40 protein-coding genes and 1 pseudogene are annotated in these 47573 nt (G+C 40.1%); 33 read left to right on the top strand and 8 right to left on the bottom strand.

Features of this window, described 5'->3' with window-relative positions; genetic code table 11:
• The first annotated feature begins 93 nt into the window (after positions 1-93).
• The 12 genes from HT708_RS03975 (at position 94) to HT708_RS03925 (ending at position 10055) form a co-directional block, all read left to right on the top strand.
• The gene (locus HT708_RS03975; RefSeq protein WP_031233535.1) at positions 94-1611 is read left to right on the top strand and encodes a PTS transporter subunit EIIC; all 1518 of its coding nucleotides are present in this window, start codon (positions 94-96) and stop codon (positions 1609-1611) included.
• 123 nt (positions 1612-1734) lie between these two features.
• The gene (locus HT708_RS03970) at positions 1735-3063 is read left to right on the top strand and encodes an ABC transporter substrate-binding protein (RefSeq protein ID WP_023936033.1); all 1329 of its coding nucleotides are present in this window, start codon (positions 1735-1737) and stop codon (positions 3061-3063) included.
• Positions 3064-3314: 251 nt separating this feature from the next.
• Positions 3315-4181, top strand: a complete 867-nt coding sequence (locus tag HT708_RS03965; RefSeq protein ID WP_161802645.1) for a sugar ABC transporter permease — start codon at positions 3315-3317, stop codon at positions 4179-4181.
• A 15-nt stretch (positions 4182-4196) separates the two neighbouring features.
• Entirely contained in the window at positions 4197-5036 is an 840-nt protein-coding gene (locus HT708_RS03960) for a carbohydrate ABC transporter permease (protein WP_001192006.1), read from the top strand.
• A 227-nt stretch (positions 5037-5263) separates the two neighbouring features.
• Positions 5264-5716 (top strand): YhcH/YjgK/YiaL family protein, encoded by a 453-nt coding sequence (locus HT708_RS03955; protein ID WP_000575436.1) that lies wholly within the window; start codon positions 5264-5266, stop codon positions 5714-5716.
• 326 nt (positions 5717-6042) lie between these two features.
• Positions 6043-6387 (top strand): hypothetical protein, encoded by a 345-nt coding sequence (locus HT708_RS03950; protein ID WP_025170608.1) that lies wholly within the window; start codon positions 6043-6045, stop codon positions 6385-6387.
• A gap of 33 nt (positions 6388-6420) precedes the next feature.
• The gene (locus tag HT708_RS11735; protein WP_001810112.1) at positions 6421-6615 is read left to right on the top strand and encodes a hypothetical protein; all 195 of its coding nucleotides are present in this window, start codon (positions 6421-6423) and stop codon (positions 6613-6615) included.
• A gap of 82 nt (positions 6616-6697) precedes the next feature.
• A complete protein-coding gene (locus HT708_RS03945) occupies positions 6698-7342 on the top strand; it encodes a YesL family protein (protein WP_023936029.1) in 645 nt (214 codons plus the stop codon).
• 169 nt (positions 7343-7511) lie between these two features.
• The gene (locus HT708_RS03940) at positions 7512-8429 is read left to right on the top strand and encodes a dihydrodipicolinate synthase family protein (RefSeq protein WP_172926018.1); all 918 of its coding nucleotides are present in this window, start codon (positions 7512-7514) and stop codon (positions 8427-8429) included.
• A gap of 17 nt (positions 8430-8446) precedes the next feature.
• Complete coding sequence (locus HT708_RS03935; RefSeq protein WP_000150277.1) at positions 8447-9331, top strand: ROK family protein; 885 nt, start codon at positions 8447-8449, stop codon at positions 9329-9331.
• A gap of 96 nt (positions 9332-9427) precedes the next feature.
• Positions 9428-9715 (top strand): hypothetical protein, encoded by a 288-nt coding sequence (locus tag HT708_RS03930; RefSeq protein ID WP_000150673.1) that lies wholly within the window; start codon positions 9428-9430, stop codon positions 9713-9715.
• Positions 9705-10055 carry a type II toxin-antitoxin system RelE/ParE family toxin gene (locus tag HT708_RS03925; protein WP_000384968.1) on the top strand — a complete coding sequence of 117 codons (351 nt, stop codon included), beginning with the start codon at positions 9705-9707 and terminating at the stop codon, positions 10053-10055. Before HT708_RS03930 ends, HT708_RS03925 begins: the two co-directional genes overlap by 11 nt.
• 61 nt (positions 10056-10116) lie before the next feature.
• On the opposite strand, the gene HT708_RS03920 is transcribed toward HT708_RS03925, so the two are convergent.
• Positions 10117-10968, bottom strand: a complete 852-nt coding sequence (locus HT708_RS03920; RefSeq protein WP_023936026.1) for a MurR/RpiR family transcriptional regulator — start codon at positions 10966-10968, stop codon at positions 10117-10119.
• Positions 10969-11271: 303 nt separating this feature from the next.
• Between HT708_RS03920 and pbp2b the strand changes: the two genes are divergently transcribed.
• From pbp2b to HT708_RS03830, 18 genes are all read left to right on the top strand, one after another.
• Positions 11272-13329 (top strand): penicillin-binding protein 2B, encoded by a 2058-nt coding sequence (pbp2b, locus tag HT708_RS03915; RefSeq protein WP_172926017.1) that lies wholly within the window; start codon positions 11272-11274, stop codon positions 13327-13329.
• Between the two features lie 10 nt (positions 13330-13339).
• Positions 13340-13936: a recombination mediator RecR gene (gene recR / locus HT708_RS03910; protein WP_000966762.1), complete on the top strand. Its 597-nt coding sequence runs from the start codon at positions 13340-13342 to the stop codon at positions 13934-13936.
• A gap of 175 nt (positions 13937-14111) precedes the next feature.
• Positions 14112-15155: a D-alanine--D-alanine ligase gene (locus HT708_RS03905; RefSeq protein ID WP_172926016.1), complete on the top strand. Its 1044-nt coding sequence runs from the start codon at positions 14112-14114 to the stop codon at positions 15153-15155.
• A gap of 83 nt (positions 15156-15238) precedes the next feature.
• Positions 15239-16612: a UDP-N-acetylmuramoyl-tripeptide--D-alanyl-D-alanine ligase gene (murF, locus tag HT708_RS03900; protein WP_000778737.1), complete on the top strand. Its 1374-nt coding sequence runs from the start codon at positions 15239-15241 to the stop codon at positions 16610-16612.
• On the top strand, positions 16599-17210 hold the full coding sequence (locus tag HT708_RS03895; RefSeq protein ID WP_000804584.1) for an NUDIX hydrolase: 612 nt from the start codon (positions 16599-16601) through the stop codon (positions 17208-17210). Before murF ends, HT708_RS03895 begins: the two co-directional genes overlap by 14 nt.
• A 90-nt stretch (positions 17211-17300) precedes the next feature.
• Positions 17301-18005 carry a TIGR02206 family membrane protein gene (locus HT708_RS03890; protein ID WP_001055261.1) on the top strand — a complete coding sequence of 235 codons (705 nt, stop codon included), beginning with the start codon at positions 17301-17303 and terminating at the stop codon, positions 18003-18005.
• 218 nt (positions 18006-18223) lie between these two features.
• Complete coding sequence (gene ftsA / locus HT708_RS03885; RefSeq protein WP_023936022.1) at positions 18224-19597, top strand: cell division protein FtsA; 1374 nt, start codon at positions 18224-18226, stop codon at positions 19595-19597.
• 16 nt (positions 19598-19613) lie between these two features.
• Positions 19614-20873 (top strand): cell division protein FtsZ, encoded by a 1260-nt coding sequence (ftsZ, locus tag HT708_RS03880; protein WP_000144268.1) that lies wholly within the window; start codon positions 19614-19616, stop codon positions 20871-20873.
• 4 nt (positions 20874-20877) lie between these two features.
• The gene (locus tag HT708_RS03875) at positions 20878-21549 is read left to right on the top strand and encodes a YggS family pyridoxal phosphate-dependent enzyme (protein WP_050207849.1); all 672 of its coding nucleotides are present in this window, start codon (positions 20878-20880) and stop codon (positions 21547-21549) included.
• Between the two features lie 9 nt (positions 21550-21558).
• The gene (locus HT708_RS03870) at positions 21559-22098 is read left to right on the top strand and encodes a cell division protein SepF (RefSeq protein WP_023933203.1); all 540 of its coding nucleotides are present in this window, start codon (positions 21559-21561) and stop codon (positions 22096-22098) included.
• Positions 22098-22361, top strand: a complete 264-nt coding sequence (locus HT708_RS03865) for a YggT family protein (protein ID WP_000576513.1) — start codon at positions 22098-22100, stop codon at positions 22359-22361. The genes HT708_RS03870 and HT708_RS03865 overlap by 1 nt, the downstream gene beginning before the upstream one ends.
• Positions 22358-23143, top strand: a complete 786-nt coding sequence (locus HT708_RS03860) for an RNA-binding protein (RefSeq protein ID WP_001032411.1) — start codon at positions 22358-22360, stop codon at positions 23141-23143. The genes HT708_RS03865 and HT708_RS03860 overlap by 4 nt, the downstream gene beginning before the upstream one ends.
• Before the next feature lie 8 nt (positions 23144-23151).
• Positions 23152-24033, top strand: a complete 882-nt coding sequence (locus tag HT708_RS03855) for a DivIVA domain-containing protein (RefSeq protein WP_319637060.1) — start codon at positions 23152-23154, stop codon at positions 24031-24033.
• A 252-nt stretch (positions 24034-24285) separates the two neighbouring features.
• Positions 24286-27078 carry an isoleucine--tRNA ligase gene (ileS, locus tag HT708_RS03850; RefSeq protein ID WP_172926015.1) on the top strand — a complete coding sequence of 931 codons (2793 nt, stop codon included), beginning with the start codon at positions 24286-24288 and terminating at the stop codon, positions 27076-27078.
• 145 nt (positions 27079-27223) lie between these two features.
• Positions 27224-27916: a phosphoglycerate mutase gene (locus HT708_RS03845; RefSeq protein ID WP_000240129.1), complete on the top strand. Its 693-nt coding sequence runs from the start codon at positions 27224-27226 to the stop codon at positions 27914-27916.
• 52 nt (positions 27917-27968) lie between these two features.
• Positions 27969-30380, top strand: coding sequence for a glycoside hydrolase family 95 protein (locus HT708_RS03840; RefSeq protein WP_172926014.1), 2412 nt, complete (start codon positions 27969-27971; stop codon positions 30378-30380).
• Positions 30381-30510: 130 nt separating this feature from the next.
• Positions 30511-31212 (top strand): ABC transporter ATP-binding protein, encoded by a 702-nt coding sequence (locus tag HT708_RS03835; protein ID WP_172926013.1) that lies wholly within the window; start codon positions 30511-30513, stop codon positions 31210-31212.
• A 1-nt stretch (position 31213) separates the two neighbouring features.
• A complete protein-coding gene (locus tag HT708_RS03830; protein WP_172926012.1) occupies positions 31214-33922 on the top strand; it encodes an FtsX-like permease family protein in 2709 nt (902 codons plus the stop codon).
• Positions 33923-34263: 341 nt separating this feature from the next.
• Here HT708_RS03830 and tnpA read toward each other — a convergent pair.
• The 7 genes and pseudogenes from tnpA to HT708_RS03795 form a co-directional block, all read right to left on the bottom strand.
• Positions 34264-34727: pseudogene (gene tnpA, locus HT708_RS03825) on the bottom strand (IS200/IS605 family transposase).
• 171 nt (positions 34728-34898) lie between these two features.
• Positions 34899-35390, bottom strand: a complete 492-nt coding sequence (tpx, locus tag HT708_RS03820; protein WP_023938342.1) for a thiol peroxidase — start codon at positions 35388-35390, stop codon at positions 34899-34901.
• 421 nt (positions 35391-35811) lie between these two features.
• Positions 35812-36741: a metal ABC transporter substrate-binding lipoprotein/adhesin PsaA gene (gene psaA, locus HT708_RS03815; RefSeq protein ID WP_054392830.1), complete on the bottom strand. Its 930-nt coding sequence runs from the start codon at positions 36739-36741 to the stop codon at positions 35812-35814.
• Positions 36742-36772: 31 nt separating this feature from the next.
• Positions 36773-37621, bottom strand: a complete 849-nt coding sequence (locus HT708_RS03810) for a metal ABC transporter permease (protein ID WP_000559786.1) — start codon at positions 37619-37621, stop codon at positions 36773-36775.
• Positions 37618-38340: a metal ABC transporter ATP-binding protein gene (locus HT708_RS03805; protein ID WP_000619152.1), complete on the bottom strand. Its 723-nt coding sequence runs from the start codon at positions 38338-38340 to the stop codon at positions 37618-37620. Before HT708_RS03805 ends, HT708_RS03810 begins: the two co-directional genes overlap by 4 nt.
• A gap of 472 nt (positions 38341-38812) precedes the next feature.
• Complete coding sequence (locus HT708_RS03800) at positions 38813-40006, bottom strand: MFS transporter (protein WP_001081491.1); 1194 nt, start codon at positions 40004-40006, stop codon at positions 38813-38815.
• Complete coding sequence (locus HT708_RS03795) at positions 39999-41114, bottom strand: ThiF family adenylyltransferase (protein WP_054392829.1); 1116 nt, start codon at positions 41112-41114, stop codon at positions 39999-40001. Before HT708_RS03795 ends, HT708_RS03800 begins: the two co-directional genes overlap by 8 nt.
• 385 nt (positions 41115-41499) lie before the next feature.
• Here HT708_RS03795 and pepO point away from each other — a divergent pair, with 385 nt between their 5' ends.
• The 3 genes from pepO (at position 41500) to HT708_RS12130 (ending at position 47373) form a co-directional block, all read left to right on the top strand.
• Entirely contained in the window at positions 41500-43392 is a 1893-nt protein-coding gene (gene pepO / locus HT708_RS03790) for an endopeptidase PepO (protein WP_172926011.1), read from the top strand.
• 182 nt (positions 43393-43574) lie between these two features.
• Positions 43575-44198, top strand: a complete 624-nt coding sequence (locus HT708_RS03785; protein ID WP_000078994.1) for a recombinase family protein — start codon at positions 43575-43577, stop codon at positions 44196-44198.
• Between the two features lie 427 nt (positions 44199-44625).
• Positions 44626-47373, top strand: coding sequence for an LPXTG cell wall anchor domain-containing protein (locus tag HT708_RS12130; RefSeq protein ID WP_172926010.1), 2748 nt, complete (start codon positions 44626-44628; stop codon positions 47371-47373).
• Positions 47374-47573: the final 200 nt, after the last annotated feature.

Below are 47573 nucleotides of genomic sequence, written 5' to 3'. Positions count from 1 at the left end.
GAGGCATCGTTGTTGGTGGCGCTATTACTAGACCAAAAGAGATTACAGAACGCTTCGTTGCTGGTCTTAAATAAGATGTGAGGGGGGAGTTTTATATTTAAAGTTTTACAAAAAGTTGGAAAAGCTTTTATGTTGCCTATAGCTATACTTCCTGCAGCAGGTCTACTTTTGGGGATTGGTGGTGCACTTTCAAACCCAACCACGATAGCAACTTATCCAATACTAGACAATAGTATTTTTCAATCGATATTCCAAGTAATGAGCTCTGCAGGAGAGGTTGTATTCAGTAACTTGTCACTACTTCTCTGTGTGGGATTATGTATTGGCTTAGCGAAACGAGATAAAGGAACCGCTGCGTTAGCAGGAGTAACTGGTTACTTAGTTATGACTGCAACGATCAAAGCTCTGGTAAAACTTTTTATGGCAGAAGGATCTGCAATTGATACTGGAGTTATTGGAGCATTAGTTGTCGGAATAGTTGCCGTATATTTGCACAACCGATATAGCAATATTCAATTACCTTCCGCTTTAGGATTCTTTGGAGGTTCACGCTTCGTTCCTATTGTTACATCGTTCTCTTCTATCTTAATTGGCTTTGTCTTCTTTGTTATTTGGCCACCTTTCCAACAACTTCTTGTTTCTACAGGTGGATATATTTCTCAGGCAGGTCCAATTGGAACTTTTCTATATGGATTTTTAATGAGACTTTCTGGAGCAGTAGGCTTACATCATATGATTTATCCTATGTTTTGGTATACTGAACTTGGTGGTGTTGAAACTGTTGCAGGACAAACAGTGGTTGGAGCTCAAAAAATATTTTTTGCTCAATTAGCCGATTCGGCTCATTCTGGATTATTTACAGAAGGAACAAGGTTTTTTGCAGGTCGTTTCTCAACAATGATGTTCGGTTTACCGGCTGCCTGTTTAGCGATGTACCATAGTGTTCCTAAGAATCGTCGTAAAAAATACGCGGGTTTGTTTTTTGGAGTTGCTTTAACATCTTTTATTACCGGTATTACAGAACCAATTGAATTTATGTTTCTATTCGTCAGTCCGGTTCTATATGTTGTTCACGCATTCCTTGATGGTGTCAGCTTCTTTATTGCAGACATCTTAAATATTTCAATAGGAAACACATTTTCAGGAGGTGTAATCGATTTCACTTTATTTGGAATTTTGCAGGGGAACGCTAAGACGAATTGGGTTCTTCAGATTCCATTTGGACTTATTTGGAGTGTTTTGTATTATATTATTTTTAGATGGTTCATTACTCAATTCAACGTTCTAACGCCAGGAAGAGGAGAAGAAGTAGATTCTAAAGAAATTTCTGAATCCGCAGATTCAACTTCAAATACTGCGGATCATTTAAAACAGGATAGCCTACAAATTATCAGAGCCTTGGGTGGATCAAATAATATAGAAGATGTAGATGCTTGTGTGACACGTTTACGTGTAGCTGTAAAAGAAGTTAATCAAGTTGATAAAGCACTTTTAAAACAAATTGGTGCAGTTGATGTCTTAGAAGTGAAGGGTGGCATTCAAGCAATCTATGGAGCAAAAGCAATCTTATATAAAAATAGTATTAATGAAATTTTAGGTGTAGATGATTAAGTACTTACTGACTTAATAAAAAATAGAGGAGAGTGATTGATGAGTAGGAAAAAATGAAAACGTATATAAATGCAAAGAACTCATTATCCAAGTTGGATACGCTTATAAAATAGGAGAATACAAATGAAATTTAGAAAATTAGCTTGTACAGTACTTGCGGGTGCTGCGGTTCTTGGTCTTGCTGCTTGTGGCAATTCTGGCGGAAATAAAGATGCTGGTAAATCAGGTGGTGACGGTGCCAAAACAGAAATCACTTGGTGGGCATTCCCAGTATTTACCCAAGAAAAAGCTGGTGACGGTGTTGGAACTTATGAAAAATCAATCATCGAAGCGTTTGAAAAAGCAAATCCAGATGTAAAAGTGAAATTGGAAACCATCGACTTCAAGTCAGGCCCTGAAAAAATCACAACAGCCATCGAAGCAGGAACAGCTCCGGACGTACTCTTTGACGCACCAGGACGTATCATCCAATACGGTAAAAATGGTAAATTGGCTGAGTTGAACGACCTTTTCACAGATGAATTTGTTAAAGATGTCAATAACGAAAACATCATACAAGCAAGTAAAGCTGGAGACAAGGCTTACATGTATCCAATTAGTTCTGCCCCATTCTACATGGCAATGAACAAGAAAATGCTAGAAGATGCTGGAGTGGCAAACCTTGTAAAAGAAGGTTGGACAACTGATGATTTTGAAAAAGTATTGAAAGCACTCAAAGACAAGGGCTACACACCAGGTTCATTGTTCAGTTCTGGTCAAGGGGGAGACCAAGGAACACGTGCCTTTATCTCTAACCTTTATAGCGGTTCTGTAACAGATGAAAAAGTTAGCAAATATACAACTGATGATCCTAAATTCGTCAAAGGTCTTGAAAAAGCAACTGGCTGGATTAAAGACAATTTGCTCAATAATGGTTCACAATTTGACGGTGGGGCAGATATCCAAAACTTTGCCAACGGTCAAACATCTTACACAACCCTTTGGGCACCAGCTCAAAATGGTATCCAAGCTAAACTGTTAGAAGCAAGTAAGGTAGAAGTAGTAGAAGTACCATTCCCATCAGACGAAGGTAAACCAGCTCTTGAATACCTTGTAAACGGATTTGCAGTATTCAACAATAAAGACGACAAGAAAGTCGCTGCATCTAAGAAATTCATCCAGTTTATCGCAGATGACAAAGAGTGGGGACCTAAAGACGTAGTTCGTACAGGTGCTTTCCCAGTCCGTACTTCATTTGGAAAACTTTATGAAGACAAACGCATGGAAACAATCAGCGGCTGGACTCAATACTACTCACCATACTACAACACTATTGATGGATTTGCTGAAATGAGAACACTTTGGTTCCCAATGTTGCAATCTGTATCAAATGGTGACGAAAAACCAGCGGACGCTTTGAAAGCCTTCACTGAAAAAGCGAACGAAACAATCAAAAAAGCTATGAAACAATAGTCCTTAGTTATTCTATAAAAAGTAGTTTTTTAAAGAAGCTAAGAGTGTATACCCCCTTTTCCCTCTACACAGATAGTGTAAGAAAAGGGGGCTTTTGTTTAAAATGTAAGAAACTGTCACGAAATTAAAATGAAGTTCTTACATAAGCGAATCATAAAAAATTTCATTTTGATTTTAAAACAGTTCAAGAAAGTCAAAAAATTATTCTATTTGAAAGAGAGGTGCCGACTGTGAAAGTCAATAAAATTCGTATGCGGGAAACAGTGATTTCCTATGCTTTCCTAGCACCAGTGTTGTTCTTCTTTATTATCTTTGTTTTAGCACCAATGATTATGGGCTTCATCACAAGTTTCTTTAACTATTCTATGACTAGTTTCCAATTTGTGGGCTTAGATAACTATGTCCGTATGTTTAAAGATCCTGTCTTTGCAAAATCTCTGATTAACACAGTTATTTTGGTTATTGGATCTGTGCCAGTTGTTGTTCTATTCTCACTCTTTGTAGCATCGCAAACCTATCACCAAAATGCTATTGCCAGATCCTTCTACCGTTTTGTCTTCTTCCTTCCTGTTGTAACAGGTAGTGTTGCCGTAACGGTTGTATGGAAATGGATCTATGATCCACTATCAGGTATCTTGAACTTTGTGCTTAAATCAAGTCATATCATTACTCAAAACATTTCATGGCTTGGTGATAAGCACTGGGCATTGATGGCGATTATGATTATTCTCTTGACCACTTCAGTTGGTCAGCCCATCATCCTTTATATCGCTGCTATGGGGAATATTGATAATTCACTGGTTGAAGCGGCGCGTGTTGATGGTGCAACTGAGTTTCAAGTTTTCTGGAAGATTAAATGGCCAAGCCTTCTTCCAACAACTCTTTATATTGCAATCATCACAACAATTAACTCCTTCCAGTGTTTCGCCTTGATTCAGCTTTTGACATCTGGTGGTCCAAACTACTCAACAAGTACCTTGATGTACTACCTGTACGAAAAAGCCTTCCAATTGACAGAATACGGCTATGCCAACACCATTGGTGTCTTCTTGGCAGTCATGATTGCGATCGTAAGCTTTGTTCAATTTAAAGTACTTGGAAACGACGTAGAATACTAAAGAAAGGAGACAGTTATGCAATCTACAGAAAAAAAACCATTAACAGCCTTTACTGTTATTTCAACAATCATTTTGCTCTTGTTGACTGTGCTGTTCATCTTTCCATTCTACTGGATTTTGACAGGGGCATTCAAGTCACAGCCTGATACCATTATGATTCCGCCACAATGGTTCCCTAAAATGCCAACCATGGAAAACTTCCAACAACTTATGGTGCAGAACCCTGCCTTGCAATGGATGTGGAACTCAGTATTTATCTCATTGGTAACCATGTTCTTAGTCTGTGCAACCTCATCTCTAGCAGGTTATGTATTGGCTAAAAAACGTTTCTATGGTCAACGCATTCTATTTGCTATCTTTATAGCTGCTATGGCGCTTCCAAAACAAGTTGTCCTTGTACCATTGGTACGTATCGTCAACTTCATGGGAATTCATGACACTCTTTGGGCAGTTATTTTGCCTTTGATTGGATGGCCATTTGGGGTCTTCCTCATGAAACAATTCAGTGAAAATATCCCTACAGAATTGCTCGAATCAGCTAAGATTGATGGCTGTGGTGAGATTCGTACCTTCTGGAGCGTAGCCTTCCCGATTGTGAAACCAGGGTTTGCAGCCCTTGCAATCTTTACCTTCATCAATACTTGGAATGACTACTTCATGCAATTGGTAATGTTGACTTCACGTAACAATTTGACCATCTCACTTGGGGTTGCGACCATGCAGGCTGAAATGGCAACCAACTATGGTTTGATTATGGCAGGAGCTGCCCTTGCTGCCGTGCCAATTGTAACAGTCTTCCTAGTCTTCCAGAAATCCTTCACACAAGGGATTACTATGGGAGCGGTCAAAGGATAATACTCTGCGAAAATCGAATGCAAACTAGGTCAGCGTCACCTTGCCATACTTAAGTATTGCCTGCGGTTAGCTTCCTAGTTTGTTCTTCAATTTTCATTGAGTATAAGAGAATATAGAGGTTATAAGTGTCTACAAAATGTTGGGTATTTGCTTACCTTAGAGATTTTGTCAGACACTTATCAACTTAAGAATGGTTTTAGTTAACTATCAGAAACGAAGGAAAGAGTATGATTTTTGACGATTTGAAAAATATTAGCTTCTATAAAGGGATTCATCCCAATCTTGACAAGGCAATTGATTATCTTTATGAACATCGTAAAGATTCATTCGAGTTAGGAAAATATGATATTGATGGTGACAAGGTCTTTCTAGTTGTTCAAGAAAATGTCCTAAATAAAGCTGAAAATGACCAGTTTGAACATCACAAGAACTATGCAGACTTGCATTTGTTGGTAGAAGGGCATGAATATTCGAGCTACGGTTCACGTATCAAAGACGAGGCAGTAGCATTTGACGAAGCAAGTGACATTGGTTTTGTCCATTGTCATGAACACTACCCACTCTTATTGGGTTATCACAATTTTGCGATTTTCTTCCCAGGAGAGCCACATCAACCAAATGGTTATGCAGGTATGGAAGATCAAGTTCGCAAGTATTTGTTTAAAATTTTAATTGATTAAAAATAGGATGAATTGTTTTTTTGTAAAGCTTTGATAATACTCTACCATGAAATTGATCTTTGTGAGGTAGAGAAATGAGAATAAAATATTTAAAAATTGGTATCTTCTTGTCAGTCTGTTTATTGCTAATGAGTAATATTTTACCTTCAATTGTGTATGCGAATGAAGTCTCGCATATCCAAACTATACAGTCAGAAATGGATCGAATAGATGCAAAATTATCTCAAAATTACTTGCTAACTGAACAAGAAATTAAGGATTTGGTGGAAGATAGCAAAGGAGTCTATCCAGACATATCAGATGAACGTAAAATTGAATTGCTAGAAATGGTATCTTCTAAGTATGCTGCAAGAGCTAGTTTCTTAGATGGAAAGGGAATTACAGTTAATGAGATGGCTTGGATAATTAAGGGCATTGTGACTGGATTGATTGGTAAATACATAAAATTAGGTACTTATGCGGCTAAGTATGGTATTAGTATGGCGCGCTCGATCTTAAGTAGGGCAGCTGCAACTGCAGCAGCAAGAGTAGGATTATTGACCAAGATTTCTGGATGGATTTTACAAATAGCTGTGAATGTAGCTGATGTATATGGTAATTTTGCCTACAATATTGCTGCAGCTTGGGATGCACATGATAAAATCCCTAACAATGGTCGTATAAACTTTTAAAATGCGAGAATGAAAGCACTTTGTATTTTTTTATTGAAAGCACTTTGTATTTTTTTATTGAATATGTTAGCTTGGACAGTGCTTGCAATGATAATCCGTGGAGGGCTAGATGGATTTAATGAGCATACTTGGAGTACTATTTTAATTGCTTCGCTGTCCGGGATATATATAGATTATATGTCCATAGATAAAAGTAGAAAAAAGTCCAAAAGAAAAAAGAAAAAATAGATTTGTTCATGGTAGGGACTTATGAAAGCTTTACTGACAAAAAAGAAAACAGTTTACAAAGAAAAATGATGGAGGAGCAAACATGGCACAAAAAGGAGTAAGCCTTATCAAGGCAGCATTTGATACAGACAACTTTCTCATGCGTTTTAGTGAGAAAGTCTTGGACATCGTGACAGCCAATCTTCTTTTTGTCGTCTCTTGTTTGCCCATCGTGACGATTGGAGTGGCTAAAATCAGCCTCTACGAGACCATGTTTGAGATTAAGAAGAGCAGACGGGTGCCTGTTTTTAAAATCTATCTAAGATCTTTCAAGCAAAATCTGAAACTAGGTCTTCAGCTGGGTTTAATGGAGTTAGGAATTGTGTTTCTTACCCTTTCAGATCTCTATCTTTTCTGGGGTCAAACAGCTCTGCCCTTCCAATTGCTGAAAGCCATTTGTTTAGGTATTCTGATGTTTCTTACTATCGTGATGCTGGCTAGTTACCCTATCGCGGCACGTTATGACCTATCTTGGAAAGAAATTCTTCAAAAAGGATTGATGTTGGCTAGTTTTAACTTTCCTTGGTTCTTCCTCATGTTAGCCATTCTTGTCCTCATTGTGATGGTTCTTTATCTGTCCGCCTTCAGTCTACTCTTAGGTGGCTCAGTCTTCCTACTTTTTGGGTTTGGACTATTGGTCTTTATCCAGACTGGATTGATGGAGAAAATTTTCGCAAAATATCAATAGGAGTCTTATTTCTGAAACTACTTTCAAAGGCTTCAAACGCTATTCTATAAGCTAGAAACTAAAATCTAAGTGTCTATAAGATATTGAAAGCCTTTTCGGTAAAGTGTATACTAAAGAAGTAAAGAAAGAATCTGCTTTAGCAGAAAATAAAAATAATAGGAGAAAATCTATGTCAGATTTGAAAAAATACGAAGGTGTCATTCCAGCCTTCTACGCATGTTATGATGATCAAGGAGAAGTAAGTCCAGAGAGTACACGTGCCTTGGTTCAATACTTCATTGATAAAGGTGTTCAAGGTCTTTATGTCAATGGTTCTTCTGGTGAATGTATCTACCAAAGTGTAGAAGACCGCAAGTTGATTTTGGAAGAAGTCATGGCAGTTGCTAAAGGTAAATTAACTATTATTGCCCATGTTGCTTGCAACAATACCAAAGATAGTATGGAACTGGCTCGCCACGCTGAAAGCTTGGGAGTAGATGCCATTGCAACAATTCCACCAATTTACTTCCGCTTGCCTGAATACTCAGTTGCCAAATACTGGAACGATATCAGTTCTGCAGCTCCAAATACAGACTACGTGATTTATAACATTCCTCAATTGGCAGGGGTTGCTTTGACTCCAAGCCTTTACACTGAAATGTTGAAAAATCCTCGTGTTATTGGTGTTAAGAACTCTTCTATGCCAGTTCAAGATATCCAAACCTTTGTCAGCCTTGGTGGGGAAGACCATATCGTCTTTAACGGTCCAGATGAACAGTTCCTAGGTGGTCGCCTCATGGGTGCCAAAGCTGGTATCGGTGGTACTTATGGTGCTATGCCAGAACTCTTCTTGAAACTCAATCAGTTGATTGCGGATAAAGATTTAGAAACAGCGCGTGAGTTACAGTATGCTATCAACGCTATCATTGGTAAATTGACTGCTGCACATGGAAATATGTACGGTGTCATTAAAGAAGTCTTGAAGATCAATGAAGGATTGAATATTGGTTCTGTTCGTTCACCATTGACGCCAGTAACGGAAGAAGATCGTCCAGTTGTAGAAGCAGCTGCAGCCTTGATTCGTGAAACCAAGGAGCGCTTCCTCTAATCCATAAGGAGGTATTTATGACACACTACGTTGCAATTGATATAGGTGGAACCAACATCAAGTATGGTTTGGTTGATCAAGAGGGGCAACTTCTTGAATCGCATGAAATGCCAACTGAAGCGTATAAGGGTGGATCTCATATCTTACAAAAAACCAAAGATATTGTAGCCAGCTATTTAGAAAAAGGCCCAGTAGCAGGTGTTGCCATTTCTTCTGCAGGAATGGTGGATCCTGATAAGGGGGAAATTTTCTACGCTGGACCTCAGATTCCAAATTATGCAGGAACCCAGTTCAAGAAGGAAATCGAAGAAAGCTTTGCTATTCCTTGTGAGATTGAAAATGATGTCAACTGTGCAGGTCTGGCTGAGGCAGTATCTGGTTCAGGTAAGGGAGCAAGTGTCACCCTTTGCTTGACCATTGGAACAGGTATCGGTGGTTGCTTGATTATGGATGGGAAAGTCTTCCATGGTTTTAGCAATTCGGCCTGTGAAGTCGGGTATATGCATATGCAAGATGGAGCTTTTCAGGATCTCGCTTCTACCACAGCCTTGGTGGAGTATGTAGCAACATCTCATGGAGAAGATGTTGATCAGTGGAATGGCCGACGCATTTTCAAGGAAGCCACTGAAGGCAATAAACTCTGCATGGAAGGTATTGACCGCATGGTAGACTATCTAGGAAAAGGTCTGGCAAATATTTGCTACGTTGCCAATCCAGAAGTGGTTATTCTTGGTGGTGGTATCATGGGGCAAGAGGCTATCCTCAAACCTAAGATCCGCACAGCCTTGAAAGAGGCTTTGGTACCAAGTTTAGCAGAAAAAACACGATTAGAATTTGCCCATCACCAGAATACAGCAGGTATGCTTGGTGCATATTATCATTTTAAGACAAAACAATCCTAGTTTGGCTCAGCCAAACTAGGATTTTCTAATCAAATTCCCTTGACTTTCTTTATAATTGTGAGATAATAAATAAAATATATAAAGGAATTATATAAAATGACTATAGCGAATTCAAGTAAGATTGTGACCTTCCAAGCTAATAGAGAATTAGTAAATGATGCCATGGAAGTGTTAAAAGAAAAAAATCTCTCTCTTTCATCAGCACTCAGATTATTTTTAAAGAATGTTGCCGTAACAAATGAAGTAGATTTACTGAGTGAAGAGGAATTAGAGAAGGAGTATTTGTTTAGACAATTACAAGCAGAAGTTCAAGAAAGTTATGCCAAGATTGAGGCTGGAAATTACTTGACAGATGAGGATGTCGTGACACGCTATGGATTATAAAAGATATAGGATTTTGTATTCTCCTAGAGTGATTGATAGTCTGGATAAAATATATCAGTATATAGCGGAGGAAATCGGTTCTGTAGAGGCTGCGAGACGAAAAGTAGCCAATATTAGAAAAGATATTAATCGGCTAGAAATTTTCCCCCAAGCTGGATTTGATGCTGATGAAAAATTTGGTAAGAAATTAGACCCTCGCTACCAAACGCGAGGGTTGACCTTGAGTAAGGATTACATTGTATTGTATACAATTGTTGAGGATACCGTCAGACTTGCTTATTTACTCCCTTCAAAAAGTGATTACATGAAATTATTCAAGACTAAGTCAAGATATGACTAATTTATAATCTTGAAGAGGTATGTTTGGTGATGAATAAAAATCCTAGTTTGGCTAAGCCAAACTAGGATTTTCTGACACGTTTTTGTCTACGATAGCCGTTGAGTTTCTTATTTTCCCAGTAGCTATTAAAGATTTTTTCCTTGCTTTCGCGATTGATTTCCAAAAAGTAGGCATAAATCAAATCGATAAAGAAGAGCATAGGAAGTTGAGCGGATATTCGTTGGATATAGGAAGGCTGGCTGTGGGTGGCTACAAGAACAGTCTCTGTGTAGGCCTGGCTATCTTTATTGGGAACACTTGAAAAGAGTACAGTCTTTGCCCCCATCTCCTTGGCATCTAATAGACTATCTAAAATAGAAGGTGTTGTACCAGAAAGTGAGAAGCCCAGTACGAGACAATTTTCCTCCATAATGCTGGTTGTCCATGCAAAGCCATCTTGATCGGTCAAGGCTTCGCAGACCACACCCAGACGCATGAACCGCAATTTCATTTCACGGGCGACGAGGCCAGAACTCCCTGTTCCGAAGAAGTAGACACGCTCAGCATCTTCGATTAGCTGGGCAATTCGTTCTAGTTGGATTTCGTCAATCAAGTCTTGTGTTTGTTCCCTCATGTTGCTATAACTTCTGAGGACTCGTTTGGTCAGTGGACTGTGCTTGGAGACTTGGTTGGCTTGATTTTCTGCCTGATGTTGGTATTGGAAAATAAATTCTCGGTAGCCAGTAAAGCCACACTTTTTAGCAAAGCGGGTCAAAGCAGCTTGAGAAATATGTAATTTTTGGGTGACTTGTTGAGAAGATAAATCATCTGTAATCGTTTCAGCTTGCAAAAAATAGTGAGCGATTTCTTGCTCTAGGTCTGTCATTTCTTCAAAATGTGAATCAATGATAGTTGCGATATCTGGTTTGTCCATAGGGAAAGCTCCTTTACATGAGTCATACTGGAAGACTAGATCAGGGAATAGTCACACTTCATTATAACACATAATATAAGGATAGATAAATAAAAACGCATCTCTGTTTTAAAAACGAAAAAGTCGAAAAAGCTTCTTACTTTTCCATAATTTTCTACTCAAATTGTGGTACAATTAAGAATAAGATTTTAATTATACTCTTCGAAAATCTCTTCAAACTACGTCATCGTTGCCTTGCCGTACTCAAGTACAGCCTGCGGCTAGCTTCCTAGTTTGCTCTTTGATTTTCATTGAGTATTAGAAATGAGACTGATTTGTATGAGAAGATTTAACAGCCATTCGATTCCGATTCGGCTTAATTTATTGTTTTCAATCATCATTTTACTCTTTATGACCATTATTGGTCGTTTGTTGTATATGCAGGTTTTAAACAAGGATTTTTACGAAAAAAAGCTAGCATCAGCTAGTCAGACCAAGGTCACAAGCAGTTCTGCCCGTGGGGAAATTTATGATGCTAGTGGGAAACCTTTGGTAGAAAATACGCTAAAGAAGGTTGTTTCCTTTACGCGTAGCAATAAAATGACGGCTACAGACTTAAAAGAAACAGCTAAAAAGTTACTGACTTATGTGAGCATCAGCTCTCTAAATTTGACAGAACGCCAGCTGGCGGATTACTATTTGGCTGATTCTGAAATCTATAAACAGACAGTGGAGGCTCTCCCAAGCGAGAAACGCTTGGATTCAGATGGCAATCGCCTATCCGAATCAGAACTGTATAACAATGCGGTCGATAGTGTCCAAACGAGTCAACTAAACTATACAGAGGATGAAAAGAAAGAAATCTATCTTTTTAGTCAGTTAAATGCTGTTGGAAACTTTGCGACAGGTACCATTGCGACAGATCCTTTAAATGATTCTCAGGTGGCTGTTATTGCCTCTATTTCAAAGGAGATGCCTGGCATTAGTATTTCTACTTCTTGGGATCGAAAGGTTTTGGAAACTTCTCTTTCTTCTATAGTAGGGAGTGTATCCAGTGAAAAAGCTGGTCTCCCGGCGGAAGAAGCAGAAGCCTATCTTAAAAAAGGCTATTCTCTAAATGACCGTGTTGGAACTTCGTATTTGGAAAAGCAATATGAAGAGACCTTGCAAGGAAAACGCTCGGTAAAAGAAATCCATCTGGATAAATATGGTAATATGGAAAGCGTGGATACAATTGAGGAAGGTAGTAAGGGAAACAATATCAAGCTGACCATTGATTTGGCCTTCCAAGATAGCGTGGATGCTCTGCTGAAAAGTTATTTCAATTCCGAGCTAGGAAATGGAGGAGCCAAGTATTCTGAAGGTGTCTATGCAGTCGCCCTTAACCCAAAAACAGGTGCGGTTTTGTCTATGTCAGGGATTAAACATGACTTGAAAACGGGAGAGTTGACGCCTGATTCCTTGGGAACGGTAACCAATGTTTTTGTTCCAGGTTCGGTTGTCAAGGCGGCGACCATCAGCTCAGGTTGGGAAAATGGAGTCTTGTCAGGAAACCAGACCTTGACAGACCAGTCCATCGTCTTCCAAGGTTCAGCTCCCATCAATTCTTGGTATACTCAGGCTTACGGTTCATTCCCTATCACAGCGGTCCAAGCTCTGGAGTATTCATCTAATACCTATATGGTTCAAACAGCCTTAGGTCTTATGGGGCAAACCTATCAACCCAATATGTTTGTCGGCACCAGCAATCTAGAGTCTGCTATGGGGAAATTGCGTTCAACCTTTGGTGAATATGGCTTGGGCTCTGCGACAGGAATTGACCTACCAGATGAATCTACTGGATTTGTTCCCAAAGAGTATAGCTTTGCTAATTACATTACTAATGCCTTTGGGCAGTTTGATAACTATACGCCCATGCAGTTGGCTCAGTATGTAGCAACTATTGCAAATGATGGTGTTCGTGTGGCTCCTCGTATTGTTGAAGGCATTTATGGTAATAATGATAAGGGAGGACTGGGTGACCTGATTCAGCAACTGCAACCGACAGAGATGAATAAGGTCAATATATCCGACTCCGATATGAGCATCTTGCACCAAGGTTTTTATCAGGTTGCTCATGGGACTAGCGGATTGACAACTGGACGTGCCTTTTCAAACGGTGCCTTGGTATCCATTAGCGGAAAAACGGGTACAGCCGAAAGCTATGTGGCAGATGGTCAGCAAGCAACCAATACTAATGCGGTGGCCTATGCCCCGTCTGATAATCCCCAAATCGCTGTTGCAGTGGTCTTTCCTCATAATACCAATTTAACAAATGGTGTAGGACCTTCCATTGCGCGTGATATTATCAATTTGTATCAAAAATACCATCCAATGAACTAGAAAGGAAATTATGCTTTATCCAACACCCATTGCCAAGCTGATTGACAGCTATTCTAAGTTACCAGGTATCGGGATTAAGACGGCTACGCGTTTGGCCTTTTATACGATTGGGATGTCTGATGACGATGTCAATGAATTTGCAAAAAATCTCCTTTCTGCTAAGAGAGAATTGACCTACTGTTCCGTTTGTGGACGTTTGACAGACGACGATCCTTGTTCTATCTGTACCGATCCGACTCGTGACCAGACAACGATTTTGGTGCTAGAGGATAGTCGGGATGTGGCAGCCATGGAGAATATCCAAGAATACCATGGCCTCTATCATGTCCTGCATGGCCTCATTTCTCCTATGAATGGTATCAGTCCAGATGATATCAATCTCAAGAGTCTCATGACTCGTCTGATGGATAGTGAGGTTTCAGAAGTAATCGTAGCAACCAATGCCACAGCAGATGGGGAAGCGACTTCCATGTATCTTTCCCGCTTACTCAAGCCAGCTGGGATCAAGGTTACGCGCCTGGCACGTGGCCTCGCTGTGGGAGCAGATATCGAGTACGCGGACGAAGTGACCCTCTTACGGGCTATTGAAAATCGAACAGAGTTGTAAGTGTAGACAAATTTACGAACTCCATTCATTTATAAAAAATCAAAGAGGCTGAAAATTGTTCCTATCGGCCTCTTTTTGTATAGTGTGATGAGTAGGATCAGGTTCAAGTTTTAAAAAAACAAGCAAATATGATATACTAAAAAGCGAGTATTCTAGTAGAATTAGGACAAATAATATGAAACAAACGATTATTCTTTTATATGGTGGACGGAGTGCGGAACGGGAAGTCTCTGTCCTTTCAGCGGAAAGTGTCATGCGTGCGGTTAATTACAACCGTTTTACAGTTAAGACTTTCTTTATCAGCCAGTCAGGTGATTTTATCAAAACGCAGGAATTTAGCCAGACTCCGGGGCAAGAAGACCGTCTCATGACCAATGCGACCATTGATTGGGATAAGAAAGTTGCACCAAGTGCTATCTACGAAGAAGGCGCAGTGGTCTTTCCAGTTCTTCATGGTCCGATGGGAGAAGATGGCTCTGTTCAAGGATTCTTGGAAGTTTTGAAAATGCCTTATGTCGGTTGCAATATCTTGTCATCTAGCCTTGCCATGGATAAAATCACGACTAAGCGTGTGTTAGAATCTGCTGGCATTGCACAAGTTCCCTATGTGGCTATCGTTGAAGGGGATGATGTGACTGCTAAAATCGCTGAAGTGGAAGAAAAATTGACTTATCCAGTCTTCACTAAGCCGTCAAACATGGGTTCTAGTGTCGGTATTTCTAAGTCTGAAAATCAAGAAGAACTTCGTCAAGCTTTGGAACTTGCCTTTCAATATGACAGCCGTGTCTTGGTAGATCAAGGGGTCAATGCCCGTGAAATCGAGGTTGGTCTCTTGGGAAACTACGATGTCAAAAGCACGCTACCAGGAGAAGTAGTCAAGGATGTTGCCTTTTATGACTACGATGCCAAGTATATTGATAACAAGATTACCATGGACATCCCAGCCAAAATCAGTGATGATGTGGTAGCTGTCATGCGTCAAAATGCAGAGACGGCCTTCCGTGCCATTGGAGGCCTCGGTCTCTCTCGTTGCGATTTCTTCTATACAGATAAGGGAGAGATTTTCCTAAACGAGCTCAATACCATGCCAGGTTTCACCCAGTGGTCAATGTATCCACTACTTTGGGACAATATGGGAATCAGCTACGCAGAACTAATCGAGCGTTTGGTTGACCTTGCCAAGGAAAGCTTTAACAAGCGCGAAGCGCATTTGCTATAAAATGAAAGAGAGGGTAGAAGCCAGAACCATCACTGCCAGGTGACTAGAGTTCTCGGGCTTCGACCCTTTTTAAAGGAGTAGAAATGAAATTAACAATCCATGAAGTTGCCCAAGCTGTTGGAGCTAAAAATGATGTTAGTCTTTTTGCGAACGCCCAGTTAGAAAAGGCTGAGTTTGACAGTCGATTGATTGGGACTGGAGATTTATTTGTGCCACTCAAAGGTGCGCGTGATGGTCATGACTTTATCGAAACAGCCTTTGAAAATGGTGCGGTAGCAACCCTGTCTGAGAAAGAAATCGCAAATCATCCCTACATTCTAGTAGACGACGTGTTGACTGCATTTCAAAAACTAGCTGCCTACTATCTTGAAAAAACGACTGTTGATGTCTTTGCTATTACGGGTTCAAATGGTAAGACAACGACCAAGGATATGTTGGCACATTTGCTGTCAACAATCTACAAAACCTACAAAACTCAAGGAAACTACAATAACGAGATTGGTCTTCCTTACACAGTTCTCCATATGCCTGAAGGAACAGAAAAGTTGGTTTTGGAGATGGGACAGGATCACTTGGGAGATATTCATCTCTTGTCTGAATTGGCTCATCCAAAGATAGCCATCGTGACCTTGGTTGGAGAAGCCCATTTGGCCTTTTTCAAAGACCGTTCGGAGATTGCCCAAGGAAAAATGCAAATTGCAGATGGCATGGCTTCGAATTCCTTGCTTTTGGCCCCAGCCGACTCCATTGTAGAGGCCTACTTGCCAACTGATAAAAAGGTGGTTCGTTTTGGGCAAGGAGCAGAGTTGGAAATCACAGACTTGGTTGAGCGTAAGGACAGTCTGACCTTTAAAGCTAATTTCTTGGAACAAGCCCTTGATTTGCCAGTGACTGGTAAGTACAATGCCACTAATGCTATGATTGCTGCTTATGTGGCCCTACAAGAAGGAGTTTCAGAAGAACAAATTTGTCAGGCCTTCCAAAATCTTGAATTGACGCGTAACCGTACCGAGTGGAAGAAAGCAGCCAATGGAGCAGACATCTTGTCAGATGTTTACAATGCCAATCCAACTGCTATGAAGCTGATTTTAGAGACCTTCTCTGCCATTCCAGCCAATGAAGGGGGCAAGAAAATTGCGGTTTTAGCGGACATGAAGGAACTGGGTAACCAGTCAGTTCAACTCCATAATCAGATGATTTTGAGCCTTTCTCCAGATGTGCTGGATACCGTGATTTTCTACGGAGAAGACATTGCTGAATTGGCCCAACTTGCCAGTCAAATGTTCCCAATTGGCCACGTTTACTATTTCAAGAAAACAGAAGACCAAGACCAATTTGAAGACCTAGTCAAGCAGGTCAAGGAAAGCCTCAGTGCCAATGATCAAATCTTGCTCAAGGGCTCTAACTCTATGAACCTAGCCATGTTGGTAGAAAGTTTAGAAAATGAAACCAAGTGATTTTGTTAAGTATCTGCAAAGAATGATTGCCCTTACAGATACTGGCTTAACCTTTACAAAAGATCCTTTTGACTGTGAGCGCTACGAAGACTTGCGAAGTCTGTTATCTGAAATGTTGAATCAGGTATCAGACCTTGATGCAGACGAAGTGGCAGAACTCTTGAAACCGACCTCCGCTTATGCGACTCCCTTAATGGACGTCCGTGCTTGGATTGTTGAGGATGAGAAGATTTGTCTGGTTAGGGGACAAGGAGAGGATAGTTGGGCTTTGCCAGGTGGCTTTGGTGAAGTCGGCTATTCTCCAACTGAAAATATTCTCAAGGAAATTGAAGAAGAAACCGGTTTTAAAGCCAAAGTTGAAAGACTGCTAGCTGTTTTTGATACCAATCGTTTCCAACTACAGAGCAAACAATATGCAAAGTTTGTTTTTGAATGTAAGCTTCTCGATGGACAATTCCAAGAAAATCAAGAAATCGCTGACCTTCAATTTTTTGCAATTGACCAACTGCCGAATTTATCTGAAAAACGCATTACCAAGGAGCAAATCGAGATTCTTTGGCAGGTTTATCAAGGTCAGAGGGAGCAATATCTTGACTAAGAAGATGATTATCGTATTTCTAAATCCATTTTTGACAAATAGCATGGTATAATAATATGCAGGAAAATTTTGAATTATGAGGAAGACTAGATGAATTTATGGGATATTTTTTTTACAACTCAGCCAACAGAACCACCTAAATTTGACCTTTTTTGGTATGTTAGCCTATTTACGCTCTTAGCCTTGACCTTTTATACAGCCTATCGCTATCGTGAAAAGAAGGTTTACCAACGATTTTTCCAGATTTTACAGGCCGTTCAGTTGATCCTTCTTTATGGTTGGTACTGGGTCAATCATATGCCATTGTCAGAAAGCCTACCCTTTTACCATTGCCGTATGGCTATGTTTGTGGTACTCTTGCTTCCTGGTCAGTCCAAATATAAACAATACTTTGCATTATTGGGAACATTTGGGACATTAGCAGCCTTTGTTTATCCAGTGCCAGATGCTTACCCTTTTCCACATATCACCATTTTATCCTTTATCTTTGGTCATTTAGCACTCTTGGGGAACTCTCTAGTTTATCTATTGAGACAGTATAGTGCGAAATTGCTGGATGTGAAGGGAATTTTTCTCATGACCTTTGCCCTAAATGCCTTGATTTTTGTGGTCAATTTGGTAACAGGTGGGGATTACGGATTCTTGACAAAACCGCCATTGGTTGGGGATCATGGTCTAGTAGCTAATTATTTACTTGTTTCAATTGTGCTGGTAGCTACTATCAGTTTGACTAAGAAAATCTTAGAATTCTTTTTAGCTCAAGAAGCAGAAAAAATGATTGCAAAGAAAGCTTAACACAGAGCTTTCTTTTTTTGTCTTAGAGAGTTTTTACAAGCAGCTTATAAAATAAGAATTTCTGAACATAGAAACTCAAAAATTGGCTGGGAAATTTAGGAAAAAAGCAAGCATGATTAAATTTTTTGTGTTATAATATTCTGTGAATAGCTATGCCTAAGTTTAGCTATGGAATAATACGAAGTGCGAAACTTGGAAGATAGAGAGGATGCGATGTAATGGCTAGAGAAGGCTTTTTTACAGGTCTAGATATTGGAACAAGCTCTGTCAAGGTGCTTGTAGCCGAGCAGAGAAATGGTGAATTAAATGTAATTGGCGTGAGTAATGCCAAAAGTAAAGGTGTAAAGGATGGAATTATTGTTGATATTGATGCAGCAGCAACTGCTATCAAGTCAGCCATTTCCCAAGCAGAAGAAAAGGCAGGCATTTCGATTAAATCAGTGAATGTCGGCTTGCCTGGTAATCTTTTGCAGGTAGAACCAACTCAAGGGATGATTCCAGTAACATCTGATACCAAGGAAATTACGGATCAAGATGTTGAAAATGTTGTCAAATCAGCTTTGACAAAGAGTATGACACCTGACCGTGAAGTCATTACCTTTATTCCTGAAGAATTTATTGTGGATGGTTTCCAAGGGATTCGTGACCCACGTGGCATGATGGGGGTTCGTCTTGAAATGCGTGGTTTGCTTTATACAGGTCCTCGCACTATTTTACATAACCTACGTAAGACAGTAGAACGTGTCGGACTACAGGTTGAAAATGTTATTATTTCACCACTAGCAATGGTTCAATCAGTTTTGAACGAAGGTGAACGTGAATTTGGTGCTACAGTGATTGATATGGGAGCAGGTCAAACGACTGTCGCTACAATCCGTAACCAAGAACTTCAGTTCACACATATTCTCCAAGAAGGTGGAGATTATGTAACTAAAGATATCTCCAAGGTTTTGAAAACCTCTCGCAAATTAGCGGAAGGCTTGAAACTGAATTACGGGGAAGCCTATCCGCCTCTTGCAAGCAAAGAAACCTTCCAAGTAGAAGTTATTGGAGAAGTAGAAGCAGTTGAAGTGACGGAAGCCTACTTGTCAGAAATTATTTCTGCACGAATTAAGCACATCCTTGAGCAAATCAAGCAAGAATTAGATAGAAGACGTCTATTGGAGCTCCCTGGTGGTATTGTCTTAATCGGTGGGAATGCCATTTTACCAGGTATGGTTGAACTTGCTCAGGAAGTCTTTGGCGTCCGTGTCAAGCTTTATGTTCCAAATCAAGTTGGTATCCGTAATCCAGCCTTTGCGCATGTGATTAGTTTATCAGAATTTGCGGGTCAATTAACAGAAGTGAATCTTTTGGCTCAGAGAGCGATAAAAGGTGAGAATGACTTAAGTCATCAGCCAATTAGTTTTGGTGGGATGCTGCAAAAGACAGCTCAGTTTGTACAATCAACGCCTGTTCAACCAGCTCCTGCTCCAGAAGTAGAGCCGGTGGCGCCTACAGAACCAATGGCGGATTTCCAACAAGCTTCACAAAATAAACCGAAATTAGCAGATCGTTTCCGTGGCTTGATCGGAAGCATGTTTGACGAATAAAGAGGAAAAATAAATTATGACATTTTCATTTGATACAGCTGCTGCTCAAGGTGCAGTGATTAAAGTAATTGGTGTCGGTGGAGGTGGTGGCAATGCCATCAACCGTATGGTCGACGAAGGTGTTACAGGCGTAGAATTTATCGCAGCAAACACAGATGTACAAGCATTGAGTAGTACAAAAGCTGAGACTGTTATTCAGTTGGGACCTAAATTGACTCGTGGTTTGGGTGCAGGAGGTCAACCTGAGGTTGGTCGTAAAGCTGCTGAAGAAAGCGAAGAAACACTGACGGAAGCTATCAGTGGCGCAGATATGGTCTTCATCACTGCTGGTATGGGAGGAGGCTCTGGAACTGGAGCTGCTCCTGTTATTGCTCGTATCGCCAAAGATTTAGGTGCTCTTACAGTTGGTGTTGTGACACGTCCCTTTGGTTTTGAAGGAAGCAAACGTGGACAATTTGCCGTTGAAGGAATCAACCAACTTCGTGAGCATGTAGATACTCTATTGATTATTTCAAACAACAACTTGCTTGAAATTGTTGATAAGAAAACACCGCTCTTGGAGGCTCTTAGCGAAGCGGATAACGTTCTTCGTCAAGGTGTTCAAGGGATTACCGATTTGATTACCAATCCAGGATTGATTAACCTTGACTTTGCCGATGTGAAAACAGTTATGGCAAATAAAGGGAATGCTCTCATGGGTATTGGTATCGGTAGTGGAGAAGAACGTGTGGTAGAAGCGGCGCGTAAGGCAATTTACTCTCCACTTCTTGAAACAACAATTGATGGAGCAGAAGATGTGATTGTCAACGTAACTGGTGGTCTTGACTTAACCTTGATTGAGGCAGAAGAGGCTTCACAAATTGTGAACCAGGCAGCAGGTCAAGGAGTGAACATCTGGCTCGGTACTTCAATTGATGAAAGTATGCGTGATGAAATTCGTGTAACAGTTGTTGCAACAGGTGTTCGTCAAGACCGCGTAGAGAAGGCTGTTGCTCCACAAGCTAGACCGACTACTAACTACCGTGAGACAGTGAAACCAGCTCATTCACATGGCTTTGATCGTCATTTTGATATGGCAGAAACAGCTGAATTGCCAAAACAAAATCCACGTCGTTTGGAACCAACTCAGGCATCTGCTTTTGGTGATTGGGATCTTCGCCGTGAATCGATTGTTCGTACAACAGATTCAGTCGTTTCTCCAGTTGAACGCTTTGAAGCCCCAACATCACAAGATGAAGATGAATTGGATACACCTCCATTTTTCAAAAATCGTTAAGTAAATGAATGTAAAAGAAAATACAGAACTTGTTTTTCGAGAAGTCGCAGAGGCTAGTCTGAGTGCTCATCGAGAGAGTGGTTCAGTCTCTGTCATTGCAGTTACCAAGTATGTAGATGTACCGACAGCGGAAGCCTTGCTTCCGCTAGGTGTTCATCATATCGGTGAAAATCGTGTCGATAAGTTTCTGGAAAAATATGAAGCTCTAAAAGATCGAGATGTGACTTGGCATTTGATTGGTACCTTGCAAAGACGTAAGGTGAAAGATGTCATTCAATACGTTGATTATTTCCATGCCTTGGATTCAGTAAAGCTAGCAGGGGAAATTCAAAAAAGAAGTGACCGAGTCATCAAGTGTTTCCTTCAAGTAAATATTTCTAAAGAAGAAAGCAAACACGGTTTTTCGAGAGAGGAACTGCTGGAAATCTTGCCAGAGTTAGCCAGACTAGATAAGATTGAATATGTCGGTTTAATGACGATGGCACCTTTTGAGGCTAGCAGTGAGCAGTTGAAAGAGATTTTCAAGGCGGCCCAAGATTTACAAAGAGAAATTCAAGAGAAACAAATTCCAAATATGCCTATGACCGAGTTAAGTATGGGAATGAGTCGTGATTATAAAGAAGCGATTCAATTCGGTTCCACCTTTGTTCGTATAGGCACATCATTTTTTGAGTAGGAGAGAACCATGTCTTTAAAAGATAGATTCGATAGATTTATAGATTATTTTACGGAGGATGAGGATTCAAGTCTCCCTTATGAAAAAAGAGATGAGCCTGTGTTTACTCCAGTAAATTCTTCACAGGAACCGGCTCTCCCAATGAATCACCCTTCACAGTCGGCTGGAACAAAGGAGAACAATATCACCAGACTTCATGCAAGACAACAGGAATTGGCAAATCAGAGTCAGCGTGCAACGGATAAGGTCATTATAGATGTTCGTTATCCTAGAAAATATGAAGATGCAACAGAAATTGTTGATTTATTGGCAGGAAACGAAAGTATCTTGATTGATTTTCAATATATGACTGAAGTGCAGGCTCGTCGTTGTTTGGATTACCTGGATGGGGCTTGCCATGTTCTAGCTGGAAGTCTGAAAAAAGTAGCTTCTACCATGTATCTGTTGACACCAGTGAATGTTATTGTGAATGTAGAAGATATTCGTTTGCCAGATGAAGATCAACAGGGTGAGTTTGATTTTGATATGAGACGAAATAGAGTACGATAATGATTTTTTTAATTCGTATGATTTATAATGCAGTGGATATTTACTCCCTGATTTTGGTAGCCTTTGCTGTCATGTCTTGGTTTCCAGGCGCCTACGAATCCAGTTTGGGTCGTTGGATTGTAGCGTTGGTAAAACCAGTGCTTGCTCCCTTGCAACGCCTGCCTTTACAGATAGCGGGCCTTGATTTATCTGTTTGGGTTGCGATTGTTTTGGTTCGATTTTTAGGAGAAAACCTAGTCCGTTTTCTGGCGATGATAGGATGAATAAAGGGATTTATCAGCATTTCTCCATAGAAGATCGTCCCTTTCTTGACAAGGGAATGGAATGGATAAAGAAGGTAGAAGATAGCTATGCTCCTTTTTTAACTCCTTTTATCAATCCTCATCAGGAGAAACTATTAAAGATTTTGGCCAAAACCTATGGTCTTGCTTGTAGCAGTAGTGGGGAATTTGTCTCGAGTGAGTATGTTCGAGTTTTATTATACCCAGATTATTTCCAACCAGAGTTTTCAGATTTTGAAATATCTCTTCAGGAAATTGTGTATTCCAATAAATTTGAACATTTAACGCATGCTAAGATTTTAGGGACAGTCATCAATCAATTAGGGATTGAACGGAAACTTTTTGGAGATATCCTAGTAGATGAAGAACGGGCGCAGATTATGATTAATCAGCAGTTTCTTCTTCTCTTTCAAGATGGATTAAAGAAAATTGGCCGTATACCTGTTTCGCTGGAGGAACGTCCTTTCGCCGAGAAAATAGATAAGCTAGAACAGTATCGAGAACTGGATTTATCTGTGTCTAGTTTTCGATTAGATGTTCTTTTATCAAATGTTTTGAAACTATCTAGGAATCAAGCAAACCAGTTGATTGAAAAGAAACTTGTCCAAGTAAATTATCATGTGGTAGACAAATCAGATTACACTGTTCAAGTTGGAGATTTGATTAGTGTGAGAAAATTTGGTCGCTTGAGATTACTTCAAGATAAGGGACAAACGAAAAAAGAGAAGAAAAAAATAACCGTCCAGTTATTATTAAGTAAGTGAGGAATAGAATGCCAATTACATCATTAGAAATAAAGGACAAGACCTTTGGAACTCGATTCAGAGGCTTTGATCCAGAAGAAGTCGATGAATTTTTAGATATTGTGGTTCGTGATTACGAAGATCTTGTTCGTGCGAATCATGATAAAGATTTGCGTATTAAGAGTTTAGAAGAGCGTTTGTCTTACTTTGACGAAATGAAAGATTCATTGAGCCAGTCTGTATTGATTGCCCAAGACACAGCTGAGCGAGTGAAACAAGCAGCACATGAACGTTCAAACAATATCATTCATCAAGCAGAGCAGGATGCGCAACGCTTGTTGGAAGAAGCTAAATATAAGGCAAACGAGATTCTTCGTCAAGCAACAGACAATGCTAAGAAAGTTGCTGTTGAAACCGAAGAGTTGAAGAACAAGAGCCGTGTCTTCCACCAACGTCTCAAATCTACAATTGAGAGTCAGTTGGCTATTGTTGAATCTTCAGACTGGGAAGATATTCTTCGCCCAACAGCTACTTATCTTCAAACCAGTGATGAAGCCTTTAAAGAAGTGGTTAGCGAGGTACTTGGAGAACCGATTCCAGCTCCAATTGAGGAAGAACCAATTGATATGACACGTCAGTTCTCTCAAGCAGAAATGGCAGAGTTACAGGCTCGTATTGAAGCAGCCAATAAAGAATTGGCTGAATTTGAATCTCAGACTAAACAGGAAGTGGAAGCTCCAACTCCTGTAGTGGGTCCTCAAATGGAAGAAGAACCTGCTCATCCAGTTGGTCCAATGTATGAAGAGCCAGAAGTAGCTCCAGTACATCCTTCGGCTCCAACACCAGCTACAGAAACATTTGATTCAGCACCAGGATTTGAAGCACCGCAAGAATCCGTTACAATTTTATAAGAAATATTCTGAGAACAATATCTTATCCTTATATTTCCAGCGAGCAGGAGATGGTGTGAGTCCTGCATTCCCTAACGATAAGATTATCCTCTCAAAAACTCAAGTCTGAATGGAGTAAGATTTGACGTTCCCCACGTTACGGGATAAGAGGGAGAAAGACTAGATCTTTTTCCGAATAAAGGTGGTACCACGATTTTCGTCCTTTTTGGCAGTCGTGGTTTTTAATTTGTGATTATTTATAAAGGAGATACCATGAAACTCAAAGATACCCTTAATCTTGGGAAAACAGCTTTCCCAATGCGTGCAGGCCTTCCTACCAAAGAGCCAGTTTGGCAAAAGGAATGGGAAGATGCAAAACTTTACCAACGTCGTCAAGAATTGAACCAAGGAAAACCTCATTTCACCTTGCATGATGGCCCTCCATACGCCAACGGAAATATCCACGTTGGACATGCTATGAACAAGATTTCAAAAGATATCATTGTTCGTTCAAAATCAATGTCAGGTTTTTACGCGCCATTTATCCCAGGTTGGGATACTCATGGTCTGCCAATCGAGCAAGTTTTGGCAAAACAAGGTGTCAAACGTAAAGAAATGGACTTGGTTGAGTACTTAAAACTTTGCCGTGAATACGCTCTTTCTCAAGTAGATAAACAACGTGAAGACTTTAAACGTTTGGGTGTTTCTGGTGACTGGGAAAATCCATATGTGACTTTGACTCCTGACTATGAGGCAGCTCAAATCCGTGTATTTGGTGAGATGGCTAATAAAGGTTATATCTACCGTGGTGCAAAACCAGTTTACTGGTCTTGGTCATCTGAGTCAGCCCTTGCTGAAGCAGAGATTGAATACCATGATTTGGTTTCAACTTCCCTTTACTATGCCAACAAGGTAAAAGATGGCAAAGGTGTTCTAGATACAGATACTTATATCGTTGTTTGGACAACTACTCCATTTACTATCACAGCTTCTCGTGGTTTGACTGTTGGAGCGGATATTGATTACGTCTTGGTTCAACCTGCTGGTGAAGCTCGTAAGTTTGTCGTTGCTGCAGAATTGTTGACTAGCTTGTCTGAGAAATTTGGTTGGGCTGATGTTCAAGTGTTGGCAACTTACCGTGGTCAAGAATTGAACCACATCGTGACAGAACACCCATGGGATACTGCAGTAGATGAGCTCGTTATCCTTGGTGACCACGTTACCACTGACTCTGGTACTGGTATCGTCCATACAGCCCCTGGTTTTGGTGAGGACGACTATAATGTTGGTATTGCTAATGGTCTTGAAGTCGCAGTGACTGTTGACGAACGTGGTATCATGATGAAGAATGCTGGTCCTGAGTTTGAAGGCCAATTCTATGAAAAGGTAGTTCCAACTGTTATTGAAAAACTTGGTAACCTCCTTCTTGCCCAAGAAGAAATCTCTCACTCATACCCATTTGACTGGCGTACTAAGAAACCAATTATCTGGCGTGCAGTTCCACAATGGTTTGCCTCAGTTTCTAAATTCCGCCAAGAAATCCTGGACGAAATTGAAAAAGTGAAATTCCACTCAGAATGGGGTAAAGTTCGTCTTTACAATATGATTCGTGACCGTGGCGACTGGGTTATCTCTCGTCAACGTGCTTGGGGTGTTCCACTTCCTATCTTCTACGCTGAAGATGGTACAGCGATCATGACAGCTGAAACGATTGAACATGTGGCTCAACTCTTTGAGGAACATGGTTCAAGCATTTGGTGGGAACGTGATGCTAAGGACCTCTTGCCAGAAGGATTTACTCATCCAGGTTCACCAAATGGCGAGTTCAAAAAAGAAACTGACATCATGGACGTTTGGTTTGACTCAGGTTCATCATGGAATGGAGTGGTAGTAAACCGTCCTGAGTTGACTTACCCAGCAGACCTTTACCTAGAAGGTTCTGACCAATACCGTGGTTGGTTCAACTCATCACTCATCACATCTGTTGCTAACCATGGTGTAGCACCTTACAAACAAATCTTGTCACAAGGTTTTGCCCTTGATGGTAAAGGTGAGAAGATGTCTAAATCTCTTGGAAATACCATTGCTCCAAGTGATGTTGAAAAACAATTTGGTGCAGAAATCTTGCGTCTCTGGGTAACAAGCGTTGACTCAAGCAACGACGTACGTATCTCTATGGATATCTTGAGCCAAGTCTCTGAAACTTACCGCAAGATCCGTAACACCCTTCGTTTCTTGATTGCCAATACATCTGACTTTAACCCGGATCAAGATGCAGTAGCTTACGATGAGCTTCGTTCAGTTGATAAGTACATGACGATTCGCTTTAACCAGCTTGTCAAGACCATTCGTGATGCTTATGCAAACTTTGAATTCTTGACGATCTACAAGGCCTTGGTGAACTTTATCAACGTTGACTTATCAGCCTTCTACCTTGATTTTGCCAAAGACGTTGTTTACATTGAAGGAGCTAAATCACTGGAACGCCGTCAAATGCAGACTGTCTTCTATGACATTCTTGTGAAAATTACGAAACTCTTGACACCAATCCTTCCTCATACTGCGGAAGAAATTTGGTCATACCTTGAGTTTAAAACAGAAGACTTTATTCAATTGTCAGAATTACCAGAAGCAGAGACATTTGCTAATCAAGAAGAAGTCTTGGATACATGGGCTGCCTTTATGGATTTCCGTGGACAAGCTCAAAAAGCCTTGGAAGAAGCGCGTAATGCAAAAGTTATCGGTAAATCACTTGAAGCACACTTGACAGTTTATCCAAATGAAGTTGTGAAAACTCTACTCGAAGCAGTAAACAGCAATGTAGCTCAACTTTTGATCGTGTCTGAGTTGACCATCGCAGAAGGACCAGCTCCAGAAGCTGCCCTTAGCTTCGAAGATGTCGCCTTCACAGTTGAACGTGCTGCAGGCCAAGTATGTGACCGTTGCCGTCGCACCGACCCAACAACAGCAGAACGCACCTACCAGGCAGTCATCTGTGACCACTGTGCAAGCATCGTAGAAGAAAACTTTGCGGACGCAGTCGCAGAAGGATTTGAAGAGAAGTAAGGTTGTTGTATGATACTAAGAAGGAAAAGGATTGCCAAACAGTCCTTTCCTTTTTGGTTATGACTAGCTTTTTTGTGAAAAATTGTGTAAAATAGAATAGATAAACGAGGGGAAACCTCGGAAAATTTAAAGGAGAATCCATCTAATGGTAAAATTGGTTTTTGCTCGCCACGGTGAGTCTGAATGGAACAAAGCTAACCTTTTCACTGGTTGGGCTGATGTTGATTTGTCTGAAAAAGGTACACAACAAGCGATTGACGCTGGTAAATTGATCAAAGAAGCTGGTATCGAATTTGACCAAGCTTACACTTCAGTATTGAAACGTGCGATCAAAACAACTAACTTGGCTCTTGAAGCTTCTGACCAATTGTGGGTTCCAGTTGAAAAATCATGGCGTTTGAACGAACGTCACTACGGTGGTTTGACTGGTAAAAACAAAGCTGAAGCTGCTGAACAATTTGGTGATGAGCAAGTTCACATCTGGCGTCGTTCATACGATGTATTGCCTCCAAACATGGACCGTGATGATGAGCACTCAGCTCACACAGACCGTCGTTACGCTTCACTTGATGATTCAGTTATTCCAGATGCTGAAAACTTGAAAGTGACTTTGGAACGTGCCCTTCCTTTCTGGGAAGATAAAATCGCTCCAGCTCTTAAAGATGGTAAAAACGTATTCGTAGGAGCTCACGGTAACTCAATCCGTGCCCTTGTAAAACACATCAAAGGTTTGTCAGATGACGAGATCATGGACGTGGAAATCCCTAACTTCCCACCATTGGTATTCGAATTCGATGAAAAATTGAACGTAGTTTCTGAATACTACCTTGGAAAATAAAAAATTGTAAGTCTAGAATTGATTTCTAGGCTTTTTATGTTAGTATGGTAGTATGATAAGGAATAAAAAACAAGATTATGTATTGGCCTACAAGCAACCAGCGTCAACAACATATAAGGGCTGGGAAGAAGAGGCCTTACCGATAGGCAATGGTTCTTTAGGGGCAAAAATATTTGGGCTTATAGGGGTTGAACGGATTCAATTTAATGAAAAAAGTCTCTGGTCTGGAGGTCCACTTCCTGATAGTTCAGATTATCAAGGTGGAAATCTTCAGGATCAGTATGTTTTTTTAGCTGAGATTCGCCAGGCTTTGGAGAAGAGAGATTACAATCGGGCTAAGGAACTGGCTGAACAGCACCTAGTCGGGCCAAAAACAAGTCAATATGGGACCTATCTGTCATTTGGAGATATTTTCATTGAGTTCAGCCAGCAAGGCACAACTTTGTCTCAGGTGACGGACTATCAGAGACAGCTGAATATTAGTAAGGCACTTGAGACGACTTCTTATGCCTATAAGGGAACGCGATTTGAACGTGAAGCCTTTGCGAGTTTTCCAGATGATCTATTGGTTCAACATTTTACTAAGGAAGGGTTGGAAACTCTAGATTTTACTATAGAACTATCCTTGACCTGTGATTTGGCTTCTGATGGAAAGTATGAGCAGGAAAAATCTGATTACAAGGAATGCAAGTTGGATATTACTGATTCTCATATCTTGATGAAGGGAAGAGTTAAGGATAATAATCTGCGGTTTGCTGGCTGTCTAGCTTGGCAAACTGATGGTGATATTAGAGTCTGGTCGGATAAGGTTCAGATATCAGGGGCTAGTTATGCTAATCTCTTCTTAGCAGCTAAGACGGATTTTGCTCAAAATCCTGCTAGTAATTATCGCAAGAAACTAGATTTGGAGCAAAAGGTGAAGGACTTGGTGGAGAAAGCTAAAGAAAAGGGCTATGCCCAATTGAAATCAAGGCATATTCAGGACTACCAAGCCTTATTCCAACGTGTTCAATTGGATTTGGGGTCTGATGTTGACGCATCCACTACAGATGAGTTGTTAAAAAATTATAAGCCACAAGAGGGGCAGGCTTTGGAGGAACTGTTCTTCCAGTATGGACGGTATTTATTGATTAGTTCTTCCAGAGATTGTCCAGATGCTCTACCAGCTAACCTACAAGGGGTCTGGAATGCGGTCGATAATCCTCCTTGGAATTCGGACTATCACTTAAATGTCAATCTGCAGATGAATTATTGGCCAGCCTATGTTACCAATCTCCTAGAGACGGCCTTTCCGGTCATCAACTATGTAGATGATTTGCGTGTCTATGGTCGCATAGCGGCTGCAAGGTATGCAGGAATCGTCTCTCAGGAAGGGGAGGAAAATGGTTGGTTGGTTCATACTCAAGCGACTCCCTTTGGTTGGACAGCACCTGGTTGGGATTACTATTGGGGTTGGTCACCAGCTGCCAATGCGTGGATGATGCAAACCGTTTATGAAGCCTATTCATTTTACAGGGACCAAGACTATCTCAGGGAGAAAATTTATCCCATGTTGAGGGAAACGGTTCGTTTTTGGAATGCCTTTTTACATAAGGATCAGCAGGCGCAGCGTTGGGTCTCTTCTCCATCTTATTCGCCAGAACATGGGCCGATTTCGATTGGCAATACCTATGACCAATCTCTGATTTGGCAGTTATTTCATGATTTTATTCAGGCTGCTCAGGAATTGGGACTGGATGAGACTTTGTTGACTGAGGTCAAGGAGAAGTTTGACTTGCTTAATCCTCTTCAAATCACTCAATCTGGTCGAATCAGGGAGTGGTATGAGGAGGAAGAGCAGCATTTTCAAAATGAGAAAGTGGAGGCCCAGCATCGGCACGCTTCCCATCTGGTGGGACTCTATCCTGGAACTCTCTTTAGCTATAAGGGACAAGAGTATCTTGAAGCGGCGCGTGCTAGCCTCAGTGATCGTGGAGATGGGGGTACAGGCTGGTCTAAGGCCAATAAGATCAATCTTTGGGCGCGTCTAGGAGATGGCAATCGAGCCCATAAATTATTAGCAGAGCAGTTAAAGTCATCCACCTTGCCAAATCTTTGGTGTAGCCACCCTCCTTTTCAGATAGATGGTAATTTTGGTGCTACTAGTGGCATGGCAGAAATGTTACTCCAGTCTCATGCAACTTATCTGGTACCTTTAGTCGCCCTACCCGATGCATGGTCATCAGGTTTAGTTTCAGGCTTAATGGCACGTGGACATTTTGAAGTTAGCATGAGGTGGGCGGATAAAAAACTCTTACAGTTGACCATTTTATCAAGAAGTGGGGGAGATTTGCGAGTTTCTTATCCAGGTATTGAGAAGAGTGTGATTAAATTGGATAAAGAAAAAATAAAAGCGAAATGCATAGAGAAAGATTGTATTTCGGTGGCAACAGCAGAAGGTGATCTGGTTCAATTTTCTTTTTAAGAAGATAATAGAAGGCAGTAATTTGAAACTGCCTTTTAATAAGGATTTGAGAATGTAAGCAGTTTCCAACCAGTAAAAAAAGCGTTATAATGGTAGTAGGAAGTAATTTGTTTGAGAGAGGGTGGGTTTTATGGCTTATATTGAGATGAGACACTGTTACAAGCGTTATCAGGTTGGGGACACGGAAATTGTGGCCAATCGTGATGTGAATTTTGAGATTGAAAAGGGAGAATTGGTTATTATTCTAGGTGCGTCTGGTGCAGGCAAGTCAACGGTTCTTAATCTTCTTGGGGGAATGGATACCAATGACGAGGGGGAAATCTGGATTGATGGTGTCAATATTGCAGACTATAGTTCCCACCAGCGCACCAATTATCGTAGAAATGATGTGGGTTTTGTTTTTCAGTTTTACAATCTAGTTTCCAATCTGACTGCTAAGGAAAATGTGGAACTGGCTTCTGAAATCGTGACAGATGCCTTGGATCCTGAGCAGGTGCTGACAGATGTAGGTCTGGCTCATCGTCTAAATAATTTCCCAGCCCAGCTTTCTGGAGGGGAGCAACAGCGAGTCTCAATTGCACGCGCGGTAGCCAAAAATCCTAAAATCCTTCTTTGTGATGAACCGACTGGAGCCTTGGATTATCAGACGGGCAAGCAGGTTTTGAAAATTCTCCAAGATATGTCTCGTCAAAAGGGAGCGACGGTGATTATCGTGACTCACAATGGAGCTTTGGCGCCCATTGCTGATCGCGTGATTCATATGCACGATGCCAGTGTCAAGGATGTGGTGATCAACCAGCATCCTCAGGATATTGACAGTTTGGAGTACTAGCATGATTAAGCGAAAAACCTATTGGAAGGACTTAATTCAGTCCTTCACAGGCTCCAAGGGGCGTTTTTTATCCATCTTAACCTTGATGATGTTAGGGTCTCTAGCCTTAATAGGCCTCAAAGTGACTAGCCCCAACATGGAGGCGACAGCTAATGCTTATTTAACAACTGCTCAAACCTTGGATTTGGCAGTTATGTCTAATTATGGTTTGGATCAAGCAGATCAAGAAGAACTAAAACAGACGGAGGGCGCAGAGGTTGAGTTTGGCTATTTGACAGATGTGACTATGGAAAATGGGCAGGATGCCATTCGGCTGTACTCCAAATCAGAGCGAATTTCAACCTTTCAGCTAAGAGAGGGACGACTTCCTCAGTCAGATAAGGAAATCGCCTTGGCAAGTCATTTGCAAGGCCAATATCGTGTGGGACAGGAGATTAGTTTTAAAGAAAAAGAAGAGGGTCATTCCTCTTTAAAAGACCATACTTATACCATTACTGGTTTTATGGATTCAGCTGAAATCCTCTCCCAGCGAGATATGGGCTACGCAGCAAGTGGAAGTGGGACTCTGACAGCCTATGGGGTGATTTTACCTAGTCAGTTTGATCAGAAAGTCTATAATATAGCTCGTTTGAAATATCAAGATTTAGCAGGCTTAAATGCTTTTTCATCAGCTTATGAAGAAAAATCCAAGCAACATCAGGAAGAGCTTGAACAAGCTTTGTCAGATAATGGCAAGGCACGTCTGCAACTCTTGAAAAAAGAAGGACAAGAGTCTTTAGACAAAGGCCAAGAGACCCTTGACAAGGCTGAGACTAATTTGCAGGAAGGCAAGCGTCGTTTAGCAACTGCTCAAGCTCGTTTACAGGCTCAGGAAAGTCAACTAGCCTTGCTCCCTCAAGCCCAGAGAGAGCAGGCCCATGCTCAACTTACCCAAGCCAAGCAGGAATTGAGCAAGGAAGAGGACAAACTAAAGCAGGCTGAACAAAATCTAGCCCAAGAAAAGGAAAAATTAGAAAAACATCAGCAAGTTTTAGATGATTTGGTTGAGCCCAAGTATCAAGTATATAATCGTCAGACCATGCCTGGCGGTCAAGGCTACCTCATGTACAGTAATGCTTCAGCCAGTATTCGGGCAGTGGGCAATATTTTTCCTGTGGTTCTTTATGCCGTAGCGGCTATGGTGACCTTCACAACTATGACTCGTTTTGTGGATGAAGAGCGAACTCATGCAGGGATTTTTAAGGCTTTGGGTTATCGCAGTAAGGATATTATCGTTAAATTTCTCCTCTATGGTCTAGTAGCTGGGACTGTCGGAACAGCTCTTGGTAGCATACTTGGCCATTATTTACTAGCCGGTGTGATTTCAAGTGTCATTACAAAAGGCATGGTGGTGGGAGAAACCCAGATTCAGTTCTATTGGACTTATAGTTTACTGGCACTTGGTCTGAGTTGGTTGGCGAGTGTGTTACCAGCCTATCTGGTGGCTCGGAGGGAACTTCATGATGAAGCAGCCCAGCTTTTACTGCCTAAACCACCTGTCAAAGGAGCTAAAATCTTACTAGAGCGCATCGGTTTTATCTGGCGTCGTCTCAGTTTTACCCATAAGGTAACAGCTCGCAATATCTTCCGTTATAAGCAGCGGATGTTGATGACGATCTTTGGTGTGGCAGGTTCAGTCGCTCTGCTCTTTGCAGGCTTGGGAATCCAATCCTCTGTAGCAGGAGTTCCGCCTAGACAGTTTCAAAAAATCCAACAGTATCAAATGATTGTCTCTGAAAATCCTAGTGCGACCAATCAAGACAAGGCAGAGTTGGAAGAAGTATTGAAAGGGCAGGATATTCAAGATTACCAGAAAATTTATTCTAAAACGCTAGACAAGGATTTCAAAGGTAAGGCTGGTCTTCAGACAATTACCCTTATGATGACAGAGAAGGAGGATTTGACTCCCTTTATTCATCTGCAAAATCATCAGCAGGAGCTGACATTAAAAGAGGGCGTCGTTATTACAGCTAAACTCGCCCAGCTGGCAGGTGTCAAGATTGGACAGACTCTAGAAATTGAAGGTAAGAAGCTAAAGGTCGTTGCCATTGCTGAGAACTACGTTGGTCATTTTATTTATATGAGTCAGGCTAGCTATGAGCAAATTTATGGACAGCTACCCCAAGCCAACACTTATCTGGTCTCGCTAAGGGATACCAGTGCTCCTAGTATCGAAAGACAGGCAGGCTTACTTATGAACCAATCTGCGGTGTCCAGCGTTGTCCAAAATGCTTCAGCCATTCGACTCTTTGACTCGGTCGCAAGTTCACTCAATCAGACCATGACCATCTTGGTCATCGTATCGGTTCTGTTGGCTATTGTTATCCTCTACAATTTGACCAATATCAACGTAGCTGAAAGAATCCGTGAACTCTCCACTATCAAGGTTCTCGGTTTTCATAATAATGAAGTCACTCTCTACATTTACCGTGAGACGATTGTGCTGTCCCTTGTGGGAATCTTACTTGGTCTGGTCTCAGGTTTCTATTTACACCAATTTTTGATTCAAATGATTTCGCCTGCGACTATTCTCTTCTATCCGCAGGTAGGCTGGGAAGTCTATGTAATTCCAGTGGCAGCAGTAAGCATCATTTTGACCTTGCTTGGTTTCTTTGTCAATTATCATCTGAGAAAGGTTGATATGCTTGAAGCCTTGAAATCTGTAGAGTAAGGTAGTTATTTTTAGCTGATTGACCTTGTATTTACTCGTAAACAAAAATCCTCCGTTTCAAAGAGCAAGCTAGGAAGCAAGCCGTAGGTTGCTCAAAGCACCGCTTTGAGGTTGCAGATAAAGCTGACGTGGTTTGAAGAGATTTTCGAAGAGTATAAGGTAGTTGTTTTTAGCTGATTGAACTTATATTTACTCGTAAATCATAACCACCCGTCAAACGGGTGGTTTGAACCAGGGCTATAAGCCCAAATTAACAGCCAGCGCCTAAAGACGCTGGCTTTCACGTTGTTCAAGCCTTATTGCTCTTGACTCGTCACTTGCCTCTTAAAGAGGCTTTAGTATTACTTACCACTATCCCTAAAGGGATCCTCATATTCTTTTACACTCAATTTATCTATTGCTATATCATGCTTTCCTGTTCTTGAATATATTTCTTAATTGTGGCTTCATTGAGTCCCACCGTACTCACATAATAACCTTCCGCCCAAAAATGCCGATTCCAAAACTTGTACTTGAGATTGGCGTGTTTGTCAAACATCATGAGTGCACTTTTTCCTTTTAAATAACCCATGAAACTCGAAACACTTATCCTTGGTGGAATACTGACTAACATGTGTACATGGTCTGGCATTAAGTGACCCTCGATAATTTCAACTCCTTTATAACTACACAAGCTATGAAATATTTCGCCTAAACTACTTCGATATTGATTATAGATGACTTTTCGTCTATACTTAGGGGTGAACACAATGTGATACTTACAATGCCACTTTGTGTGCGATAAACTATGAGCCTTTTGTGCCATATTTTTCTCCTTTCGCTTTACAATTGGCTTGAACACCTTTATTGTATCGCGTTTGGAGTTTTTTGGGTATAACCTTCGACGCGCACCCGCATAGCGAGACGGACTGAAAGTCACATAACAAAAATCCTCCGTTTCAAAGAGTAGGGAACTCTTTGTGACAGAGGATTTTTTCTATAGGGCTTTAGCAGCTGCAATTGCGGCTTCGAAGTTTGGTTCAGAGTTGATATTGTCCACGTATTCAACATAGCGAATCGTATTGTCAGTATCAAGGACAAAGACCGCGCGTGCCAATAGGTGCCACTCATTGATTAAGAGAGCGTAATCACGTCCAAAGGAATGGTCGAAATAGTCTGAGAGCATGATGGCATTTTCAATACCTTCAGCACCGCACCAACGTTTTTGGGCAAAAGGTAGGTCCATGGAAACAGTCAAGACAACCGTATTGTCCAGTCCAGCCAGTTCTTGGTTAAAGCGACGCGTTTGAGTTGAGCAGATGCCTGTATCGATAGAAGGCACGACACTCAAGACTTTTTTCTTGCCATCAAAATCAGCCAGAGATTTTTTAGAAAGGTCTGTTGTAGTGAGAGAAAAGTTAAGCGCCTTGTCGCCGACTTGTAGTTGTTTACCTGTAAAGCTCACAGGATTTCCGAGAAAAGTTACCATAAGATACTCCAATCTTTTTTCTTCCATTGTAGCTGAAACAGTCGAAATTTTCCAATGATTTGACCGGAAATGTGGGCATAGAAAAAACGCCAGCTCATGTGAGAATGACGTTTTTCAGATTTTTTATCTATTTGATATTTCTCGAAGGTAGTGCGGACGGGAGCAACTTCCTTCGGAACTTCATCCCTAATTTTTGAGCCCTAGGGCTCAAAAATTCCGTCCTAGATAAGATCAAAGTTCTTATCTAGGATACCACTACAGTGAGAAATATCTGGTAAAAACTCACTTCGTTCGTACTGATTTAAGAAATCTTTATTCTTATAAACGCTGTTTTGTAGCTAGAGATAGAACTAACAAAGCTAATATTAGAAGTAATGTAAAGAGAGACAAGAACCTAGTAATAGATAAACTAATATCTAGATTATTTTGCCAATCCTTCAGCAATTTTATCAAGGTTGTATTTCATCATGCTGTAGTAGCTATCGCCTTCTTTACCTTGTTCTGCGATAGAGTCAGTAAAGATTTGTGCGTAGATTGGGATGTTTGTGTCTTGAGAAACAGTTTTCATTGGACGGTCATCCACACTTGATTCTACAAAGAGTGATGGAACTTTTGTTTGGCGAAGTTTTTCAACCAAGGTCTTGATTTGTTCAGGTGTTCCTTCTTCTTCAGTGTTGATTTCCCAGATGTAAGCACTTGGGACACCATAGGCTTTAGAGAAGTATTTGAATGCTCCTTCGCTGGTTACAATGAGTTTCTTTTCAGCAGGGATGTTATTAAATTTATCCTTACTTTCTTTATCAAGTTTGTCTAACTTATCAGTATATTCTTTGAGATTTTTTTCATAGAATTCTTTGTTGTTAGGGTCTTTGGCGCTCAATTGTTTGGCGATATTTTTAGCAAAGATAATCCCATTTTCAAGGTTAAGCCAAGCGTGTGGGTCTTCTTTACCTTTTTCATTTTTTCCTTCAAGGTAGATGACATCAACGCCTTCGCTGACTGCAAAGTAGTCTTTGTTTTCAGTTTTCTTAGCATTTTCTACCAATTTTGTAAACCAAGCATTGCCACCTGTTTCAAGGTTGATACCGTTATAGAAAATGAGGTCTGCCTCAGAAGTTTTCTTAACATCTTCAGGAAGTGGTTCGTATTCGTGTGGGTCTTGCCCAATCGGAACGATACTATGAAGATCAATTTTATCACCAGCAATATTTTTAGTAATATCAGCGATGATTGAGTTTGTAGCAACAACTTTTAGTTTTTGACCAGAAGCTGTATCTTTTTTTCCGCTAGCACATGCTACAAGAGCAATGACGGAAAGAAAGAGAACGAGTAATGTACCTAATTTTTTCATTAGATCCTCCAATTTATTAGGGCTTTGCCCCTTATTTTAACAAATGTTTATTTTTTAGTTTCAAATATCGTTGTTTGGGAGCGATAAAGAAGCTAATGAGAAAGAAACTAGCGGCTGTAAGAACGATACTAGAACCTGCCGCAACGTTAAAGCTATAGCCGATAAAGAGCCCCAAAACTGAAGCAGTAGCTCCAAAGGTTGAGGAAAGGAAAATCATGCTTTTCAGGCTATTAGCATACAGATAAGCAGTTGCAGCTGGGGTAATCAGCATGGCTACAATCAGGATAGTTCCGACACTTTGCATGGCTGTCACAGACACGAGAGTCAAGAGTACCATGAGAAGGTAGTGATAGAAATTGACAGGCATTCCCATGGCTTTAGCCAAGAGTTCATCAAAGGAAGTTATCAAGAGTTGCTTGAAGAAAATCCAGATTAACAAGAGAATGGCTGCCCCCACACCCATAGTAATAAACATATCCGTATCTTGTACGGCTAGGATATTACCAAAAAGGATATGGAAAAGGTCAGTTGAACTTTTAGCGACACTAATCAAGATGATACCGAGGGCTAAGAAAGAAGAAAAGGTAATGCCGATGGCGGTATCGCTTTTGATAATCGAGTTTCCCTTGATGTAGGTAATGATGATGGCAGCTAGCAGTCCAAAGACAATGGCTCCGATAAAGAAGTCAAGGCCCAAGATGAAGGAGAGGGCTACACCTGGTAAGACAGCATGTGAAATGGCATCTCCCATGAGTGACATCCCGCGTAGAATGATGAAACATCCTACAGCTCCAGCTACGACCCCTACGACAATGGCTGTTATCAAGGCATTTTGTAAGAAATGGAATTTTTGCAATCCATCGATAAATTCTGCAATCATAGGTCACCTCCATTGAAAAAGAGTCGATTACCGTAAGCTTCTTTGAGATTGGCTTCGGTAAAGGTTTCTTTGGTTGGACCAAAGGCAATCACTTCTCGATTGACAAGCAAGACTTGATCGAAGTAGTGGGGAACCTTGCTGAGGTCGTGGTGGACGATGAGAACCGTCTTCCCAGCTTTTTTCAGATCTCTCAGCGTATTCATGATGATTTCCTCACTGACAGAGTCAATCCCAACAAAGGGTTCATCCAAGAGGATATAGTCGGCTTCCTGTACCAAACATCTGGCAATCAAGACCCGCTGGAATTGACCTCCAGACAGTTGACTGATTTGCCGTTCAGCGTAGTCAGCTAGACCGACGATTTCAAGGGCTTCTTTCACTTTCTTCCAATGTTTAGCCTTTAAACTTCGAAAGAGAGGGATAGAGGGAAAGAGTCCTAACGAGACGCATTCCTTGACCTTGATGGGAAAGTTGTAGTCGATATTGATTTTTTGTTCGACATAGGCAATTCGGTGTAAGGATTTTTTAACTTCCTTGTTATCGAGAAATGCCTGACCTTGATGTGGGATAATTCCCAGCATCCCTTTTAATAATGTTGATTTTCCAGCACCGTTTGGGCCAATGATACCTGTAATTGTCGGTCCATGGAGCACTAGTGAAATATCCTTAAGTGCCAACGTTTCTTTGTAGGAGACACTGAGATTTTCGATACGTATCATAAACTTATATTCCTCCTGTCTCTTAATATACATTAAAAAAAAAATTAAGTCAAGTTAATTTTTGAAAAAATTAAAATAAGTCATTAAAAAATCTTTACACATCACACAAGGGAATCAATATATAGTGGATTGAATTTGGAATAGTCCACCGAGTTTTTTAAAACATTGTTAGAAATTCAAAGTAAATTATAAAAATGCCTTAGAAGCAGCATTGTACTACTCCAGCTCCAACTAACTCTATTTTGCTATATATTTAGTAGGATGTCTAATAAAACGCATAATCTCAAGGTTTATACACCTGATATTATGCGTTTTTATGATTTTAAAGATTCTTTAATTAGATTTACTATCTGTATTTCAAAAAGTGTTTTAATCTATCCATGGATAACCCCTTAGTTTACCCTTTGATTTTTGTTGAGTATGAGCGATTCTTTGATGAATTATTTTGAATAAGTATATCACACTTTAAACATCAATAGTTTTTACTTTTGGTTAATGGACTAAAGTAACTAAATCCCCCTGCAAGAAATCTTATAGTACCTGCTAATATTAGAATACTTATGATAGTTAAGTTATGTGAAACAAGTATCCCTCCAAGGTATGCTCCTAAGGGGATAGAAGCAAATGAGATCATTCTAGTAATACTAACAACACGTCCCAACATTTCTTTTTTGACAACTTTTTGTCGTAACGTAAAATATGTAATGGCATTGATATTGCCAAACATATTACTCAAACCTAAAAATACTCCCATATATATATAGTTTGTGTTAATTGATAGCAACATAGTAGATAGACCAGCTAGCATTGTACTGATGGAGAGGATTTTTCCATATCTAAACTTTTTAATTAATTCAGGGGCAAGAATAGCACCTAATATAGCTCCTACACCAGCTATTGAGAGTATTAATCCATAGTGAAAGGAGGTATAGCCTAGAACATCTGTAATATAGTAAACTAAGTTGGCCTGAAATATATGAATACCAAAGTTTGTTCCAAAAAAAAGAATAGCTCCACTTAGGATGATTTTATCATTTTTTACATAGTGCAAACCAATAGATATTGTTTTAGAAAGACTCTCTTTTTTAGAGATATTTACTAGTGTATTTTCTGGAGTTTTTATGCAGAGAATTAATAGGCTGGCAATTAAAAAGGTAAGAGCATTGACCCATAAAACTTTAGCTGGATTAATAAGTAATAGAACAGAACCACTAATCATAGGACCAATAAGATTTAATGTATTGTCAATAAGTTGGATTCCTGAATTGGCTTTTGATAGCTGATTGTCTGTTACAATCTGTGGTAACAAGCTTTGAAATGCTGGGTGGACTAATGGCTCTGTAGAGGAGAGCAGGAAGGTTAAAATATAAATTAAGAGTAAGAGTATATTATCATTTTTAAAAGATATTATTAGCAAACTTAGAATGACTAATGAGATTAAATGACATATTGAAATGATATATACTTTTTTGAATTTATCTGCTAATATACCTCCTACTAGAGAAAATAAAATCCATGGTAAAAATGAAATACCGTATAGAGTAGCCATATGAAATGGAGATCCTGTTTTCTCAAATACTAGCAAAGGTAGAGCTAATTTTCTTAGCCAATCACCAAAGTTGGATACAAGAAATGTTAGCCACAATATTTTGTAATTTCTATTCAATAATATTACCTCCACGACAGGTTATACAATTGGGATCTATATGCCAATGCTCGGCTATTTTTGTAGTCATTGTATTCATATCTATAGATTTTAATTGGCCTACAGTAGTTAATTCACCGATACCAGTGATATATTTTGTAACTTCTGAACAAATGATACCAGTTGCTACAGATACTAGAGGAGCTATGGCAGTATTGTCACCAACTAAATTTAAACGAGTTCTTTCTTCAAGGATTAGGTGAGAAATAGGGTGTTCTTTTTGGATAGTATTTCTCCAACAATCTATGCATCCAGATATTTTGGGGATAATAGTATATTGCAGGGCTCGTTGCGCTTCTAAACCTGCACAAAATAAAGGAATATTCAGCTTTACTATAGCTTCATTTACCCATCTTGCTAGTTTGATTTTAGGTCTATCCGCAACTAGTATTAAGCAGTCGAATCCTCGGAATGATTCAACAACATCTTCAGATGAATTGATTTTCTTTTCATCAACAGTAAATTTTATTTGAGGATTAAATTCATAGATGCGTTGTTTTGCTATACTTGCTTTACTCTTTCCTATATCATCAAAGTTATATAAAATTTGTCTATTTAAATTAGATATATCAACGACATCAAATTCAACAGCTTTTATTTCTCCTATACCTAAGCCAGCTAAGTCATATATAATGTGAGAGCCTAATCCGCCTAATCCAATAATTCCAATTTTTGAATCAATTAATTTTTTTTGAGAAATATATTTATTTTCACTTAAAGTTGCGTAAGATGAAAAAAAGTTGATGTTTCTGTGATAACGTTCTAATTCATACTTGGATAATATTTTAGAACCAGTAAGATTTAAATCCTCGATAAATCGTTCTTTACTGATTTCATCAATAGCTTCCATTACATCAGATGGTGATAGTTCACTGTAGGTTTCTGAAACTTCTCTTATGATTTTTTCGACGGTATTAATTCCATCCATTTTTTTGAGCATGTATTCAATAGCTCCGCTAGGGTCTTCATATTCTGTAATTTCTCCAACCCCACCTATATAGACCGATCCGTCTTTATATACTACTGGGTAAGCCTTTTTTAGTTTTGGACGAGCTTTTAGTAGATCCATTATATCTCCTTATATCAATTAAAAGAAAAGGTAACTAGAGAAAGTCTAGTTACCAGCCTCGGTGAAGAAAGTATTACTATCCTTTACTGCACTGCGATTCCTGCAATACTTACAGAATGAACACGTTTTTGCTTAAGCATAAAATCTACCTCCTAATATTTAAATTTCAAGTAGCAAAGCTATGAGATAGATAGAATTTTATCATTTTATATATTTTTTGTCAATTCATTTTTCAGACAATTAATTTTTTTGTGAATTTTTAAAAAATTTTTAAAAAATTGAAATACTAACTGAAAAATGATAGAAAAGGAAAGTTCATTTTTAATTGCATTCCCTAGTGATTTTTGTTAAGATAAAGACAAATACAAATGAAAGCGAGAACAAGATGACACGTTATCAAGATGATTTTTATGATGCTATCAATGGAGAATGGCAACAGACAGCTGAAATTCCAGCAGATAAGTCTCAAACGGGAGGTTTTGTTGATTTAGATCAGGAAATTGAAGACTTGATGCTGGCGACAACAGACAAGTGGTTGGCAGGAGAAGAGGTGCCTGAGGATGCTATCTTGGCAAACTTTGTCAAATACCACCGCCTAGTTCGTGATTTTGACAAGAGAGAAGCTGACGGTATCACACCTGTCTTACCACTCCTTAAAGAATTCCAAGAGTTGGAGACTTTTGCGGATTTTACAGCTAAACTAGCAGAGTTTGAACTTGCAGGAAAACCTAACTTCCTTCCTTTTGGTGTATCGCCAGACTTTATGGATGCCAGAATCAACGTTTTATGGGCTAGCGCTCCAAGCACGATCCTGCCAGACACGACCTACTATGCAGAAGACCATCCTCAGCGTGAGGAGCTCTTGACTCTTTGGAAAGAAACTAGCGCAAATCTTCTCAAGGCTTATGATTTCTCTGATACAGAAATTGAAGACTTGCTAGAGAAAAGACTAGAATTGGATCGCCGAGTTGCAGCAGTGGTGCTTTCTAATGAAGAAAGTTCAGAGTATGCTAAACTCTACCATCCATATGCTTACGAAGATTTCAAGAAATTCGCGCCTGCCCTACCTTTGGATGACTTCTTCCAAGCCGTTCTTGGACAAGTGCCAGACAAGGTTATCGTAGACGAAGAACGTTTCTGGCAAGCAGCAGATCGATTCTATAGTGAAGAGGCATGGCCTCTTCTCAAGGCAACCTTGATTTTGAGTGTTGTCAATCTTTCAACCAGCTATTTAACAGAAGAAATCCGTGTCTTGTCAGGTGCCTATAGCCGTGCGCTTTCAGGAGTTCCACAAGCTAAAGACAAGGTCAAGGCAGCTTATCAACTAGCACAAGGTCCTTTCAAACAAGCCTTGGGTCTTTGGTACGCCCGTGAGAAGTTCTCTCCAGAAGCCAAGGCGGATGTGGAGAAAAAAGTGGCAACTATGATTGATGTCTATAAGGAACGCTTGGCTAAGAATGACTGGCTGACTCCTGAAACTCGTGACAAGGCCATCGTCAAACTCAATGTCATCAAGCCTTATATCGGTTATCCAGAAGAATTGCCAGCACGCTACAAAGACAAGGTAGTGGATGAGACTGCTAGTCTTTTTGACAATGCTCTAGCCTTTGCGCGTGTGGAAATCAAACACAGTTGGAGCAAGTGGAACCAACCTGTAGACTACAAGGAATGGGGCATGCCTGCTCACATGGTCAATGCCTACTACAATCCACAGAAGAATCTGATTGTCTTCCCAGCGGCTATTTTACAGGCACCTTTCTATGACTTGCATCAGTCATCTTCTGCTAATTACGGTGGTATTGGGGCGGTTATTGCTCATGAAATTTCCCACGCCTTTGATACCAACGGAGCTTCCTTCGATGAAAATGGTAGCCTCAAGGATTGGTGGACAGAGAGCGACTATGCTGCCTTCAAGGAGAAAACACAAAAAGTCATTGACCAATTTGATGGACAGGATTCTTATGGAGCAACCATTAACGGTAAATTGACTGTGTCAGAAAACGTGGCTGACTTGGGAGGAATCGCAGCAGCGCTTGAAGCAGCTAAGAGAGAACCAGACTTCTCAGCAGAAGAGTTCTTCTACAACTTCGGTCGCATCTGGCGCATGAAAGGTCGACCAGAATTTATGAAACTTTTGGCTAGCGTCGATGTGCACGCACCAGCCAAACTCCGTGTCAATGTGCAAGTACCAAACTTCGACGATTTCTTTACAACCTATGATGTCAAAGAAGGAGACGGAATGTGGCGTTCACCAGAGGAGCGCGTGATTATTTGGTAATACAAAGAGACAAGTAAAACTCCTATAATTACACCTTCCCTATCTATGTACACCCTAAAAAGTTAGATAGAATAATCTAGCTTTTGGGGTGTAGTTCATAGGGATTATGAAATTGAAGTCTTTTCTTATTTTAAAATTCATAGTAAAATATCCCTCTGTATCAAGATAACAGGAGGATTTTTATGTCTCAAAAGACTATCAACATAGGCTACGCCCGTGTATCTACTCATAAGCAAGACCTAGGATTGAAAGTGCAAATCGAAGCTCTCAAACATTGCGATAAACTTTTTATAGAAAAGGAATCTGGTGCAAATAACACTCGTCCTGAACTTACAAAAGCCTTAAAACTGGCCTCTGACTTTTCGAAAGATGGCAAGCAGGTTACTTTCACTATCTATAAGTTAGATAGACTGACTCGATCTATGTTTAAGCTACTAGAACTTATTGAACAATTTAATGAATATCATATTCAGCTAGTCAGTTTGCATGAAAAACTAGAAACAGACTCTCTTATTGGCAGGTTACTTTGCGTCATTTTAGGCTTTGTGGCAGAAAATGAGCTGGAAAATCTGAGGTTTCGCACAAAAGAAGGACTTCGAAAAGCTAAGGAAAATGGTGTTAGATTAGGAGCAAAACGGATTTCAAAAGAAAAGGAGGAGCGGATACTTAACAAATATCTACATTCAAATATAAGCATACGTAATATTGCAAAAGCTGAACAAATTTCTACATCAACCCTATATAAAGTGTTAGAACGCAATAAAGTGGCGAACAATCGTCAAAAAAAAACGGAAAATCATTGCTAAAAATAGGGAAAAATGGTAGAATGAAGCTGTAAATTTGTTTCGATTAACGACCGTTTGATGAAACAGTCAAAACAACAATATGAATATTTAAAAAATACGAGTTTAACAGTGTTTTTAACCTGTATTAGACTGGTATTTTTTGTGTATCGTTTAACGGTCGTTACGCGATACACTTAGTTCCCTATCTCTAAAGTAGTTAGCGAGCTTATGGTAACAAAAAATTTAAAAATTATTAAGATATGTAATAGTGTAATAGCTGTATTGTTCAGTTAATGGATAAAGGTTCATTTAAGGCTTCTATCAAGAACATTAAATGTTTAGAGAATGAGTTGGCTCAAAATTTTGCTTTTGTGGTCTTGAAAGGAAGTTGATTTTGTTATTTTATAAGCCTAAAAAGGCAATTATATATTCCCAAGGAGGAAAAATTATGAATAAACTAACTAAACTAGGTATTGTCACTTTCTCTGCTGTAACTCTTAGTGCTGCCGTGCCAACTTTGGTGCGTGCCGAGGAAAACGTTGCGCCGCAGCCAAATGTTGCTGCTAAACCTAATGTTGCTCAACCAACACCTGCACCAAAACCTAATGGTAGCTGGGTTGATTTCAGTATGCTCGACCCAATCGCTAAGCCAAAGCCAGGCAAAGAAGTTTCGAAACCTGCTGAAAAGCCGGTAGAAGAGCCCGCGCCTGTCGAAAAACCTTCGACCGAGGGCAACATTCTCGCAAACGGAACAGATGAGGCTATCGCAGAGGACAAGAAAAATGCTGAGATCGAGAAAAAATACAACGTCGATCCAACCAATCAGCTACCTGAGCCAGGTCTACCAATCATAACGCCTGAACCAGAACAACCTATAACAGATTCTGAAGAGATGAAGAAGATGGTGGCGGAAGATTTGGCATACAAAGCTGGCGCAGTCATGTCTATGACTAAAGAAGAGAACGACAAGATTGTATCTGAAGCAAATCAAAAGCTTTACGCTCTTTCTGGAATAGATGCTGATAAACTTCTAAACACGCCAATTCCCGGAACAAATGGGCAAGGCTTTCCTACTTTAGCAGACTGGACTTATCGAGAATACAAAGTCCAAGCAGATTTCTTAGATGCTGATCGTGTCCAAAAACATGGATACACTACTGAATCAAGAATTGATAGTCCAAAACAAGCAGAAGTTAGCTCTACATGGAACGTACATGACAAAGATAGCGCAGATGGAATACTAACAGCAAAAAAATTCTCCGACTATACTTTTAGCCACGTTGTAAAAGCCGCTGCAGATCATCCAGATATTGATCCAGATCCAAAGGTTGTCAGAGTTAGTTATGATGCAGCCTATGCTTTGCGTGGTTCTGGTTACAAAAATGGTAAAGGAGATAATCTTTTCCGCTACTATTTTATTTACACTAAAAATAAACCAGTAGAAGAAAAACCGAAAGATCCGCAACCAGCGGAAACGGAAAAACCTGCTGAAATTTCGAAACCAGCGGAGACAGTTGAACCAACTGTGCAGCCGAAACCAGCTGAGAACAAGCCGGTTGAAAATAAACCAGCTGAAACACCCGTTCCATCTCCAAAACCAGCAGAAAACCCTCAACCAGAGGTTAAGCCTGCAGAACAACCGCAACCTTCTAAACCAGTGGAACCAGCTAAAAATGCTGGATTGCAAAAGATTCCTTATAGAACCAACCAGCCAAAACGTTGGTTTAATAACGGAACAGGTCGCCCTACTCTAACAACAAACGACCTTGCTGCTCCCCTTCCTGCTGAAAATGTAGAAAAAACATCTTACGGTTGGTGGACAGCTGAACCAGACTTGCTTCATGCAGGATCTCATATAAAAGTAAATACTTTTAATTCGAATTTCAATAATCCGATGTTCGAAAACGGTAAAGAGATAAAATTTAAAGGTAGCGGATTTGGAGATATGGACAGTAGGTTTAAACCTGCTCTTGTTCGAGTAAAAGTTCCAGAGTTGGAAGGAATGAACTACGAAGCTTATACAATTTTCTATGAAGTTCCTAATAAAAATGGAAATCCAACTTACGGAACAAATCGAACTCTCCAAGGTGGTGGCATCTCTTTAACTATCAAATCAAAAGAGAAGAAAGAAGATATTCAGGTTTATACATTAACTAAGGATAGAAAACTGGAAGAACTCTATTATCCAGGATTCCCAAGTGAAGAAACAAATCGCTATGATGAGAAAACTAAAACTCATTCATACAATCTATTTGGTGAAACCTACGATACTTACGTTTTCTTGTTTAAGAACCCTGCTGAAAAACCAGCTGAGCAAGTAAAACCTGAAGTTAAGCCAAGTGAACAACCTAAGCCAGACAAGCAGCCAAGTGTTCCTACTGTTCCAGCTGATCAACCACAACCTGCTAAGCCAGAGAAACCAGCAGAAAAGCCAATCGAGAAACCTGTAGTTCCTGACACACCAAAACCAGTTGCACCAGCTGTTCCAGATCAACCACAACCTGCTAAGCCAGAGAAACCAACTGAACAACCTGTGAATCCAGTTGCTCCAATAACACCGACAACTCCCGTAACGCCTACGCTTAATCCAGTCATCCCAAACAATACTCGTGTTCTTTCGAACAAAGGTGGAAGCGTTCAAGTGCATGGTTCAGAAGCAACACTCAAAAATGTCAGCTATATCAAGGTAGAAGAAACCAAGCCGACTTCACTTGAATCAAAAGACTACAAGGCATTTGACATTCATCTGTATGACGCGAATGGTAAAGCTATCCAGCCAAATGGCATGGTTCTAGTAAGTCTTTCTGCTGATAAGCCAGTTGAAAATGTTTACTATGTTGCTCCAGATGGTACTTTACAGGCATTGAAGTTCAAACAAGATACAGATAAGGTTACTTTTGAAACCAATCACTTTAGTATCTATGCTATGACTTTCAAAGTTGCCGCAAGCCGCAATAACGGAGGTAGTACAACTCCTGTTCCAGTTGTAAATAGTAGTAATACTGAACAAAAAGGAAATGACGCAAGTAGTACAAAAACTCAAGCTGAGTCGTTAGCAACTAAGACTGAAACTATTTCGAAACAAGTAGCTAAGACTTTGCCAAATACTGGAGAAAATCACTCAATTCTCGCCACCCTATTTGGAATGTTAACTCTAACTGCTGGATTATTTAGCTTTCGTAAGGAGTCAGAATAACTCCAATTCATAGTTTATCTATCAAATATTTTAGACTGTGAAAAAATCAATTTGAGGAGATGATTTAGAAAATCTTTTCATGATAAAACGCATAATATCAAATTATCTACATCTGATATTATGCGTTTTTTATAATTCTAATACTCTTCGAAAATCTCTTCAAACCACGTCAGCTTCGCCTTGCCGTATGTATATGTTAC

The sequence above is a fragment of the Streptococcus sp. 3613 genome, assembly GCF_013277375.1.
GTDB lineage: Bacteria > Bacillota > Bacilli > Lactobacillales > Streptococcaceae > Streptococcus > Streptococcus pseudopneumoniae.
This window is presented reverse-complemented; position numbering and strand designations above follow the sequence as displayed.

Coding starts and splice junctions, on each gene's coding strand:
- HT708_RS03970 (WP_023936033.1), top strand. CDS start 1,735: ATGAAATTTAGAAAATTAGCTTGTACAGTACTTGCGGGTGCTGCGGTT.
- HT708_RS03965 (WP_161802645.1), top strand. CDS start 3,315: ATGCGGGAAACAGTGATTTCCTATGCTTTCCTAGCACCAGTGTTGTTC.
- HT708_RS03960 (WP_001192006.1), top strand. CDS start 4,197: ATGCAATCTACAGAAAAAAAACCATTAACAGCCTTTACTGTTATTTCA.
- HT708_RS03955 (WP_000575436.1), top strand. CDS start 5,264: ATGATTTTTGACGATTTGAAAAATATTAGCTTCTATAAAGGGATTCAT.
- HT708_RS03950 (WP_025170608.1), top strand. CDS start 6,043: ATGGTATCTTCTAAGTATGCTGCAAGAGCTAGTTTCTTAGATGGAAAG.
- HT708_RS03945 (WP_023936029.1), top strand. CDS start 6,698: ATGGCACAAAAAGGAGTAAGCCTTATCAAGGCAGCATTTGATACAGAC.
- HT708_RS03940 (WP_172926018.1), top strand. CDS start 7,512: ATGTCAGATTTGAAAAAATACGAAGGTGTCATTCCAGCCTTCTACGCA.
- HT708_RS03935 (WP_000150277.1), top strand. CDS start 8,447: ATGACACACTACGTTGCAATTGATATAGGTGGAACCAACATCAAGTAT.
- HT708_RS03930 (WP_000150673.1), top strand. CDS start 9,428: ATGACTATAGCGAATTCAAGTAAGATTGTGACCTTCCAAGCTAATAGA.
- HT708_RS03925 (WP_000384968.1), top strand. CDS start 9,705: ATGGATTATAAAAGATATAGGATTTTGTATTCTCCTAGAGTGATTGAT.
- HT708_RS03920 (WP_023936026.1), bottom strand. CDS start 10,968: ATGGACAAACCAGATATCGCAACTATCATTGATTCACATTTTGAAGAA.
- pbp2b (WP_172926017.1), top strand. CDS start 11,272: ATGAGACTGATTTGTATGAGAAGATTTAACAGCCATTCGATTCCGATT.
- recR (WP_000966762.1), top strand. CDS start 13,340: ATGCTTTATCCAACACCCATTGCCAAGCTGATTGACAGCTATTCTAAG.
- HT708_RS03905 (WP_172926016.1), top strand. CDS start 14,112: ATGAAACAAACGATTATTCTTTTATATGGTGGACGGAGTGCGGAACGG.
- murF (WP_000778737.1), top strand. CDS start 15,239: ATGAAATTAACAATCCATGAAGTTGCCCAAGCTGTTGGAGCTAAAAAT.
- HT708_RS03895 (WP_000804584.1), top strand. CDS start 16,599: ATGAAACCAAGTGATTTTGTTAAGTATCTGCAAAGAATGATTGCCCTT.
- HT708_RS03890 (WP_001055261.1), top strand. CDS start 17,301: ATGAATTTATGGGATATTTTTTTTACAACTCAGCCAACAGAACCACCT.
- ftsA (WP_023936022.1), top strand. CDS start 18,224: ATGGCTAGAGAAGGCTTTTTTACAGGTCTAGATATTGGAACAAGCTCT.
- ftsZ (WP_000144268.1), top strand. CDS start 19,614: ATGACATTTTCATTTGATACAGCTGCTGCTCAAGGTGCAGTGATTAAA.
- HT708_RS03875 (WP_050207849.1), top strand. CDS start 20,878: ATGAATGTAAAAGAAAATACAGAACTTGTTTTTCGAGAAGTCGCAGAG.
- HT708_RS03870 (WP_023933203.1), top strand. CDS start 21,559: ATGTCTTTAAAAGATAGATTCGATAGATTTATAGATTATTTTACGGAG.
- HT708_RS03865 (WP_000576513.1), top strand. CDS start 22,098: ATGATTTTTTTAATTCGTATGATTTATAATGCAGTGGATATTTACTCC.
- HT708_RS03860 (WP_001032411.1), top strand. CDS start 22,358: ATGAATAAAGGGATTTATCAGCATTTCTCCATAGAAGATCGTCCCTTT.
- HT708_RS03855 (WP_319637060.1), top strand. CDS start 23,152: ATGCCAATTACATCATTAGAAATAAAGGACAAGACCTTTGGAACTCGA.
- ileS (WP_172926015.1), top strand. CDS start 24,286: ATGAAACTCAAAGATACCCTTAATCTTGGGAAAACAGCTTTCCCAATG.
- HT708_RS03845 (WP_000240129.1), top strand. CDS start 27,224: ATGGTAAAATTGGTTTTTGCTCGCCACGGTGAGTCTGAATGGAACAAA.
- HT708_RS03840 (WP_172926014.1), top strand. CDS start 27,969: ATGATAAGGAATAAAAAACAAGATTATGTATTGGCCTACAAGCAACCA.
- HT708_RS03835 (WP_172926013.1), top strand. CDS start 30,511: ATGGCTTATATTGAGATGAGACACTGTTACAAGCGTTATCAGGTTGGG.
- HT708_RS03830 (WP_172926012.1), top strand. CDS start 31,214: ATGATTAAGCGAAAAACCTATTGGAAGGACTTAATTCAGTCCTTCACA.
- tpx (WP_023938342.1), bottom strand. CDS start 35,390: ATGGTAACTTTTCTCGGAAATCCTGTGAGCTTTACAGGTAAACAACTA.
- psaA (WP_054392830.1), bottom strand. CDS start 36,741: ATGAAAAAATTAGGTACATTACTCGTTCTCTTTCTTTCCGTCATTGCT.
- HT708_RS03810 (WP_000559786.1), bottom strand. CDS start 37,621: ATGATTGCAGAATTTATCGATGGATTGCAAAAATTCCATTTCTTACAA.
- HT708_RS03805 (WP_000619152.1), bottom strand. CDS start 38,340: ATGATACGTATCGAAAATCTCAGTGTCTCCTACAAAGAAACGTTGGCA.
- HT708_RS03795 (WP_054392829.1), bottom strand. CDS start 41,114: ATGGATCTACTAAAAGCTCGTCCAAAACTAAAAAAGGCTTACCCAGTA.
- pepO (WP_172926011.1), top strand. CDS start 41,500: ATGACACGTTATCAAGATGATTTTTATGATGCTATCAATGGAGAATGG.
- HT708_RS03785 (WP_000078994.1), top strand. CDS start 43,575: ATGTCTCAAAAGACTATCAACATAGGCTACGCCCGTGTATCTACTCAT.
- HT708_RS12130 (WP_172926010.1), top strand. CDS start 44,626: ATGAATAAACTAACTAAACTAGGTATTGTCACTTTCTCTGCTGTAACT.